Here is a 57671-nt window from a genome sequence, read left to right as displayed (position 1 = left end):
GCTGAGGCCAATCCCAAGAAGGTACCGACGGGGAGTCGCCGTGCGGTAGTCATGGCTGCCAGGGCGGGGCCGAAAACGGGGTACGACAGGAGCCGGGGGCGGAAGGGTGCACCCAGTACCCGGTGAACCTGGATGCTTTCTTGCCTACGGTGGCGCAGCCCGACACGCCCTGTACCGGGAGCTGGCGTCTGTACCGGGGTGCCTGGTCGAGGACAAAGGCATTTCGGTAGCGGTGCACTATCGTCAGGTCAGTAGCGCGCACCGCCCGGGGGTGTTCCAGCTCGTGAGCAAGGTGGCCCGATCCGTCCGCCTCCTTCGCTTGCAGCCCGGCCACGATGTGCTGGAACTCCGACCCAACGTGGCCTGGGACAAAGGCCAGGCGGTGATCTGGTTGCTGGAGATTACGCAGGGCGGCAATTGGTGGGAACGGGTCCCTCCCCATCTACGTGGGTGACGACTTCACCGACGAGGACGCATTCTCGGAACTGGCCGTCCGCGGCGTTACCATAAAGGTGGGGCGGGGGCCGACTGCTGCCCGCTACCGTCTCGGAGGGCCGGAGGATGTGGCCCCGTTCCTGGAGGCGTGTACGCGGCTTCTATGCGATCCGCTGCCAGGATGAACCGCTGCCACTGCGGCTGGATTGCTTTGCCTTGGTACGCCGGCTGTATTATGCTAGTAACCGGTGCTGCCGGCTAGAGGTTCTTCCGGTCATGCCGGCTTGCCCTTGACGGTGGCTAGACCTGGCGGAGAGAGGAGGAGAATCTGGTCGGAGGAGGCCGCCCCCGGGTCAGCGGGGGGAAGGCGGGCCGTCCGGACCAGGGTATGCCGTGGCCGATCGCCTGGTAGATTGGGTTCTCAATTCCGGCGTGCGTCTGTTGGGAATCGTGGTGGTCAGCTGGCTGGCCATCAGGAGCCTGCGTCCTGTCTTCGGCCGGCTTGAGCGCTTGCTGGCAGGTGAGCCCCGGCCGGGGGAGCCGCCCGGAGAGAGGCAGCGCCGGTTGAAAACGTTCATGAGCATCGCCCGCAACGGGGCGACCGTGGTAATCGTGGCCCTGGCGTTGGTAACCGCCCTCCCCGAATTGGGAGTGGAAATCGGACCGCTGCTGGCGGCAGCAGGCATAGGCGGCCTGGCCATCGGGTTCGGAGCGCAGAACCTGGTGAGAGACCTGATCAGCGGCTTCTTCCTGCTATTGGAGGATCAGGTGAGAGTGGGGGACGTGGTCAGCATCAACGGTACCAGTGGCCTCGTAGAGGCCATAAACTTGCGGACCATTGTCCTCCGCGACTTGGCCGGGGTCGTCCATGTTATACCGAACGGTAACATTCAGTCCGTAAGCAACATGACCAAGGACTGGTCGCGTTACGTCATAGACGTGGGGGTTGCCTACAAGGAGGACGTTGACCGTGTCATGGAGGTGCTGCAGTCGATAGGAGAAGAGCTGGCCCGTGATCCCCGTTACGGCCCGCTGATCCTGAGGCCTCTTGAGGTGCTCGGTGTAGACGACTTTGCTGACTCGGCAGTGGTCATCAAGGCGATGATAACCACCCTGCCCCTCAAGCAATGGGAGGTGGGACGGGAGCTTCGCAGGCGGATCAAGAAGCGCTTCGACGAGGAAGGCATCGAAATCCCCTTCCCACACGTGAGCATCTACTGGGGAGAGGCCAGCAAACCGCTGGAGGTCCTGGCCCAGCCGGGGTTTCGTTCGCGCCCCGGACGGAATACCGTGGGTACTGAGTGAGGTGAGCAACATTCGCAGCACGCGGAGGTCTCGGTGGGATCCTTTTTCTTCGCCGCTAGGTGAGTTCTCGCTGCTCATTTCCCTCGCGCTCGCCACGGGCGTGGTGGGTGGGCTCGGTGCTATTCTGTTCCGCCTGATGATCGGTTGGGCGGGCAGGGGGGTCCGTGAACGTCGGGCTCCTGCCTCATCCCCACTTCCCTGGCGTGGTGGCACCGTACGCTGCACCAGAGCTTTACCTGACCTCCGGCAACTGGCGGCTCGGCCGGGTCCCCACCATCACTGCGCTCGGGCTGGTTTCCCCGGCTTTCCATGTGGCGCTGAGCCCATTTGTCTACGGCGAACTGCGCGACGGTGGCACCTTCGCGATCTTGGGTAACACCATGTATCTCGTGGTGCCCGTCTTGCTCTGGATCGCCATGTATCACCACAATCTGGGCCGGGGCATAAACATGCCCAAGGCGTACCAGGAGATTCCGCCCGAGTGAAAGATACCGTAGGGGGCTGTTTCGTTGACCAGGCTACTGTTCGCGTGCGATGTGCACGGTAGCGAAAAGCGCTTCAAGAAGTTGCTCAACGCGCCTCGTTATCACGAAGGGGTAGACATCATCATCCTGGAGGGCGACATCTGCGGCAAGTTCCTGGTCACCATCGTGCAGCAGGGAGCCTCGAGATATAGCTGCGGGCCTTCGGTCAGGAATCCTCGAGAGTGCCCCGAAGCCGCGCGGACGTCATCGTTACCGCGGTGCAGTACGTGGGAGAAGCCGACCCCGACCAGTGCCTGGAGCAGGTGGCCGGAGACCTCCGTCGCCGGGGACGACGGCCGTACCTGATTCCCGTGGGCGGTGCCAGTTCGGTAGGCGTGCTGGGCTATGTGCTGGGAGCAACCGAACTGGTCGAGCAGGCGCGAGCCACGGGCCTTGAGTTGGACCTCGTTGTGGTGGCGTCCGGGTCGGGGGGGACGCAAGCCGGCCTGGCTCTCGGGATGCACCTCGTTGCCCCACATATCCGGGTGTTGGGGGTGAGTGTCGGTTACCCCGCGGATACCCTCCGCCAACGCGTCGCGGATCTGGCTGCCGGGGCCGCTCGGCTCCCGGAGGTGGCGGCGTCGGAACCCGCGGCAATTGAGGATTACAGCTAAACTCCCGAAGCCAGTTCCTCGACCTTGATGCCGCGGCTGACCAGGTAGTTCTTGATGGCGTCGGGGTCGGGGAAGTGTTTCTTCGCCAGTTCCAGGTGCTCCTTCACGAGAGCGGGGCTGGTGCCGGTGATACGGTGCATGGCCTTTTCGGGGACGCGGTAGTACACCAGCATCAGCACCCGGTCGAACAGGCGCAGGTAGGCGTCCACCGAGGAGGGGGCATGGTAGATCCTGCGCGCGATCTCGGTGGTGGAAAGACCCTGCAGGGCCATCTCGACCACGATCGTTTTGTGCGTCAGCGTCCTGCCCATGTCCAGCACGGTGCCGGCGGTGGGTAGCAGCACCCCGAACCGCTCCTGGTACGCTTCCAGGAGCTCGCGGATGAGCCCCGGGCTGATGTGCAGTATCCACTCCAGGTCCACGGTGGTGAGCACTCCGTCCTGCCGCCACGCCTCGGCCGTGATGCGCTCGAGCTGCCTCATCTTGAGCCGCTTCAGTTCCGCCCTGCTCGACGGCGGGTGCTCCATCTCCTCGGGGGTGAGCAGCGTGAGCACCACGGGGACGAACAGGCGTGGGTCGGTACGCCGGCTGCGGTGGGTACCGTGGGCCAGCCACACCACCTGCCCGGGCTGTAGCTCCGACACCTCCGGGCAGCACCACGCCCGGATCTCGGCCGCCGTCCTGACCAGCCCCTCGGCCTGGGCGGGCTTGCACCCGTAGTCCGACTCGAGCTTGCTGACCAGGAGGGTGAGGACCTCCCTGGGCGGGTCGGCGGGCTCCGGCCTCCTGGGCACCTGAGGCAACTGGTCGGCGGAGATGGGTTCCTCGGGGAGGAAGCCCTGGCCCTTGGCTCCCCGCTGTCTGGCCAGTTCGCCCTGGTCCAGGAGTTGCCACACGTCCTGCACGGTGGCGGCGGGGTTTTCCGCCTGCAGCCGCTCGAGTTCCAGGTGCTCGATCTGACGCTTCACCGCCTCCACCCTGAGCTCCCCGAGGCGGGAGATGGTCCCGGGATCAAGCAGGGGCAGCCTCACGTTCTTGCCCTGGTAGGTGACGAGCATCTCGCCCGGCCTGACCCGCTCGATCCCGTGCTGCTTCTCCCAGGCCTCCATGGCCTCGTTGGTCATCCGGGCCACGGCTTCCGCGAGGTACGACTGGGGAGCCAGCTCGAACCGCGCCCTGAGGTGGGACACCTGGACTGGCAGAAGGTCCCTTGCGGGAAGGGTCGCGTACCTTTCGCTCCCCTTCCGCTCTCGGGTCACTGTATCTCCTCCTTGGGGGCCCCCTTTTTCTCCGGGGGGTGGGCCTCGGCCATCCGGCGGATCCTGGCCATGCGGAAGATGTAGTCGTCCGTGGCCGTGAACTCCCGGTAGAGGGCCGCGTACTTTTCCACCAGCCTGCGCGACCTGCCCACCGCCATTCTCACCGCGGGTACGGGCATCCCGAGGTCCAGGCAGTAGGTCACGCGGGCAAAGTCGATCAGGTACCGCTCGATGCTCTCGTAGCTGTGCCCGGTGCGGCGCACGATGTCCGTCTCCGTGTACCCGTCCATGAACAGCCGGATGATCTTCTCCGCGTGCGACAGCGTGGGGCCCATGTCGGCCACCCGGCCCCGGATGGGCAGTACCACCTTGGGGTGCTCCTTCATGCAGTCGGCCACTGCGTCGGTCGACAGCCCCAGCAGGAAGCCGAGGTCGGCCAGCGACAGGGCCACGCCCTGGGCGTAGGCGGAGGTGGCAAGGCGCTCCAGCCGCGCCCACTTGAGCGCCTGGGGACTCTCCCGGTTCACCAGGGCCCAGTCCTCCGGGGTGACGTAGTCCAGGATGACCTCCCGGAGGGTGCAATCGCGCAGGCTCTTCCCCGGGGGCTCCGCACTTGAGACCCCGAAGTACACCACCTGGCCCGAGGCCCGGTGCCGGCGGGAGATGCGGTAGGCGAGGTCGCTGATCTCCTGGCAGAACCGCTCCGAGGAGGCGGGGGTGTAACCGTGCCGCTGCCTCAGCAGGGCTAAGAAGGCTTCCCGCTCCTGCCCCGGGGGTGCCTTGGGCGGAGGCAGCACGCCCTTTTTGGGCACCCTCTCCCGGGCACCGTCTTGGCTGTCCCGGTAGCGGGCCCAGAGTCCCAGCCAGCCCGCCACCACCTCGGGGGGCTCGCCGATCGCTTCCGCGATCTCGTCTGCGGGCCGGTCGGACAGGGCCACCGCGTACTGGAACTCCAGGTACCACTTGCTGAGCAGGTGCCGCGACACCGCCAGCTCCCGCCGGATGGTGGCCGGGTCGTCCCCCCGCAGGTAGCGGTCCACGGCCAGCACCGCCCGCGGCGTGGTGAGCCTCTCCCGCATCTTCCTGCTCATCCCCGCCAGCGGCAGCAGGCAGCCCTGGTCCCAGAGTCTGGACAGCCTCTCCCGGATGCCCTTGTGGCTGAGAGGCCAGAGCAGGCACAGCCTCTTTTCGTCCAGGAGGGCGTCCTGCTCCCAGGCCTCCTCGATGGCCCGAGCCATCCTCCCCAGCACCATCACCGCCACCCCGAAGTCGGCCATGAGCTCGGCGTCGTCATCGGAGAACACGGTGATGGTCACCAGCTTCTCGGGCTGCCCGGACCGTCCCCGCCGCATGAAGCTCGACCGGCCCGCTATGGCGGGGAGCTCGATCTGGCCCAGGCCGCGGGAGAGCAGGTGTCCTTCGATGAAGTCGAGGGTGTCCCGGGCCACCATCTCGGCTTCCTCCAGGGAGATCTCCCGCCTGGCCCGAATCTCGCTGGTGAGGAAGGCCAGGAGCGTCTTGGCCTCCACCGAGGCTGCCTCAGTGCGGATGCGCTGCCGGTAGAAGGTGGGGCGCCCCACTTTCACCACCCCCGGTAACCGTTACCACACCCCGAGGGGCGGTACCTGCCGGCTGCACGCAGCCGGCCCCCCGGAAACCCGCTCCGCCGGTCGCGGGTTTCCGGGCTCACATTCCATCTCACGGCTCCAGGCGACGCTATCACGTTTTCAAGGTGCAGCGGTCAGCCTGTGATCCCTTCCCGCATTCGGGAGCTTGGCGGTAGTAGGGGTTACGGATCGGTTCCTTGCGCCCGGGTACCCGGGAAATGCTGCCCCGGGTGTTCAGATCTGCATTTCGCTATGCCACCTCTGGCCGCACGGGTGCGGTTCACATCAGCATCCCCGAGGACGTTCTCTCAGGCACAACTGAATTCGATGAACGAGAACTGTACGCAGAGTCTCACTGCGGTTCGTGCCCTGCATTCCGATCCGGCCCGACCCGCAGCTAGTGGAGGAGGCTTGTAGGGCGCAGCTCCTCTGACTGGCGGGGATTCCTGCGCGCGTCGGGTGCTTCATCGTCCATCCCTCCAGGTTATTGAGCGTTGCCGCCCGCTCCCGAAGGTAGACGACGCTCCCCCGACAAAGGTTGCAGGTGGCCCGGCTGCCGAGCCGGCGGCTGCGGGGCTGGCAGTGCAGGCCTGGCAGGTACGCGGCGGGTGCGGGGTCTGGCCCGGTGCAGGCAGGCGCGGGGCCGTTGACAGGAATAGTGTCACAATGGTACGATGCGATCGGCAAGGTTAGCGTGCGGCTTTTTCTTTGCCCCTGCATGTGAAAGGAAGCACAAGCATGGCCGTGGTGACCACCATCGGGCGGAAGTGCCGCAGGTGTTACACCTGCATCCGCCACTGCCCGGCCCGGGCCATCAAGGTGGAAGGCGGGCAGGCCCAGGTGGTGGCCGAGCTATGCATAGCGTGCGGGACCTGCCTGCGGGTGTGCCGCCAGCAGGCCAAGAAGATGGAGTCCCACGTGGAGATGGCCCGGGAGGTGCTCCGGGAGGACGGGGCGGCGGCCATCCTGGCGCCCTCGTACGTGGTCAACTACTGGCAGGTTTCTCCCGGGCAGGTGGCCACCGCCCTGCGCCTGCTCGGCTTCGAGACGGTGGCCGAGGTGGCATACGGGGCGGAACTGGTGGCGCTGGCATATCTGCGCCTGCTCGTGGGCCGGCCGGTGTTCGCCCGGGCCGGGTCCGGGGCAGCCGGGGCGGAGCGATGCGGCGACGGCTCTACCGGGGCGGCCGGGGCGGGGGGTGACGGGGACGGCCCCACCCGGGCCGCGGGGTGCGGGGATGGCCCCACCGGGGCGGCGCGCCCCCTCATATCCACCGCCTGTCCGGCCGTGGTGAACCTGGTAGAGGTCCACTACCCGGAACTCATCCCCTGGCTGGCGCACGTGGTGTCTCCCATGGTGGCCCTGGCCCGGTACCTGAAGCATTACGGCAGGGCCCGCAGCGTGGTTTTCGTGGGCCCCTGCGTGGCCAAGAAGGACGAGATCCGCCATCCCGGCCTGGCCGGGGCGGTGGATGCCGTGCTCACCTTTCCCGAGCTGGACGAGATGCTTGCCGGCCGGGGGATCGTGCCGGCTGACCTTCCTCCGGGAGGGTTCGATCCCCCCCATCCGCGGCTGGGCCGGTGCTTCCCCCTTTCGGGTGGCCTCCTGCGCACTGCTTCATTGCACGCCGATCCGTTGCACCCGACGGTGATGGCCGTCGACGGGCGGGACCGGGTGTTGCGCAAGCTGGGCCGCCTGCGCCATTCGCAGTTCCGACCGGTGCTGCTGGACCTCCTCTTCTGCGAGGGCTGTATCGACGGTCCCCTCATCGACCCCACCATTACCCTGACCGAGCGACGCAAGCGCCTGGCCGACCACGTGCTCGCCGGGTGCGGGGAGGAACCGGAGCTGGCCGCCGCCGACGCCGTCCTGGGCGAGGTGGACCTGTCGCGCAGTTTCCAGGACCGCCACCTGGCGCAACCGGTGCCCTCCGAGGAGGAGATCCGGCGCATCCTCGCCCTGACGCGCAAGTACCGCCCGGAGGACGAACTGGACTGCGGTGCCTGCGGGTACGCCACCTGCCGCGACAAGGCCCTGGCCGTGTGGAGGGGTGTGGCCGAAGCGGAGATGTGCCTGCCCTACATGATCGAGGAACTTGAGCAGTCGGTGAGGGAACTGGCACGCTCACACCAGGAGCTGGAGGAATCGCACCTCCAGCTGCAACGCATGCAGGAGCATCTCATCCAGTCGGAAAAGATGGCCTCGCTGGGGCAGCTATCCGCGGGGGTGGCCCACGAGCTGAATAATCCCCTGGGGGGTATCCTGCTCTTCGCCGGCAGTCTCCTGGAGGAATTGCCCTCGGGTGACCCCCGCCGCCGGGAGATAGAACTCATCCGCAAGGAAGCGCAGCGCTGCCGCGACATCGTGCGCAACCTGCTCAACTTCGCCCGCCAGACCCGGTTGCGCAAGCAGCAGGTGAACCTGGCGGATCTCCTGCGGGAAGTGATGGAGGTGATGGCCCCCCACATTCCACCAGGGGTGACGGTGCGGCAGGAGTTGAACGAGCTGCCGCCCGTGTGGCTGGACCCGGGAGAAATGAAGCAGGTGTTCACCAACGTCATCTCCAACGCCATCGAGGCCATGCCCGACGGTGGCACCCTAACCATCCGGGCCGGGCGGGCACCCGAGGGGGTCACCGTGTGCCTGGCAGATACAGGGTGCGGCATCCTGCCGGAGCACCTTAACCACATTTTTCAGCCGTTCTTCACCACCAAACCCATAGGCAAGGGGACCGGGCTGGGCCTGGCCACGGCGTACGGTATCGTCAAAATGCACGGGGGAGACATCACGGTGCGCAGCCAGGTGGGGGTGGGCACGGAGGTAGAGATCCTTTTGCCCCTGGGCGAGTCCGAGGCGGTGTCGGTACTGACCCCGGAGCGCCCCGGGAGTGCCGGGGCATTGACGGGAGGGGTGGGATTGTGACGGGTGCCGGGGTACGACGGGGGGTCGTGCTGGTAATCGACGACGACCGGGACCTGCTGGAGGTCGACCGTCTGGCCCTGGAGGCGGCGGGTTACGAGGTACACACCGCCGCCACGGGGCGGGAGGGACTGGCCCTGGCCCGGTCGCTGCGGCCCGATGTGATCGTGCTGGACATCATGATGGAAACCCTCACGGAAGGGTTTGACGTGGCCTCGGCGTTGATGGACGACCCGGTCACACGCCGGATTCCCGTGGTCATGGTCTCGGCCTACGCGCAGGCGGTGCGGGTTCCCGACAAGTTCCGCGTCGGGCAGAAGAGGCCGGGGGCGGCGGCCGGGCCGCTGGACGGGCGGCTGGCACTGGCTACCGCCTACTACGAGAAGCCGGTTTCCCCCGGCCGCCTGGTGCAGATCGTGGACAGGATTCTCACAAGGTAGGTGGAAAGCGATGTCAGGGAAAGTGCTGGTGATCGACGACGAAGCTTCCATCCGGCTGGCCTGCGAGAAGGTGCTCACGGCAGCCGGTTACCGGGTAGAAGTGGCCTGCGACGGTAGCGAGGGCCTGGACAAGCTGCGCACGGCGGCTTTTGACGTCGCCCTGGTGGACCTCAAGATGCCGGGCGTGGACGGCATGGAGGTGCTGAGGCGGGCACGGGAGGTGGACCCGGACCTGGTGACCATCGTCATCACCGGGTACCCGTCCTATGAGAGCGTGGTGGAGGCCATCAAGGCGGGGGCGTACGATTACATCCCCAAGCCGTTCAGCCCGGATGAGTTGCGCACGGTGGTGGGGCGCGGGTACGAGAAACACGAACTGCAGAGGGAGGCCCGCATCCTCCAGGAGGAGCGGGCGCGCAACCTGGTCACCATCGCCGAGGAGCGCGGCCGCCTGCTCACGGTGATCAACTGCATGGCCGACGGAGTGATGGTGGCCGACCGGGAGGGGCGCCTGGTGCTTTACAACCCGGCCGCCGCTCGCTGGCTCGCCCCCGACGCCCTGGGGCGCCCCCTGGGCGAGGTGTGCCGGTGGGCCGAACTGGAAGGCCTGGTGCGCGAGGTGACTGCCACGGGCGGGTTACGCTCCCTGAGCACCGACCTGGTCTCGGAAAGGGGGACCCCCACCTTCATGGCCACCGTGGCGCCGGTCTTGACCGAAGCGGCGGCGGTGTCCGCAACGCCGGCGCCCGGTGCCGGGACGGGGCCGGCCCCCGGTGCCGGGAAGGCCCCGGAGACTGGGGCGTCGGGGGCTGAGATGCTGGGCGCGGTACTGGTGCTGCGGGATGTGACCGAGTTACGCCGGCAGCAGCGGGAGCGGGCCAACTTCATGGCCATGGTCTGCCACGAGATCCGCGCCCCCGTGTCCGCGATTGCCGGGTACCTGGAGCTGATGTTGCGGGGCGTGGTCGGCCACGAAGCCTGGCCCGACTTGCTCGAGCGCTGCCGGGCCCGGTCGGAGGGACTCGTGGCCCTCATCCAGGACATGCTGGACCTGGCCCGCATGGAAACCCCCGTACGCCACGTGGAGCGCGTCCCGGTGCGCGAGGTCATGGAGGAAAGCCTGGCCACGCTGAGCCCCCAGGCGGAGCGGGCGGGTGTGATGGTGCGCCTTGAGCCCCCTGCCGGCGACCTGGTAGTGGACGCGGACCGGTTCGAACTGGGACGGGTGGTCACCAATCTCCTCTCCAACGCCATCAAGTTCAACCGCCCCCGCGGCTCGGCGACTGTTTCCTGGGGGAGAGAAGGGGACTACCTGGTGATCGGGGTGCAGGACACGGGCATCGGCATCGATCCCCGCCACCTCCCCCGGCTGGGTGAGGAGTTCTACCGGGTGCGCGACGAGACGACGGCGGGCATTCCCGGAAGCGGCCTGGGCCTGGCCATCGTGAGGAACATCGCCCGCACCTACCATGGCGACCTGCGCGTGAGCAGCGAGCCCGGCGCGGGTACCACGGTGGAAGTCAGGCTGGCATGCCCTCCATGCGCGTGAGGCACGGCCGACCGTGCCGCGAACCCGGCCGCCGGTCGCCGCGCGCGGGCGGACCCGGTGTGACACCATCCGACACGCGGGTGGGCGGACCCGGTGTGACGCCATCCGGCACACGGGTGGGCGGACCCGGTGTGATGCCGGCCGGGACGAGCGCGAGGGACCCTGCGGGTTGCCAGGGCTTGTGAACGCGAGTACAATGTGTACGGGGAGATGAAGTGGGAGTCGTAAGTACCATTCCGGGCCGGTGCCGGCAGTGTTACGCCTGCGTGCGTCATTGCCCGGTGAGAGCCATCATGGTGCGCCAGGAGCAGGCCACCGTCCTGGAGGAGCGTTGCATTTCCTGCGGGTACTGCGTTACCGTGTGCAGCCAGAAGGCGAAGCGGGTGGCATCCGACCTGGCCGCCGCCAGGGAGATGCTGGAGAACGGGCGGGCGGTGTGCGCCCTGCTCGCACCTTCTTTCGTGGCGGAGTTCTACCCCCTGCGGCCGGGGCAGGTGGCGGCCGCCCTGCGGCGCCTGGGGTTTCGCTGGGCATTCGAGGTGGCCTATGGGGCCGAACTGGTGACCGGGGAGTACCTGCGCCTGCTGCGCCGGGCGACGAAGGCGGGATGGAGGAGGCCCCTGGTGAGCACCCCCTGCCCCGCCATCGTGCACCTGGTGGAAAGCCACTTCCCCTCCCTCATCTCCTTCCTGGCTCCGGTGGTGTCGCCCATGGTGGCCACCGCCAGGGCGGCGCGCATCCTGCTGGGCGAGAACGGTGGGCTGGCCACGGTGTTCATCGGCCCCTGCGTGGCCAAGATCGAGGAAGCCCGCCATCCCGCGGTGGCGGGGGCCGTGGACGGGGTGCTCGGTTTCCCGGAGTTGCGGGCGTGGTGGCGGGAGGCCGGGGTCGACCCGTCTTCCCTGCCGGAGGAGGCGTTCGACAACCCGCCCGCCACCCTGGGCAAGCTGTACCCCGTTCCGGGGGGGTTGCTGCGCACGGCGGCCCTGCGGGCAGACGTGCTGGACAACGAGATCCAGATCGTAGAGGGCCGTGAGAAGTCCCTGGAGTTCCTGCGCGCGCTGGAGAGGCGGGAGGTCGGGGGAACCTTCGTGGACATCCTGTTCTGCGAGGGATGCGTCAACGGTCCCCTGGCCAGCAGTCCCCTGCCCGCCTACGGCCGTCGCGACCGGGTGGTGCGGGAGGTGCGTGCCCTGCCTCCGGGATCCCTCCGCCTGGCGGAGCCGCCCCCCGGCATCGACCTGGAGCGGGAGTTTACCCCGCGGCCCGTGCGGCTGCCGGAACCGGACGAGGCCCGGATCCGGGCCATCCTGCGGGAGCTGGGCAAGACCCGGCCGGAGGATGAACTGAACTGCGGCGCCTGCGGTTATGCCACCTGCCGGGAAAAGGCGGTGGCCGTGTTCCAGGGCCTGGCGGAGAACAAGATGTGTCTCCCTTACCTCATCACCGAACTGCAGGCCCGCAACGCCGAGCTGGCCTACCTGCGCGACTACAACCGCAACATCGTGGAGAGCATCGCCGAGGGGGTCATCGTCACCGACCGGGAGGGCACCATCACCGTGTTCAACGACCCGCGCGGTCACCTCTCCGATCGACCCCGGGCGGAACTGATCGGCAGGAAGCTGTTCCTGGGTCTTCCCCACCTGGACCGCGAGGAGGTGAGGAAGGCCATCTCCGCCGTGCTGGATGAGGGCAGGATGGGGGCGGTGCCCGAGCTCCGCTACGGGTTGCGGGACCGCCCCGTGGTCTCCAGCCTGCGCGCCTACCCCCTGCGCGGGGAGCAGGGGGAGTTGCTGGGGGCGGTGGTCGTCTGCCAGGACATCACCGAGGAGAAGCGCTGGTTCAGCCGCCTGGCGGAGTCCGACCGCCTGGCCTCCCTGGGCCGGCTGGCGGCGGGGGTGGCTCACGAGATCAACAATCCCCTCACCCTGGTCTCCGGTTACGCCGAGCTCCTGCGCGACGGCGTCACTGACCCCGCGCTCAGGGAGCAGGCCGCGGTCATCGTGGAAGAGGTGGAGCGTATCGCCGGCATCGTGCGCAACCTGCTCACTTTCGCCCGCCAGCAGCGCGCCACGGTGAGCCCGTGTGATGTCAACGCCATCCTGGGGCGCCTGGTTACCCTCACCGCCTCGCAGTTCCAAAAGGGCCGCGTGGAGGAGGTGCTGGAGTGCGAGACCGGACTGCCGTGCGTGGCCGCCAACCCGGCGGAGCTGGAGCAGGTGTTCCTGAACCTCATGATAAACGCCCTGGAGGCCATGCCCGGCGGGGGCAGGCTGACCGTGCGGACCCGTTCGCTGGCGGTGGGCGGTGTGCCCTGGGTGGAGGTGAGTTTCACCGATACGGGCTGCGGCATAAGGGAAGAGCACCTGGACCGCATATTCGAGCCCTTCTTCACCACGAAGGAAGTGGGCAAGGGTACCGGGCTCGGCCTTTCGGTCTCGTACGGGATCGTGCGCAAGTACGGGGGGACCATCGAGGTTTCCAGTGAGGAAGGGAAGGGGAGCGAGTTCGTGGTGCGTCTCCCCGTGGCCAATCACGTGGGGCGTGGAACGGAGGTGACGGGCTTTGCCGGCGCGCATCCTGGTGGTGGACGATGAGCCGCGGGTGTGCGAGTTCCTGCGCACCGTGCTGGAGGCCGAGGGATGGCAGGTCACGACGGCTGAGGGAGGGGTACGGGCCCTGGAGGAGCTGGGGCGGGGCAGCTTCGACCTGGTGATCACGGACCTGGTCATGCCGGAAGTGGACGGGATGCAGGTGCTGGAGGCTGCCCGCAGCGAGGACCCGGACGCGGTGGTGATCGTCATCACCGGGTACTCCACCGTGGAGTCCGCCGTGGAGGCCATGAAGAAGGGAGCCTTCGATTACATCCCCAAGCCCTTCAAGGTCGAGCACATCAAGCTCCAGTGTCGTAAGGCCCTGGACCAGCGGCGCGTGATCCTGGAGAACCGGGTGCTGCGCCACCAGTTGAGCGTGACCCAGGTCCGTTTCGGACGCATGATCGGCGACAGTCGCGCCATGCAGGAGGTGTACCGCCTCATTGCCAAGGTGGCTCCCACCGGCAGCACGGTGCTCATCAGGGGGGAGACAGGTACCGGGAAGGAGCTGGTGGCGCGGGCCATCCACTATCACAGCCCCCGGCGAGAACACCCCCTGGTCACCGTCAACTGCGCCGCCCTGCCCGAGACCCTGCTGGAGAGCGAGCTGTTCGGGTATACCCGGGGTGCCTTCACCGGCGCCACGGTGCCCAAGAGGGGCCTGCTGGAGGAGGCGGACGGGGGGACGTTCTTCCTGGACGAGATCGGGGATGTAAGTCTGGCCCTGCAGGCCAAGTTGCTGAGGGTACTGGAGGAAGGTGAGTTCCTGCGCCTGGGGGAAACCCGGCCCCGCCGGGTGGATGTGCGCGTCATCGCGGCCACCAACCGCGACCTGGAAAAGGCGCTCGACAGCGGGGGTTTCCGGTCTGACCTGTATTTCCGGCTGAACGTCTTCACCGTCCACCTGCCGCCGCTGCGGGAACGGGAGGGGGACGTCCCCCTGCTGGCCGGTCATTTCCTGCAGCGCAGCGCCCAGCGCATGGGTAAGCCCCTGCGCGGCTTCACCCCCCGGGCCATGGAGTGCCTGGTGCGGTATTCCTGGCCGGGCAACGTGCGGGAACTGGAGAACGTGGTGGAGCGTGCCGCCATACTGGCGGAAGGCCCCTTCGTGGACGTGGGCGACCTGCCCCGCGAGATGCACCATTCCTCCCGGGAGCCGGCTTCTCTGCCTGTCCCCGTGCCGGAAGGCCGGACGTTCAAAGAAGCCGTGCGGGAATTTGAACGTTCCCTGGTGCTGGAGGCCCTCGAACGGGCGGGGGGAGTGCCCGCGCGGGCCGCGCGCCTCCTGGGCCTCAACCGATCCACCTTCCACGAGATCACGCGCAGGCTGGGCATCCAGGACCGGGTACAGGCGGCCGGGGGACGCCCCCGTTAAGCTTTTCGAACACGTTCGTTTCCTTGAACGATGTATGGCAGCCGCCGCCGGCGCCGCCCGGCCGGGCGACGGGCTCCCGTGCGCCCAGAAGGCCAGGCGTGGCGCGGTTCTGGGCCACTGCGGCCCTGGCCGGCGCGGTGGCGCGCACCCTGGCACACCTCTTGCTTGAGTAAGTGGGTGGAAGCCGCGAGCGGGGTCCGCCCCGGCGCGAAGCTCCGGCCCCGACGAGAGCAAAGGAGGTGGCCATGGTGGCCGAACCGGCCGTCACCCGCGAGCAGTTGCTCGAGGAGAAAAAGTACTGGGAGGAGAAGGTGCGCAGGCTGCGGGTACTGCCGCCGCCGGAGAACAAGACCGGGTGGGGCTTCGACATCGATCCCGACCTGGAGTATGCCCGGGTGGAGGAAATCTACAACACCCTGGGCCCCAACCTGGAGTGGTTCGCGCGCACGGAGAAGGTGGATTACAGCGGCCTGCGCCGCCAGCGGGAGATCGAACGCCGGCTGAACCAGAACTAGCGGGGAGGACGGGAAGTGTCCAGGCGTGTGCTGGTGTGCGGGGGCGCGGGGTGTGTTTCGTCCGGCTGCGCTGCGGTCAGCGAAGCCCTCCTGGCCCGGGTAGCGGAAGCCTCCCTTCCCGGGGTGGAGGTGGTGGTGACCGGGTGCATCGGGGCCTGCGCCCTCGGACCCCTTGTACTGGTCGAACCCGAGGATGTTCCCCGGAGTTCACGGCCATCCGCGGCAGGGAAGGTCTGCGGGAGGCCACCATCCACCTGGATGGGCGAGCGGTGCGGGTGGCCGTCATCCACGGGCTGGGGGGTTGGGGGGCGTCGCAGGGGTTCTGCCGTCGAATGGCGGGGGGAGGCCGCGGTGCAGGCAGGAATCTGGCCAGGAGTGTTGAAGTACAAGCTCAGAGGTAAGACACCTTGCCTGTGGACCCACGGGTGCGGCGGGGGACCGCCGGGTTCCGCGGGTGCTCGGGAGAGGGGGAGCGGTCCATGCAGCACAAGTTCCTGGTTCACGAGCCCGGCGACAGCGTGGGCGTGGCAGTGGCGGACATCAAGGCCGGGGAGAAGGTGACGGGGGTGTTTCTCAACGACCACCACTCCGGGGTAGAGGTGGTCGCGCAACAGGACATCCCCCTGGGACACAAGATCGCCCTGGTGCCCGTGGCCCGGGGGGACCGCGTGGTCAAGTACGGGGTGGCCATCGGGGTGGCGGAGCGACCCATCGTCCCTGGTGAGCACGTGCACGTACACAACCTGAAGAGCGCGAGGTGGGGCAGGTGAAGCGGACCTTCTGGGGATACCGCCGGCCGGGCGGGGGGGTGGGGACCCGCAACCACGTGGCCATCATCCCTCTCGACGACCTTTCCAACGCAGCCGCCGAGGCGGTGAGCAGGGTGATCCAGGGTACCATGGCCCTGGCCCACCCTTACGGGCGGCTGCAGTTCGGTGCGGACCTGGATCTCTTCTTCCGCACCATGATCAACGCGGGGCGGAACCCCAACATCGCCGCGGCGGTGGTGATCGGGATCGAGCCCAACTGGACGCGCCGGCTGGCCGATGGCATCGCCGAGACGGGCAAGCCTGTGGTCTGGTTTGCCATCGAGCGCAACGGAGACCTCTCCACCATCGAGAAGGCGTCCCGCAAGGCCAAGGAGTTGGTGCACTATGCCTCCGAGCTGCGTCGGGAAGAGGTGGATCTGTCGGAGATAGTGGTGAGCGTCAAGTGTGGCGAGTCGGACACCACCTCGGGGCTGGCCTCCAATCCGACGGTGGGGCGGGTGGTGGAGCGCCTGCTGGACGCGGGAGCCACCGTGCTGTTCGGTGAGACCTCCGAGATTACCGGGGGCGAGGACCTCGTGGCCGCGCGCATGAAGACGCCCGAACTGCAGGCGCAGTTCCTGCGGGTGTTCAACGACTACGTGGGGTTCATCGAGCGGGAGGAGGCGGACCTGCTGGGCTCGCAGCCCACTCAGGGGAACATCACGGGCGGGTTGACCACCATCGAGGAAAAGGCCATGGGGAATATCCAGAAGATCGGCCGCGCCCGCGTGGACGGGGTGCTGGAGCCGGCTCAGCTCCCTCCGGGCAGGGGACTCTACTTCATGGACACTTCTTCGGCCGGCGCGGAGGCGGTCACCCTTTTCGCGGCCGGGGGAGCGGTGGTGCACCTGTTCCCCACCGGGCAGGGCAACGTCGTGGGCAATCCCGTCCTGCCCGTGATCAAGCTGTCCGCCAACCCGGTCACCGTGGCCACCATGTCCGAACACATCGACGTGGACGTCTCCGGCCTGCTCACCCTGGAGAAGACTCTGGACGGGGCGGCCGACGACCTCATGGACATGCTCCTGCGCACGGCCAACGGTCGCCTGACGGCGGCCGAGGTGCTCGGTCACCGGGAGTTCGTGCTCACCAAGCTGTTCCGCAGTGCCTGAGGCCGGCGCCGCGCCCGGGCTGCAGAGCGCGCGTGTGGGGGGTGGGAAGGTGGGCAGGCGGAAGCCGGTGGATGCCGCCCGGTTTGGGCTGCTGAAGCAGCCCCGGCCCCTGTACGAGCAACTGGCGGAAGTCATCCGGCAGAAGGTGGCGGCGGGCGAACTGGGTCCCGGCGAGCGCCTGCCGGGGGAGTTGGAGTTGTCGTCGGCCCTGGGGGTGAGCAGGCCCTCGGTGCGCGAAGCGCTGAAGATCCTGCGCGCCCTGGGAGTGGTGTCCATCCGGCACGGAGACGGCGTCTACGTGACCTGTGCCGCGCCCGCGGAAATCTTGCGCCGGCTGACACCTGCCCCCGTGCTGCCGCCCGAGGGTCTGTACCACCTGTACGAAATCCGCAAAGTGCTGGAGTGCCAGGCAGCGGCGTGGGCGGCGCAGCGGGCCTCGGAAGCGGAGGTGGCCGGCCTGCGCGAGGTGGTGGGCGAAATGAAGGGGCTGGTGGAAGGTCCCGTGGTGGGTCCTTCCGGGCCGCCCCTGGACAGGCTGGAGCAGCTGGACAGCACCTTCCATCACCGTCTCACCCTGAGCACGGGCAACGCCGTGCTCATGGGGATCATGGACGGCATGATGGAGACGATCAGGGAGAGCCGGAGGTACAGCCTCAGTATCCCCGGGCGGGCCATCCAGTCGGTGTACGACCACGAGCGCGTTTTCGACGCGGTGGCGGCGCGCAAGCCCGTGGCTGCGGCCCGCGCCATGTTCGCCCACATCGGCGGCGTGCAGCGGTGTGTGTTCCGCGTCCACGTGCACGGACCCGCGGCGGGTGGGCCCCCCGCGGAGGAGACCGAGCGGGGCGGGGGTGCGGCCGGTGACTTCCTGCTGGTGCTCTCTGTGCGCGGGCCCGGCGTTCCCCGGGCCGAGGTATGACGCAGGGGCGGTTGCGCAAGCGCGGCCCCCCGGCGCGCGGACGTGCCTCACTCGGGATCCTGCTGACCTGGACGCAGCACGCGGGTGCACAGGGGGATGGCCTGGGCGGCGTCCCGCACCCAGGCGTCTGCCCCCACGTATTTCGCGACCCTGTCGTCGACCAGCCCCCCGATCATCACGAACACCCGATCGCGCAGGCCCTCCCGACACAGCAGCTCGACGGTGGTCTTCATGGAGTCGAACGCAGCGGTCACCAGCCCCGACATGCCCACGATCCTGGCCTGGCCGGTGCGCACCTGGCGCACGAATTCGTTGGGCGGGACGTCAATCCCCAGGTCGCGGACCTGGAAGCCATGCGAGCGCAACAAGGAAACGACGATGTTCTTGCCGATATCGTGGATATCACCGTGGACCGTCCCCACCGCGATGCTGGCGTCGGGCGCATCGCTTGGCTGTTCCCCCACCCACACCGGCCAGATGAGAGCCATGACCTCCCGGAACAGTTCCGCCGACATGACCAGGTCGCTGAGGAAATACTCGCCCCGGGCGTACTTTTCCCCCACCTCGGCCAACCCCTTGCGGCACTCTTCCACGATGTAGAGGGGAGAGCACCCGCGCCCCAAGAGCCTGCGCACGGCCTGCAGGGTACACTCCTCGTCCAGGTCGGCGATGGCACTGGCCAAGCTGGTAGCTTTCCTCGCGTGGGTGCCCATTCTTGTCCCCCCAGGTGTCTTCCGTCCGGGTTCCGGCTACCTCAGCAGCCGGGGCAGAGAAGTAAAGTAGTAGCGGTCGCCGCGATACACCAGCATTCCCCAGCCCACCAGCGACCCGTCGGCGGAATGGACGAACTGCTCCACCTGGAAGGTGGGGGAGTCCGGCTCGACCCCGAGCAGCGCCGCCTCCTCGCGGTTGCAGCGGGCTACCCGGACCACGAACCGGCTATCCGAGGGGAGGACGTCGGAGTGCCGGGCCACCACAGCCGGTAGGTTCATGTACTCAAGCTCCGCCTCCAGGACGGGTTGCCCGCGGTCGTACCGCAGGTACTTCCTGTCGTAGACCATGGGCTCGTCGTCGGCGTACAGCAACCGCCTCACAAACAACACCCGGCGACCGGGGTCGAGGTTGAGCTTGCTTGCCACGTCGGCGGGTGCCCGCATCACCTTGGCTTCCAGCAGGCGGCAGGAGGGGCGCAGTCCGCGCGCCCGCATGTCTTCGGCGAACTCGGGCAGGCTGAAGGTGGCGTGTTCCAGGGGTGGCTGGTTGACGAAAGTGCCCCTGCCCTGGCTGGCGGTGACCAGGCCCAGCCGGGCCAGTTTCTCAATGCCCTTTCTGACCGTCATGCGGCTGATACCGAACATACGGACGAGTTCAGCCTCGGGTGGTAGCATGTCCCCGGGCCCGAAGTCGCCGCTGCGCACGTGACGTTCTATGATCTGGGCCAGCTGGTAGTACGGGGGCACGAAGGAACTCCGGTCGATGCGCTCCCGGGCGATCGCCTCCCAGCTGTTCCTCGTGCGTCCGCTTGTTTCTCCCTGCTCCTTCAACGCCGCCACCCCGGACCGTCCGCCCATCAGTTGCACGGAGCCTGTATGAGGAAGTCCAGCACCGACGTGGTCTTCCCCGCGGGGAAGGTGATGGTCCTGGGGTCGCGTTTTCCCCGGACCAGGTTCGCGAGGAGTCTCAGGTCGGCCGGGCGGCGGTGGAATTCCAGGTCGAAGGTTCCGGCGAACGACTGTGCCCTGCACGCAAAACACTCCTCCTCCGCCAGCCCGGCTTCGATGTACACCAGGCGGCGGTAGTTGCCGATGAGGGAGCGAAAGACCCTCCTGGCGCCGTCCGGGCCGCGCCGCTCCACGCAGCGCTCGTATTCGGCCACGATGTTGTCAGGGCAGTCCAGCCACCCCTTGGACAGGTAGTAGGTCCCGGGGCACTCGCCAGCCTGCTGGCGGTATGATTCCTGCGATCCTAGCAGGAGGGCCAGGCAGTCGTCCACGCGCGGCAGGACGAGGGCGCCCTGCTTCACCACCAGGTCGCTGGCTGCCCCGCCGCACAGACCCATGGCGAGGACCACGCAGTCCGCCGGGTTATCTTCGATCAGTTGTTGCAGGTAGTCGTGCAGGCGGGGCGGGGACCGGTGCAGCTTGCTGTCGACCAGGTGGAGTGGAACGCGGCCCCCGGCAAGCACCGAAACCACCTCGGCCAGAGGTTGGCAGGTGATCACCAGGTCCGGCTCCCGTTTGGCCACACCGCGGCCCATGTGCCATTACCTCCAGGTTCATCATTCTCTGGCTGCTGGTGTGGTTCCTCTCGCGCCCCGGACGGCAGGGGCAGGCAGGAAAAGTGCAGGGTCTTGAAGAATAGAAGCATAAACGTCTAGACGAGTGCATGGGAGGTGGACGACTTGAGTGGTGGCTTGGCGCTGGCGCTGGCGGATCTGAGGGAGGAAGACGTGCTGCGGCTGGTCAAAGAGGGTGCGGAGGCGGGCGCCGACCCGTGGGCCCTGGTGGGCGATCTGCGCCGCGGCATCAGCCAGGTGGGGGACCGTTTCGAAAAGGGCGAGTACTTCGTTTCCGAGCTCATCATGGCGGCCGATATCTTCAAGCAGGTCATGGTGGTACTGGAACCGCTGCTGGCGGGAAAGCGAGAGGCGCCGCTGGGACGTGTGGTCATGGCTACGGTGAAGGGGGACATCCACGACATAGGGAAGAACATCGTGAGCATGATCCTTTCCGCCAACGGCTTTGAGGTCTTCGACCTGGGGGTGGACGTCCCTCCGGAGCGCATTGTCAGCGCCCTGCAGGAGACGGGAGCCACCGTGCTCGGCCTCTCCGCGCTACTTACGGTGTCGTTCGATCCCATGAAAGAGACCATCCATGCGCTCGAGCAGGCCCGGTTGAGGGACAGGGTGAAGGTGATGATCGGCGGCGGCCCGGTCAACGAGAAGGTGCGGGCGTACACGGGGGCCGACGGCGTGGGTTACGACGCCCAGGATGCGGTGGCCCTTGCCAGGCAGTTTCTGGGGGTGAAGTGAATGACGGAGAACATGACCGCAGAGGAGAGGGTCAGGCGGGCGGTTAGTCTCCAGGAGCCCGACCGGGTCCCGGTGATCCTGGCCATGGATTCCTTCGCCGCCAGGCAGAAAGGCATGTCGCTGGCGGAGTTCACCAGCGATTACGACCGGGCGCGGGACACCATCATCGAGGTGTGGAAGGGTTTCGGCGCCGACGGCGTCCTGGCGCCCAGCCCGGCCACTCCCTTCCTGTTCACCCTGCTCTGGGGCACGCGTGTGAAGGTGCCGGGGAAGGAGTTCCCCGACCAGTGGTTGTGGCAGCTCGACGAGAGCCAGCCCTTCATGCAGGTGGAGGATTACGACCTGGTGGTGCAGAAGGGCTTCAATCACTTCCTGGTGACGCTGGGCTGCCGGATTCTGCAGATGAGCCCAGGTGACGTGGTGGGCCGCCTGCAGTGGCATGTGGAGAAATCGGCGGAAGACGTACGCAAGTGGCGGGAGGCCGGTGCCTTCGTGCTGTGTGCCTCCGCTGCGCCCATGCCCTTTGACAGCTTTTCCGGAGCGCGTACCTTCCACCAGTTCATCCTCGACCTGTATCGCTACCCCGACAAGGTGCAGGCGGCCATCGAGGCGTCGGTGCCCGACGTGGTGGAATCGGCCAAGCTGGCGGTGAAGGTGACCGGCATCCCGGGAGTATTCCTCGGAGCTACCCGGGCCTGTGGCGGGCTGGTGAACCTGAAGATCTTCGAGCGGTTCTTCCTCCCCTCGCTGAAGCAGGTAGTGGAGGCCCTGGTAGCGGACGGAATCACGCCGCTGCTGCACTTCGACCAGGACTGGACCAAGAACCTGCCCTACTTCCGGGAGCTGCCCCGGGCCAAGTGCATCCTCCACCTGGACGGCTTCACCGACATCTTCAAGGCCAAGGAGATCCTCGGGGATCACATGTGCCTCAAGGGCGACGTGCACCCCACCATGCTGGTGCTGGGTAGCATGGAAGAGGTTGAGGACTACACGCGGCAATTGATCGACCGGGTGGGCCGGGGAGGGGGCTTCATCCTCAGCCAGGGGTGCGACATTCCCCCCGACGCCAGGCCGGAGAACGTGCGGGCCATGGTGGAAACTGCCCGCACTTACGGGGTGTACGGGCGGAACGGAGGCGGTGACTGAACTGAGACTGCTTGTGCTGTCCGGGTTCCTGGGGGCGGGCAAGACCACCCTGCTGCTCGCAATGGTGGGGCGGCTTCGCGCCCGCCCCCTCCGCATGGTCATCATCGAAAACGAAGTGGGTGAAGTGGGCATCGACGGCCAGTACCTGCAGCGCGAGGGGCTCGAGGTGCGGGAGTTGTACGCCGGATGCGTTTGCTGCACCCTCGCCGCGGACCTGGTGGTCACGCTGGGGAAGGTCCGGGACGCCTTCTCTCCCGACCTGGTGATGGTTGAGGCCACGGGGATCGCCCTGCCGGGCGACATCGTGCGCACGGTAAGGCGGTGGACCGACGGCGGTGACGTCCGCGTGCTCACCGTGGTCGATGCCCCGCGATACGCTCTTTTGCGGGAGGCCGTAGGTCCCCTGGTGACGGCCCAGATCGAGGCGGCGGATGTGGTGGCGGTGAACAAGATCGACGAAGTCGACCCTGCCGCGGTGGACAGGGTGGTGGATGAGGTGGCCTCCCTGAACGCCAACGCGGTAGTGGTGCCGGTTTCGGCCGAGAAAGGTCTGCACCTCGACTTGCTCCTGGAGGCGCTGGCATGACCCGGGCGGTCGACGGCCGGCACCCCGCGGTGTGGGCCGGCAGGGTCTCGTTTCCGCTTCCTGCTCCGGTGCCGCCCCAACGGTTGAGGGCGGCGGTGGAGGAGTTCGTGGCTCATCTGTTGGGTTGGTTGCGGCGGCAGGGCTGCCCTCTTGTAGGCCACATCAAAGGCCTTCTGGATACGGACGCGGGCATGCTGGGTTTCAGCGTGACTTCTCTGGAGGAGAGGGTGCGCTGGCGGGGGAATGTCACCGGTGCGGTCGCTGCGGTTACCGTCACCCTGAACGCCATCGTGTACGGCGTGCCCGAGGAACTGCTCGCGGAGGCGGTGAAGGAGGGGCTGCGCACCTACCTGGGTGCTCCTGGGGCGGCACGATAGGGCGGTCGGTGCCGCCGTCAGCGTTTGATGAGCCTCTCGTTCCTGGTCAGCGGCCGGCTCACGTCCGCGTGCCCCGCCAGCGATTCCACCTTACGGCCCTCGACCAGGATTTGCACCTGGCGTATGTCCGGAAACTCGGTGAGCGTGTTGACGATGGCGGCCACGCCCGGAGGGCTGCCGCGGGAAGGTTTTCCCCCCGGGGCACTGTCCGGGTGATCGGCACCAGCAGGTCCTGGCCGCGCGCCCGCAGGTAAATGGTGACCTTCGTGCCCTGCAACTCCCTGGTGAGCGTGCCGCTAAGAACGTTCCTACCCGCTTCAGCGGGACCACCCCCTCGGAGCTACTCTGTGCCCCCAACTGGAGGCCATCTGTAACCTAGTTTGCCCGAGGGTGGGTCGGGGGCCCGGCCCCGGAGCAACTGAACAAGCGCACGCCCTTTGCCAGCTCCTCGGGGAGCAGAAATCCTGTCGCAAGTGCAGACCCGGGCGAGGCAAGCGGTGAAGGGTCCCGTCCATGGGTGGAACGAGGCGCGCGCCGTGGTACAATCGTAGCGGGACCCCCCGGGCTCGGGAGGAGGTACGGCAAGTGAAACTGTTCGACCGAATTGCGGTTGACCCCAAGGTGTGCGGGGGAAAGCCGTGCACCCGCTACCTTCGCTATCCGGTGTCACGCCTGCCGGGTCTTCTGGGGGCAGGGGAGACGCGCGAGAGCATTCTCCAGGGGTACCCCTAGGGCACGGCCGTTTGGAGGGAGAGTAGCCGATGGCGAAGGTACTGGTGCTGGGTGCGGGGCTCATGGGCCCCGCCATTGCGAGCGACTTGCTGAAACACGGGACCGCTGAGCACGTGGTTATCGCAGACATCGACCCCGTCCGCGTTGGGGAAGTGGTACGTCGCGTTGGCCGCGACCGCTGCGAGGGTATGGTCCTCGACATCTGGAACCGGCGGGCACTGGTGGACGCCATGCGGGGGGCGGACGTGGTAGCGGGCGCCTACCCCGTGGCGGCGGTCGCCCGGGTGACGGAGGCGGCCATAGAGGCCGGGGTGTCACTGGCGGACCTGACCGGCTCAGCGGAAGGTTTCGACATCTTCGCTTATCACGACCGGGCCGCCAGGGCAGGGGTGACGCTGCTGCCAGGGTGCGGGGTGGCACCCGGGCTCACGAACGCCCTGGTGGGGCAGGGGGCGGCCAGGCTCGACCGTGCTCTGGAAGGCGTCGTTTACGTGGGAGGACTCCCTCTGCATCCGCGTCCGCCGCTCGAATACCGGCTGGTGTTCTCCATCGACACGGTGATCGACGAGTACGTGGCCCCCGCCCTCGTCGTCAGGGACGGGCGCGTTGTGGAGGCGCAGGCCCTGGACGGCCTGGAGGAGGTCACCTTCCCCGAGCCGGTGGGCGCCTGCGAGGCCTTCTACACGTACGGGCTGGGGACGCTCGCCCGCACGGGGGTCCAGATGGGGTTCCGGGAACTGGCGGAGAAGACCGTGCGCTACCGCGGTCATCGGGATAAGGTGGCCTTTCTGCGCGACTGCGGCTTCTTCTCCCGGGAACCCGTGCGGGTGGACGGCGTGGAGGTGGTGCCGAGGCGCTTCACGGGGGCGCTGCTGGCGCCCCTGCTTCAGCAGGGTGATGAGGCCGATGTCACCGCCGTGCGTGTGGTGGTCCGGGGGGAGAGCCAGGGAAAGCGGGCCTCATGGACGTTTGAGATGGTCGACTTTTGCGACGTGGAGAGCCGGGTGACGTCCATGGCCCGGACCACGGGGTACACCTGCTCCATCCTGGTGGGTATGCTCCTGCGCGGCCGGATCAGCACGCCCGGGGTGGCCCCGCTGGAGAAGGTGTTCGCGGACGCCGCCGTGTATGAGGAGTTGCGCGACGAGCTGGGCAACCGTGGCATGAGCATAAAGGAGCGGTTCGAGGAAGGGTAAGGGGTGGGGGGCCAGACTCGTGGCTCCTCACCCCAGGCTCTACCCCTTGACAGGGGGCTCGGCACCTGCTAGATTAACTGCAAACCAGTAGCAAGCTCGATGAGCGGGGAGAGTAGCCGGGCATTATGCGCAGCGAGCCGGCGGGGGTGTGAGGCCGGTGCAGAGTTGCCCGAGTGAATGGGCCCGGGAGAGGCGACGCGAACGCCCGTAGAGCGGCCGACGGCGCACACGCAGCCGGGAGGCGGGGCCGGGGCAAGTAGCGATTGACGGATTCCCCCGTTAGCGGGATAGGGTATCGGACCGGAGGCGGTCCTGTACCTGATGCGAGTGGGGTCCGGCATGGGAGCCGGGCTCAAGAAGGGTGGCACCGCGGAAGCGAAGGCCTTTCGTCCCGGACGAAAGGCCTTCAATTTTTCTGGGGGGTGAGCGCGATGAGAAGAAGGGGGAAGCTGCCGGGGGCGGGTGGGGCGGTACTGGCGCTGATGCTGGTCCTCGCCCTGGCGGCGACGGCGTGTGCTTCCCGGACTCCGGCCGGTCAGGGTGGCCAGGGAGAGGGAGCACGCGCGGTGATCCGCATCGGGGCGGCGGGCCCCTATACGGGGGACCTGTCCAAGATCGGTCTTGACTCGCTGAACGCCATCCGCATGGCGGTGGAAGAGGCAAACCGGGCCGGCGGGGTGAATGGATCTCAGATCGAGGTGACGGTGGGCGACGACGCCGGCGATGCCGCCCAGGCCACCCTGGTGGCCCAGAAGTTCGCCGCCGACCCCGGAGTGGTGGGGGTGGTGGGGCCCATGAACTCCAACTGTGTGAACGGGGCCCTCCCCATCTACGAGAAGGCGGGCCTGGTCATCATCAGCCAGTCGGCCACCAACCCCGCCCTGACCGAGCAGGGCTACCGGGTCATGTTCCGGGTGTGCCCGCGGGACGATGCTCAGGGGCCGGCGGCCGCCCGGTTCATCAGCGAAGAGCTGAAGGTGGGCAAGGTCTACATGATCGATGACAAGGGAACGTACGGCCAGGGCCTGGCAGACCAGGTGGAGGCCGCCCTGAAGAAGCTCGGCGTCGCCGTGACGCGGGGTCAGATCGCTCCCACTGACCGGGACTTCTCCGCCATCCTCACCCGGGTGCGGGCGGAGGCTCCCGATCTGGTGTACCTGGCCCTGCCCAACCCCGCCCAGGCAGCAAGCCTGGTTATCCAGGCCCGCTCCATGAAGATGCGGACGAAGTTCATGGGCGGTGACGGCCTCAAGGAGAAGGATCAGCTCATCAAAGGCTCCCAGGGTGCCGCCGAAGGCTTCTACGTCACCGCCATCGGCAAGGATGTCAGGGAGGTACCGGAGGCGCAGAGCTTCGTAAAGGCTTTCGAGGAGAAGTACGGAGCTATGAGCATCTTCTCCGGCCAGAGCTACGAAGCCACCAGCATCCTCATTGCCGCCATCCGCAGGGCCGGGGTGAAGGACGGCAAGGTGGATCGGGGTGCGGTCCGGGACGCGGTGGCATCCACCCGCGATTTCCGCGGCATCCTGGGCTTCCCGGTCAGCTTCGACGGCAAGGGGGACGTGGTGGGCGGAAGCATCTACGTCCTCCAGGTGCAGGGTCCCGACTTCAAGGAGGTCAAGGCCTACCCCATAGGCGGCAAGTAGTGTCTTTCCTCACGCAGGTGCCGCAGCAGGTCATCAACGGCATCACCCTGGGGTCGGTATACGGGCTCATCGCCATTGGGTACTCCATGGTGTACGGTACCCTGGGTATGCTCAACTTCGCCCACGGAGACGTGTTCATGGTGGGGGCCTTTGGTGGTTGGGTGGCCATGGGCCTCCTCCTTCCCCACCTGAGCGGGCCCGTGCTTCTCTTTCCGGTGCTGGTGGCAGCGGCACTGGTGGCGGCCACGCTGGGCGTGGCCGTGGAACGTTTCGCTTATCGTCCCCTGCGGCGGGCATCGCGGCTGGCCCCCCTGATTGCCGCCCTGGGGGTATCCATGCTGCTGCAGAACACGGTCATGCTCGCCACCGGGGGCCGGGCCAAGACCTACCTGACCTCGGCCATCATCTCCCCCGACGCGGGGATCGACCTGGGGGGGACCTTCGTATCCTTCCTCAGACTGGGGGTGGTGGTCGTGGCCGCCCTGTTCATGCTCGCACTGGATTATACCGTGCGGCACACTTACACGGGGAAGGCCATGCGCGCCGTGGCGGAAGACCCGGAGGCGGCCGCCTGGGCGGGAGTCTCGGTGAACCGGGTGGTGGTGGCCGCTTTCCTGCTGGGGTCCCTGCTCGCCGGCGCCGGAGGAGTCATGGTGGGGCTGCTTTACACCCAGATCGACTTCTACATGGGTTTCTCGGCGGGCATGAAGGCTTTCACGGCCTGTGTCCTGGGCGGCATCGGCAACCTGCACGGAGCCATGGCGGGGGGAGTGGTGCTGGGATTGCTGGAGAGCCTTGGGGTTGCCTTCGTGTCCCCGGTTTACCGGGACGTCATCGCTTTCTCGCTGCTGATCCTGACCCTCCTCTTGCGGCCGGAAGGGATTCTCGGGAGGGCGAGGGGGCAGAGGGCATGAGGCGGGTGCGGATGCGATCTCTTCTCCAGGGATGGGGTCTGCTGCGCCAGCTTCCCCGGGGATGGGCCCTACCCGGCCTGCTGGCACTGCTTCTGGCCTTTCCTCTCCTGGACGGGAGCCCGTACCACCTGAGGGTGGCCACCTCCGTCGCCCTGTACGTTACCCTGGTGCTGGGCCTCAACGTGGTGGTGGGCCAGGCGGGGTTGCTCGACCTGGGGTACGTCGGATTCTACGCCATCGGCGCCTATACCTGTGCCCTGCTGGCGTCACCGCACCTGGGGGTGCACCTGGGTTTCTGGGTGATCGTCCCGGTGGCCATGGGGCTGACCGCCCTGGCCGGGGTGATGCTGGGATTTCCCGTGCTGCGGCTGCGCGGTGACTACCTGGCGGTGGTGACCCTGGGGTTCGGCGAGATCATACGCATCCTCCTCACCAACCTGGACCGCCCCGTCAACCTGACCAATGGACCCAACGGCATCATCCGCATCGATTCTCCCTCTCTGCTCGGGCACCCCGTGGACGGGGTAAGGTCCTGGTACTATCTCATGGCTGCCCTGGCGATCCTCACCTATGCCGGGTACTGCCTCCTGGACCGTTCCCGGGCGGGCCTGGCCTGGAAGGGCCTGCGGGATGACGAACTGGGAGCCATGGCCTGCGGCATCGACCCGGTGAAGTACAGGCTGGGTGCCTTCGCCGCCGGTGCCGCCATCGCCGGCGTGGCAGGTGTCTTCTTTGCCTCCTGGCAGGGAGCCGTATTCCCCCAGACCTTCTCCATGACGGAGATCGTGACGATCTTCTGCATGGCCGTGCTGGGCGGGGTGGGCAACCCGGCCGGTGCCGTGGTGGGGGCGGTGGTGCTGGTGGTGCTCCCCGAACTGCTGCGGGGGTACGCCTCCTACCGCATGGTTATCTACGGGGTGCTGCTGGTGGGTCTCATGCAGGCGCGGCCCCACGGTCTCATCCCCGCCCGCCCCCACATCCCCACGCGCCCGCCCGGTTTCACGCGTGCCCGCCCTCGTGTCCCCGCCCGCCGCGGCCTCATGCCCGTCATCCCTCCCCGGCGGCCGGATAGCGGGGCCGGGGAGGGCGACATCGTACTGACCGTGGAGGGGATCAGGAAGCGGTTCGGAGGCGTGGTGGCCCTGGACGGTGTCTCCCTGCAGTTGCGGCGGGGAGAGGTGCTGGCGGTAATCGGTCCCAACGGGGCCGGGAAGAGCACCCTGGTGGACGTGATCTCGGGATACCTGAAGCCCGACAGCGGGCGAGTGCGGGTGACTCTGGACGGGCGACCCGAACCCGTGGCGCTGGACGGACTGCCGCCGCACCGGCGTGCGGGCCTGGGACTCATCAGGAGCTTCCAGAATCCGCGGCTGTTTCTTTCCCTCACGCCGGCCGCGAATCTGGCCGCCGGGGAGTTTGCCCTGCGCGGGGCCGGACGTCTGGGTGGAAACACGCGCGCACGTCCCGACGGGCGTCTCCGTGGAGACTGCGGTGCCCGGCCGGACGACCGTCTCTGTGGGGAGACGTGTGTACGATCGGGCGATGAGGCGGGCCCTGCCCTGTTACCCAGTCTGCGGGTAGAGGCCGATGGGGCCGGGGCGGCCACTGCGGCGGCCCTCACCTATGCCGACCGCCGCAAGCTGGAGGTGCTGCGCGCTGTGGCCGGGGCGCCGCGGGTTCTGCTGCTCGACGAACCGGCAGCGGGCATGACGGAGCAGGAGGTGGACGAACTCTGTGCGGCGGTGGGGACACTGGCTGCCTCGGGCGTGCCCATTCTGCTCATCGAGCACCGCATGGAAGTGGTCAGGCGGGTTGCCCACCGGGTGCTCGCCATGGCAGAAGGTCGCGTACTGGTGGAGGGACCGCCCGGGCAGGTGCTTTCTCATCCCGAGGTGGCCCGCTCGTACCTGGGCCGGGAGGGAGGTGTTGTCGCTCAACCAGAGCCACGTCGCGCCCACCCCGAGCCGCGTCCCACCCACCCCGAGCCGCGTCCCACCCAACCAGAGCCGCTGCCCGTGGCCCCAGGCATGGGGGAGGATAGCGGCAAGCGGGAGGGACAAACGCCGCCCGTACTGGAAGTATCCGGGCTGACGGCGGGGTACGGCAGCCGGCCGGTGCTGCAGGGGGTGGACCTGCGGGTCCGGGAGGGCGATCTGGTGTGCCTGCTGGGGGCCAACGGTGCCGGCAAGAGCACACTGCTCAGGGCGATCTTCGGGTCCGCGCGCGTTTTCACCGGTGAGATCGCGCTGGCGGGTAGGCGCGTGGTGGGCTGGCGGCCGGAGGAGATCGTGCGGGCAGGGGCGGCCCTGGTGCCGGAGGGCAGGCGCATCTTCGGGCGACTCACGGTGAGAGAGAACCTGGAGCTGGGGGCGGGTCGGATGCAGGCGCAGGAAGTTGCGCAGGCGTTGGAAAGGGTGCTGGAGTTGTTTCCCCGCCTGAAGGAAAGGCTGCAGCAGACCGCGGGGAGCCTGTCGGGAGGGGAACAGCAGATGCTGGCCCTGGCCAGGGCCCTGATCGGGCGGCCCAGGCTCCTGTGCCTGGACGAACCCACCATGGGATTGAGCCCGGCCCTGGCAGTTGCGGTGCTGGAGCATGTGCGGGAAATCAACGCCCGGGGTACCGCCGTGTTGCTGGTGGAGCAGGCGGCGCGGATGGTGGCTTCCTGGGGCGTGACCTGCTACGTTCTCAAGGAAGGCAGGGTAGCGTACCGGGGGAAGCTGGACACTCCCGATCTTCTCGCCGACGTTGAACTCGTCTACCTGCGCTGACCCAGCCGGGCCTGGCTCAGCCTTGTGCCTCGAAGCGCAGGCGGGGCAGCGCCTGCGCCCTGGCCAGCGGGTCATACCGGTTGAGCACGGCCTCCGGTCCCCCGCGCAGCGTACGGTCCCAGTCCTCATCCGGTATACTCCTGCGCAAGGTCTCAAAGATGAAAGCGCCCACCGTGCCGCCCACGTGCCCCTCGCCGTCTTCGCCCTGCCAGAGGTCGTCGCGCGCGGGTGATGCACCCGTCCTCGCCTGGTCCAGGGCTTCCTGGAACACCGCAAAGCAGTACTCGATGTCCGGGCGGTAGCGTCGTCCCAGGGTGGCGAACCTGGCCAGCCCCTCCAGGTAGAGCAGTTCGCCCATCTGGCGCATGGTCTCGGGCAGTTTCATCCACCGGGCTTCAGGCTGCGGATGGTCACCTCTCCAGTACAGGTAGACACCGGCGTGATCCATCTCGTGAGCGGCCACCACACGCAAGTCGCCGGGGTCGCTCAGGAAGAACAGGTCCAGGGCGACTTCGACCACCGACCCCGATACCCGTGCCTCGCCGTCGAACAGGCCTGCCCCCAGGAGCATGAGGAACACCCGGATCTCTCCGTCCAGTTCGTGCCGCCAGGGAAGGTGGTGGAAGGCCAGCTGACGCGCCCGCTCCAGCCACGAGAGATCCGCGGTGACATCGCGGAGGCGTTCACCCAGGTGCTTACGATGTTCCCGGATGCGGTCCAGGTTCAGGCCGGGCAGGCCGGAGGGTTCGCCCTGCGCGAAGCGGAGCAGGGCGGCACGCAGGTCGCCCGCCTTGATACGCTCGGCTTCCATGACCATTTCGGTTGTAGGATGATGGAGCAGGAGGGTTACCAGCTCTTCCGCACCGTGCCTCCGCTCGGGCAATTCAGGTGCCCCGGCACTGCCTGCCAGGCTGAGTATGGCGCAGGCCGCCTCCGGCGTCAAAGTCACCCTGATCCCCGCGGCTTCTTCCTGCCGATCCACCGAGATCGTACCTCCTTCCGGCGCGACGTCACGCTGTCCACCGAGCAGCCTGCCCCAGGTAGGATTCGGCCGAGCTCGGGGAGTTTGCCCGGCCCGAAGAGCAGCAGGGCGATGGGCAGCGGTTCCCCCAGCACGAAGTGCCTCCAGGCGAACCAGGGGGTGTGGGGGAAGACCAGGACCCTGGGCAGGGCGTAGCGTTGGAGGTCGGGTGGCAGGCTGGGGCCGGGCCGGGTGGCGAACCCCAGGCGGAACCCCGCCTGATGCGCCAGGCGGGCGGTCTCGGCGGTATATGCGCCGTAGGGGTAGGCCAGCGCGGTGGGGAGGTAGCCCAGGTGTGCGAAGATGGCGCGTCGGGAAGCCTCCAGGTCGGCGAGCACCTGTGCAGGGGGTGAGCGGACCAGGGCGGGGGCGGGGAAGGGGCGCCCTGGCAGGTAGCGGTGCATGTCGTGGGTGTGGCTTTCGAAGTCGACCAGGCCGCTTTGGTACATGGCACGGATCTGGGACCAGGTGAGGTAGGTGACGGCGGCCGGGTCGGGATCAGGCGGGCTCTTGCCCACCAGCGAGGTGATGAGGAAGACGGTGGCGGGGAACCGGTACTTTTTGAGGACGGGGAAGGCGTAGCGGTAGACGCTCTCGTAGCCGTCGTCGAAGGTGATCATCACCGTCCTGGGCGGGATGGCCTGCTTGCGGTCGAGCATGTTCTCGAACCGGGTGAGGGTTATGACGTGGTACCCGTGGGAGGCGAGGTACTGCATGTGGGCGGCGAAGTCTTCCGCGGGGAGGATAGCTCCGTTGAGTTTTCGGGCCGGGTTAAGGAACCGCTCGGGCACCAGGTGGTGGTAGACCAGGCAGCGGGCGTGCTGCGGCTGAGCCGATGCCAGGAAACAAGGGCGGGAGAGGAGGCCCAGGCCCCCCGCGGCCAGGGCGGTGATCGTGAGCCAGACAGGGAGGGTGAGCTTTCCTGTCCAGAACCGTAGCCGGCGCATCAGTGACACGGGATCGCCTCCCGCCTGGTGGCAGGAGCATAATAGTTCTGTTCTGGCCTGGGGTCAACGGCAGCGCCGCACGTGGTGGGGGAGGGCGCGTTTCCCGACGAGGATGGCCAGGCAAGTGTCTGTTTGGGGCCTGACCGGGCTGCCGGAGGTGCAGCCCGGGGACGACCTGGCGCGGCTGCTCGTCGACGCCGCGGTGGCCGAGGGCGTCGCGATTGAGGATGGCGACGTGGTGGTGGTGACGTCCAAGGTTGTCTCCAAGGCCGAGGGTCGGGTGGTGCTGCGGGAGAGCGTGAGGGCGGGGCGGGCGGCGCGGGGCATGGCACGGGCGACGGGCAAGGACCCTCGCGAGGTGCAGGTGATACTGGACTTGTGTCGGGGTGTGGTGGGCGTGATTCCCCTGGGGCTGGCACTGAGGCACATGGGGACGGCACCCTTCTGGGGGGAACCCGGGCGGGTGAGAGAAGCCATCAGCAAAGAGGGTACGCTGCTCATGACGGTCATGCCCGGAGGTGGCCTGGCCACCGACGCCGGGGTGGACTGCTCCAACGTTCCCGAACCTCAGGCGGGCCCGGGGACCGGCGACCGGGTCCGAGCTGGCACGCCGCCTGGGTGGGAGCCGGCAGGCGATCGTGCAGGACATTGCCCTCCTGCGCGCTCGAGGTGGCCCGGGCGCGCCTGCACGAAAAGGGCTACCTTCTGGATAACGGGGGTTAGCCCGGGGCAGGGCCCGCGCCTGGATGTCGAACCGCGACCCGCTCTGGATGTCGTCCTGCTGGTAGAGCAGGTGGCGCGGGCGATGCGGCGTGGGGCGCCACCTGCTATGTGCTTCGGGGGGCAGAGTGGCCTACCGGCGCAAACTGGATGCACCGGAACTCCTTAAGTCGTAAGGAACTGGAAGTCCTGTACCTGCACTGACCAGGGATGGGCTTTCTCACCAGCCAGCGTACCTGGCTACCTTCTCATCGGGTACCCGGCCAGCAATCACATCGTCCAGGGCGCGCGCCAGCAGGCGCACGCCCTGGTCTGCCTCATCCGCGGTGAGGGTGAGCGGTGGCGTGATCTCGATTACATTGGAATGGATGCCCACGTAAAAGACCACGAGGCCCAGCTCGAAGCACCGGTACACCACCTTGGCGGTCTCGCGCGTTGCCGGCTCTCTGGTAACCAGGTCCCGCACCAGTTCGACGCCGATGATGAGTCCCTTCCCCCGCACGTCGCCGATCAGTGGGCAGCGGGACTGCAGGTCTTCCAGGGAGGACTTGAGCCGGGCACCCACCCGGGCAGCGTTCTCGGCCAGCCTCTCCTGCTCGATGATATCTATTGTGGCGAGGGCGGCGGCGCATCCCACCGGGTGCCCACCGGTGGTGAAAAGGTGGGTAGCCACGCCCGCGTCCAGGATTTCCTTTCTCGCCACAACGGCGCTGAGGGGGAATCCCGAGGCGATGGGCTTGGCCATGGTCACGGCGTCCGGGACCACGCCGGAGTGTTCAAAGGCGAACATGCGCCCCGTGCGGCCGAAACCCACTTTCACCTCGTCCGTGACGAGGCGGATGTCGCAGCGTTGGCATAATTCGGCCAGGGCGGGGAGGAAGTCGTCGGGCGGTACCACGTCGCCACCGTCGCTCTGAATGGCTTCCACCACCACGGCGGCGGTGTCGCCGGGTGGGCAGATCGTCTTGAACACGTAATCTTCTATGAAGCGCAGGCAGAAGAGGCCGCATCCCGGATGTTCCTTGCCGAAGGGGCAGCGGTAACAGTACGGGTAGGGAACCTTGACCACGGCCCCCGACCCCGGGAACCGGGCCTGGGCGCTGTGACCCGACAGGGAAAGCGAGCCTCCGGTCTGGCCGTGGTACGCTCCCACGAAGGACAGGAGCCGGGGACGCCCGGTGGCCAGCGGCAGCATCTTGGCGATGCAATCGTTGGCATCGGATCCCGACAGGCCGAACCAGCATCGCTTTTGGAACCTCCCCGGCACCAGGCGACACAGTCTCTCGGCCAGCCGGACGCTGGGTTCCGTCACCACGCTGGTAAAAGAGGCGAATGTAATCTTATCCAGTTTGGCCTTGACCGCCTCCACCACCCTGGGGTGACCGTATCCCGTGTTCGCCACTGCCCACCCGGCAGTGAAGTCCAGGTACTCACGGCCGTCCACGTCCCACAGACGGGCGCCGCGGGCGCGATCCACGACCAGCGGGAAGAACCTTATCTTAATCGCCGTGCCTACTGCCCGTTCTTCCCGGGCGATGAGTGCGCGGCTGACTTCACCTGGTGGCTCGAGCATCGGAACACCCTCCTGGCGTTGTCCGTAAGGATGCTGCGCAAGGCGAATTGGGCGAAGGCCGCCCGCACGAAGCCTTCATCCACCATATCGCTCCAGAAGGCCGCCAGGGCCCGCCGGGTGAGGATGGCCCCCAGCCATGCCACCTCGGGTACGGCAAAGCCGTCGGAGCCGTGCATGACCTTTTCTGCAGGCGCCAGGTGCAGGATTTCCTCGAGGAAGAGCCTGACCCCCGCCCCCGCATAGGGGGATACAAGAGAGGTGTCCAGGTATACGTTATCGAGAACCCTGACCATGAAAGCTGCCTGGCGGCACCAGGGGTAACCGGCGTGGACGAGGACCACGGGGACCTCATGGTAGGGGTCGGTGGTGAGGACGTCGTACAGGAGCTCGGGTCGTGCCACGTCCAGCTTGATCTCCGAATCCCCGGCTCCCGTATGGATGGTCATTGGCTTGCCGTACTGCTGGCACATTTCCATGGCCTGGAGCAGGCACCAGTCGCGCAGGGGCTTGAGTTCCTGGGGAACGCCAACCCGGCGGGCGAAGGACCGGCGGGCGTCGTCCTCCCCGCAGATGGCAACGGCCAAGCCAGTGCGGTAGGCGATTATGGACTTGAGGCCCGCGCAGTCGGGTCGGGAGAGTGCAGCGGCCAGCCCTTCCAGGTAGCGCGTGCGGAAGGACGCAAAGTCGGAGCACTCTCCCAGCAGCTTCTGGATGAGGGGTTCGATGCGGAAGATCTCCGCCACCTGGACCCCGGTCATTTCCCGCCAGTAGGCGGGAGAGAGTGGGGGTTGTGGGTAGCCGAAGTCAACCACCATGCCCCCGATGCCGGCATCCTGCATCAGGAGCCGGGTGTAGTCACCCGGGTCGCCCAGGCGCCGCCCGCGCTCGGCCATCACGGTGTCGGGGTCTGGCTCGCACCGGAACAGGCGTGCCAGCTGCAACAACATGTGCTCTTCCATGATCCCCTTAGCTGCCCGCGGCTTCTGGCCCGGGCGGGGCACGGTGAGGCTGTATGAGCGGCAAAAGTCGGCCCAGCTGTGCGGTCCGGGTTGCGGGCACGGGTGGCAGTGGGCGTCGATCACCGGATAGGAACTCTCGATCAGCGAGTTCACGCTGCCGCACCGCCTTGGGGCGGGGTCACGCGATAGCTCTTGCGGCCGCGCACGTACAACCGGAAGTACACCCACAGTCCCACGATCCAGGCCAGGCCCCAGAGGAGGGCTTGCGGAGCCCCCACGAACGTGCCCCACAGCACCACGGCCATGCCCGCGATGCCCACGATGGGCAGGAGCGGATACAGGGGTTGCCGCCAGGGGAGTTTCTGGATCTCCTGTGGGAACCTCGACCTGAAGAGCATGGCCCCCACCACGGCCAGGAACCACGACACCAGCCAGGCCAGCACGAGCTGCAAGGAGAGGTGCACGTATATCAGGTCGGGGTTGCGGACTCCGAGCAGGATGAGCAACACCGATACGGCCCAGATGAAGATGATCCCCCACACGGGTGTGCGGGTGCGTGGGTGGAGGTAGCCGAAAAAGGCAGGCAGGTAGCCCTGATGTGCTTGCTCCCAGAAGACCCGGGAGGTGGAGTAGAGGGTTCCCATGTGCAGGCAGGTGGCTGCCGCCAGCCAGGCCGCCAGGTTAATCACGAAGGCGCCGGCGTATCCGAATGCCACGCCCGCGGCCTTGGTGAAGGGTGATTGCTCCATGGTTACCTCCGTCCAGGGGACGATGCCGAGGGCGACCAGATGGGCGGCGGTGTAGAGCACGAGGAAGGTTATGCTCGACCAGACGAGCCCCCGCGGGAGGTCGATGGGCTTTCGGCACTCGCTCCCGGCGGTGGCCAGGGTGACGGCACCCATGTAGGCGTAAGTCCCCAGGGGGACGGCGGCCAGGAAACCGGAGAAGCCGGTGGGGAACCAGGGGGAGAAGTTGGCGGGATTGACGCTGCGCGCCCCGAACAGGGCAAAGGCAGTCATGAGCGCCACCAGTGCCACGGTCATCCAGAGCTGTACCTTCCCCGACAGCCCCACGCCGGCGATGTTGAAGAGCGCAAACAGGGTCAGCCAGCCCACTCCGAAGATGATGGTCCAGAGCTGCTGATCCAGTTGGGGGAAGAACCAGGTGGTGATGCGACCGATGGCGAGGCCCACGCTTCCCCCGGCTATCACCCAGCCCAGGGCGAAGGCGAACCCGGACAGGAAACCCCACCAGTCGCCCATGAAACGCTGCACCCACACTGACATGGCACCGGCCCTGGGCATGCCCACGGCCAGTTCACCCAGGGCTATCATGAGGCAGGCGAGGAATACCCCTGCCAGAAGGTACGAAAACAGCGATCCCGGTCCGGCGGTGGCGATACCCTGGCCAATCAGCAGGAAGATGCCGTCGCCCACCACCGCCCCCACTCCGATGGCCCATATCTCCCAGAAACCCAGGTTCCGTAAAGGCTCGACTTCGAGGACTTCGGCTCTCTTGGACATGAGTACACCTCCCGGGTCGGATCAGAAGAGTTCCGCGAAGTGTTTGACTTCCCACTCGGAAACCTGCCGGTGGTACTCCTCCCACTGGAACCGTTTGAGCATCACGTACTCGTCGTGCATGACGGGGCCGAAAACGTCCCGGAGGAAGGTGCTCGCCTCCAGGTTGTCGACGGCTTCACCCAGGTTGCGTGGCAGCCGCCGGATGCCGCGACGCTGGCGCTCCTCAGCCGGCAGGTCGTGAGGGTCGGTGAGCGCCGGTTCGCCGGGGTCGAGCTTCCCCCTCACCCCGTCCATGCCTGCTGCCACCACCGCCGCCAGGGCCAGGTACGGGTTGGCGGAGCCGTCGATGGGTTTGAACTCCAGGTTGGTGGTTTCCGCCTCCCGTCCTTTCTGCGCAGACACGATCCGCACCGCTGCTTCCCGGTTGTCGGGTCCGTAGCAGGTGTAGGCGGAGGCCCAGTTGTGCGGTACGATGCGCTTGTACGATGTGACGCACGCGGCGGTGAAGGGGAGCAAGGCGGGCAGGTGGTGCAGCACACCCCCTATGAAATGGCGGGCCAGCTGCGAGATGCCGAGGGGATCATTGCCGTCGTAAAAGACGTTCCGCCCGTCCTTCCAGAGACTGATGTGCAGGTGGGACCCGCTCCCGGCCAGGCCGGGGAAGGGCTTGGGCATAAAAGACGCGATGACGCCGTGGTTGGCCGCCACGCCCCTGATCGTCTCTTTGAAGATCACCTGGTTGTCGGCGGCCTTCAGCCCCGTGTCGTACCTGATTATCACTTCCTGCTGGCCCGGCCCGTACTCCGGGTAATACTTCTCAACCACCAGGCCAACGGCGGAAAGGGCATCTACCAGGTCGAGGACTATTGGTTCTGCACTTTTCATCCCCGCGGTGGCGAAGCACACGCTGCTGTCGAAGGGGACGTACCCCTGGTCGCGACGGTGCATCAGGTAAAACTCATTCTCGAATGCCGCCCTGACCTCGTACTCCACGTCCGCCAGGACTCTCTTGAGGGCGGTGCGCGGGCACACCTCGAGGGGCCGGTGGTCTGTGGTGACGAAATCGCATATCATGGCCGCCTGGAGCCGGGCGTAGGGCAGGATGTGGAAGGTGGCCGGGTCCGGCACCGCCCGGATCTCGCCCACACAGCCGTACCTGGTCCCGGGTACCAGGGTGTCCAGAGCGCTGAAAGTGGGCATGCACGCTGCGAAAGCGTGCCCCGACTCCATGTCACCTTCGAGGCGATCCCGGTGACACGTGTATCCCCGAGTGACACCATCGCAGTCCACATAAAGGAAGCGCACGAGGAGCACATCGTTCTCCCTAACCGAGCGTAAGATTTCGTCTTTTGTCAAACACTCCACCTCCTCGGAATCAAAAGAGGTTTGGTCATCCGTCCCGTGGTCCTGCCTGGTGCTCTCACCTCCCCGTCCAGGTGAGAAGGAGATAGGATAGGCTGGCTGCGGCCAGCGGCAAGACCCCCTCGTCGAAATCGAAGGCCGGGTGGTGGAGGGGGTGGACGAACCCCTTGTCTTCATCCCTGGTGCCGATCCTCACGTAAGTGGAGGGTACCGCTTGAGCAAAGCGGGAGAAGTCTTCGGAGCCCATGGACGGCTCAGCCAATCGCCTCACCCGTCCGGCACCCCACATCTCGGCGAGATGTTCTTCGGCGAAGGCGGTTATCCTTTCGTCGCACACCAGGGGCGGTTCATTCTCGCCCTCGGTGAGTTCCCCTTCCACGCCGTGGGAAAAGCGCAGCCCGGCCAGGATCTCGCGCATGCGCCGCAGAGCAAATGCCATCACGTCATCGGACAGGGCTCGCATCGTCCCTTCCAGGCGCATCTCCCCGGGGACCACGTTGGGGGCGGATCCCCCGCTGATGCGCCCGAAGGTGATCACCAGTGGCGTGAGGGGGTTATGGGAGCGCGAGTTGAGTGCCAAGACCGCGTCCACGAAGGAGGCGAGGGCGGGGACCGGATCTACGGCGAGGTGAGGGTAAGCGGCATGCCCGCTCTTGCCCCGGAGCAGGACCGTGAAATCGGTGCTCCCGGCGGTCATTACGCCGTACCTGACGCCGAAATGCTCGTTGGGGAGTTCGGGATAGAGATGAAAACCCAGCATGGCGCCCACGGGGGGATCCAGGAGTACCCCCTGCTGGATCATCAGCTTCGCCCCGCCGGGGTGCTCCTCTCCCGGCTGAAATATCAGTTTGACGGGGGAGAGCAGGTGGGTCCGGTGACGGGAAAGGATTTCTGCCACGCCCAAACCGATGGCCACGTGCCCGTCGTGACCACAGGCATGGGCCGCCCCGGGAGTGGCTGATGCGTAAGGGGCGCCAGTGGCCTCCTGGATCGGCAACGCGTCCATGTCCACCCGCAACCCGACTGCCGGGACGGCACCGCCCCCTGTCGGCCGCAGTACCGCGCTGACGCCCGTGCGTGCCCATCCCTGGCTGACCTCCCAGCCCAGAACCCGCAGGTGTTCGACCACCTTCCCGGCAGTGCGGTGGCAATCCAGCCCCAGTTCGGGGTGGCGATGGAAATCGCGGCGCCAGTCGGTGAGGTGGTCTACCATGTCCATTGCTTCCTCGATAAATGTCTGCGACAGCAAGTTCCCCACACCCCTCGGGAGGGTTTGACCGCAAATCCCGTGCCAGATCGCGCAGGCCTTCACTCGTGCTCACTGGCGCGGGATTGACAGTGCCCGCGTGGCGCCGCGAACGCCCATCGGGCCACTCCCTTTTTATCCCGATGCTCCCTATGACGGCAATGACGCAGAGGCCAACAATTCTCTCCCCGCAGACGTGAGGCGCGTCCCATTGCGCCCGCGCCCGATGCTGACCAGGCCCGCTCTCTCCAGCTGCTTCAGGAGGAGCCGGAGTTCGTGCTCGCTGAGGCCCAGCCCCGACTGGGCCAGGGTGCGCCGGCCCAGCCGGCGACCGCTGCTTTCGGCTTCGCCGAGGAGACCGAGCACCTTTATCACCCGCGGATCGCCCTGCAAGGCAGTCGCCGTCGGGGTGCCGAGCACGGCGGCTTTGATGGGTTCGGGCAAATCTCTGGCGGAGGGATCGCCTTCCACCACGTTGACCAGGTATTCGATGCAGTTCTCCAGTTCCCGGACGTTGCCCGGCCAGTCGTAACGCTGGAAAGCGTCCATGATTTCGCGGGCGATCTTCGTGGCCGCCTTGTGGGTCCGCAGGAAGTACTCTACCAGAGGAGCGATGTCCGCTTTTCTTTCCCTCAGGGGCGGCACGTACAGGGGCAGTACGTTAAGACGGTAGTAAAGGTCGGAGCGGAAGAGGCCCTGTGCCACCAGCTGGCGGAGGTCCCGGTTACTGGCGGCGATTACCCGCACATCCACGGGTATAACGCGGGTCCCCCCAACGCGCACTATCTCCTTTTGCTGCAGCACCCGCAGCAGGCGGGCCTGCAACTGGGGCGGCATGTCTCCGATCTCGTCCAGGAATATGGTGCCCCGGTGGGCCTCCTCGAAGAACCCGGGTTTACCTCCGCGCCGCGCCCCCGTGAAGGCGCCTTCCTCATACCCGAACAGCTCGCTTTCGAGCAGAGACTCCGGCAGGGCCGCGCAGTTGACGGCCAGGAAGGGAAAATTGCGCCGGGGCGAGGCGTTGTGGATGGCATGGGCCAGCAATTCCTTGCCCGTGCCGCTTTCCCCCAGGATGAGCACGGCCCCCGACCCGGCGGCCATCCTTTGGGCCTGCCTCACCACCGCGCGGATGGCCGGGCTTTCCCCCTCGATGTCAGAAAACGTGTACCGGGCCACGTGGCCCTTCGACCGCAACTCGGCGCGCAGTCGCGTTTCTAGCTGCTCGATCTCGCTGGCCTCGCGCAGGGTGATGACACCGCCCAGCACCCGACCCTCCCTCTCGAGCGGCGCCTTGCTCACCACCAGGTTCTTGCCCGTGTGGCGGACGACCACATCCTCGACGTGTACCCCCTGCCCGAGCACGTCGCCGACGTCGACCTCCGGTATCACCTCGGCCACGGGGGTTCCCAGGACGGAGATGGCCTTTCGACCCATGATCTGCTCCGCCCGCCGGTTTAATAGTGTGACCCTACCCTCCCGGTCAAACGCCACCACCCCGTCCCGCACCAGGCTCAACACGTGCTCGAGCTGGGTGCGCATGTCGGCCAGCCGTCCCAGTGTGGCCCAGAGGCCGGGACTGCGGGGGATGGTCCGGGACATGTGGTTCGAGACCAGCCTGTTGGCTGCTTCATCGAACAGCCCGAACTTGGTGAGGATGTCCACTACAGTGGTCCCGTCCACCACCCGGTCGCCGATGTCCAGGATCCTCACCCCCGGCGGGACGAGTTGAGGCTCGCCCGGCGTGATGGCCAGGTCCAGGTGGGGAGGCTCGTGCATCCCGGGGTACACCGGCACCAGTTCCAGGTGCTTGGCCCCTAGCTCGTACAGGAGGGCGACGGTCTCCGCCGCCGACAACTGGTCCTCGTTCACCACCATGGCCCTGGTGCCCGGGGGGAGGGCCATGAGCCGTTCCCACGAATCCCGGCGGATGGTGCGCCTCACCACCAGGATGTCCGTCCCCCGAGCCACCTGCCTGGCCACGTCGCTGGTCAACTCCACCGAGGACACCAGGACCAGGGGGTAGCCCCCCAGGTGGGGCAGTCCCTTCTGGAAAGAGAAGCAATCGATGGGCACCCGGTCGCCGGCGAGGCGTCTGATCTGTTCCCCGATGACCTGGCTGGTGCGCTGCCGGAAAGCCACCAGCGCCACCGCAGGTGGGAACGGCTTACCCGATGAAGCCATTCGCTACCTTGTCCCCTTTCCGTACTGGTGTTCCTGTCTCCCCAGTAGGAGGTTCAGGGCTTCGGCCGCCTGCCAGGCGGCGAGGAGAGCTGCCGACGGCGCAGGGGCACCGAGGGTGAAGATCCCGCGGCGCTGGTTGACCGGAATCACCTCCACCCCCGGATTAACCTGGCGCAGGCGTTCTCGGGCGGCCAGGGGCTTGGGCAAACCGATGGTGGTCGAGGTGGCTAGCAACTGCCGGTTGAGGTTGGTTTCTTCGAAGCGGTCGCCGTCCACCAGAACAGCCTCACTGGCCGGGCGGGCCCGCGAGCTTATGACGTCGGCCAGTCGCTGAACCAACCCCTTCGTCCCTCCCGAAGGAAGGTTTGGCGTATGGGCAACCCTTTCCTGCCGCCATCCCGTTTGCGTCACTCATGCGGTGCCAGAGCTTTCCTGACCATGTCGACGGTCCAGCGGGCAAGGTGCGTGATGCTCAATTCTTCCATTCCCCGCACGTAGGTCTGCAGTCGGTCACCGATGGGTCTGGTCCAATGCTCGCCAGGGGTGCCCAGGCCCGCCACACCCAGCACGGTCGCGATCTGGGCGGCGTTGCAGTCCACGTCCTGCCCGGCCAGGGCCACGATGCGCATGGTCTCGTCGAAGTCGCCACTGCCGAAGCAGAGGGCCACCACCTCGGCCGCCGCGTTCGGGTGTGCTGCGGAAAGGCGCGGCCGCAGGTGCTAAGCGCCCTACTCGTGAACGTGGATTCTCTTCCGGAAAGCAGGAATCCGGGTATTCGACGTAGAAATGACATACAGCATACAGCACACTGCCGGATTGGGTGATGCCGTTTGGATGTTGTGTCCGGTGTGCGGATAACCAAGGACCCGCCCCTCTATCAAAAGGCCTACTGCGCAATTAAGGAGGAGATCGCGAAGGGCCGCCTGAAGCCCGGGCAACGTCTGACTGACAAGGGGTTGGCGGATTACCTGGGCATCAGTCGTACCCCCGTCAGGGAGGCGGTGAAACTCTTAGTCAAGGAAGGTTTGCTCGTATCCGAACCGGAGAAGGGGCTTTGGGTTTTTGCCCCCAGCCCCGATGACCTTGCCCGCATCTACGCGCTTAGGGCCGAACTGGAGGGGCTTGCTGCTGCCTTAACGGCCTGGAACGATGATCGCGGGCTGATAATCGGCCAAATGGAGGTAATCGTTGCGGAGGCTGGGAAGGCGGCCGGGCAATCGCAAGTGGATAGACTTGTTGAACTTAATTCGGAATTCCACGACTGCATGCTGGCCGGGAGCCAGAACGAGTACCTGCGTGACTTGTTAGGCCCCGTGCGGCTGAAGGCGATGGCGTACCGCTACGTTTCCTATCAGAACCCGGTGCACGTCGAGGTATCCATCAGGGAGCATCGAGAGATCATTTCGTTATTGCGGAGGGGTGATCCCCGGCAGTGTCAGGATGCCGTGAGGGGGCACGTGTATGCTGCCGGCCACCGGCTCCTGAAGGTGCTCGGCGTGGACGAGGCCATGGCGACTGAGCCAGCAGTTAGGTTGTGTTCGCTCCACGATCGTGGGGGTAGGTCACCGTGGTCCGCCTGACCATGCCGTATGGCGAAGGGTCTCTGTCGATGGAGGCCGGCCCTGAAGATTTGATCGGCCTCGCCGAACCTCGGGAGCCCCTCGTCGCCGCCGCAGATCAAGAGGGAGAAATCAGTCGAGCGGTAAGCTGCCCGATTGGCTGTCCGCGACTGTGCGACATGGTCAAGAGGGGGCAGAGGGTCGCAGTGGCGATCAGCGACTACAGTCGCCATACGCCAACGAAGTTGATTTTGCCAGTTGTGCTTGAAGAGCTCGGTGCCGCGGGGATCCGGGATGAAGATGTTACGGTGGTGGTGGCGACGGGGTTGCACCGGCCGACCCGGCGTGACGAGCTAGAACACATGCTGGGCCCCGCATTGCTGTCCAGACTGAGAGTGCTGAACCACGACCCGGATATGCATGAGGGGTTGGTCCGACTGGGCGTTACATCGAGGGGCACTCCGGTTGTTTTGGACTGGCCTCGTCCGCCATTGGAAAGCACGCCGAGGGCGTGCATGAATTGTGTGTAGTCCTCGAAGACGTTGAGGACGTGCGAAAGATCACTCAACTGTTGCAGCCCGCAGTGTGAAGCGGTTGCACTTGTTTAGGTGGACGCAGTGGCGTGTCTCGCACAAATCGTAACTTGGAGGCAGGGGGAGGCCGCAGCATGGGTCGCGGATGCGAGGTCAGGGTCGAGGGCGGGAAGATTGTGGTCCCCGATCGTCCTGTTATCCGTTACATTCGGGCGGATGGGATCGGTCCTGACATCTGGAGGGCCAACGAGGTAGGATATCGCGGCTTGACGTCCTCCTAGCCGGCGTAGTTCTGCTCCAAGTCGCAGAGAAGTCTTACTAAGACTGGACCGAGCGGATTTCCGGCTATACGGCACCCTGGGATCTGACCCGGGAGACAATGGGGGTCATGCCGATCGCGGGAGACCGTCCTGTACGTAGGCCTCCTGGATGGACCCTGGCCATGCGGCGGGCCTGAAATCGAAGGAACTGCTCGTAAGAGTCGGGGGGACAGCGGCGCAGCGCCCGGGCCTCGCCCAGGTGGGTGAGGCGGAAACTGGTCGGGATGAGGAGGGCGAGGTCTAGAACTATCGCCCGCATAGGGCGCAAATACCCGCATGAAACTAAGTTATGCCTGGCACCCCCCACAGCAGGTGTCCCCCTGGACGCCGGGCAGGGCCTTGCCCCCGGGACCTGCGACACTACGCTATAATGTAGTAGTGGAGTAGTTCGGATTGGAGACTGGTCGGGGGCGGGTGCTGTGACGCAGGTTACCGTCGAACTGTACTCGTTTTTCAGGCTTCACTTCGCGGCGCTGTACTTCGCCTATGGTCTGATGTTCTTTCTCATGGGGTTTGCGGTCCTTCTGGAGGAACGCTCCTTCCATCACAGCACCTTCCGGCTGGCCCACAGCCTGAGGCTCCTGGGGGTCTTCGGGATACTGCACGGGTTGGCGGAGTGGGGATTCGTATTCATCCCCCTGCACGCCGAGTACGCTTCCTCGATTACGGTGATCGGGCTTCGTGTTCTCGACCTTTGCCTCGTCGCCACATCTTACCTGTTCCTGTTCATGTTCGGGTCTCGTCTCCTGGCCTCTTCGTCGCCCAGGGCGCGTCTTTTGCAGTGGATTCCGCTGCCCGTTTTTGCCGTTTGGTTTATCAATTTCTTACTGTTCAGGCTCCTCACCGATTCAGGCACGGAGTGGTGGCTTCAGACCAGCGAGACGTGGGCACGCTATCTGCTGGGCTTGCCCGGGGCCGTGCTCAGCTCCGCCGGCCTGGTAGCGCAGCGCCGGGAGGTGGGAATGCTAAACATCCCGCGGATTACCGGAAACCTGGTGCGGGCGGCCGTGGTGTTTGCCATTTACGCATTCTCCGGCGGCCTGGTAGTGCCGCCCGCCCCCTTTCCTCCGGCGTCCCTCATCAACACAGAATCCTTCTTCGCCGCCACCGGTGTTCCCATACAAGTGTTCCGGGCGCTGTGCGGGTTGGCGATGGCGTTCTTCGTTATCAGGACTCTGGAAATCTTCGATGTTGAAGTGCGGCGTAGGCTGGATGAAGCAGAGAGGAGACAGGCCGTCTATCAGGAACGCGAGAGGATTGGCCGTGACCTGCACGATGGGGTTATCCAGTCCATATATGCCATCGGACTCAGCCTGGAAAACTGCGCCTATCTCGTGGACGAATCTAGCGAGCGGGCCAAGGCCGAGCTCAGCCGTATCATGGAAAGGATGAACGGGCTGATAAGGGACATAAGGAGCTACATCCTTGACCTTGGGCCGCCCACCGCTGATCTCGGGGAGTTGGTGTGCCGTCAGCTGGACACCTTGACCGCTTCTGCCATTCAAGGGGAGCTTCACATCCGGGGTGCCCTCCCCCAGCTTTCTCCGGCGCAGGTACGCCACATCTCCCAGGTCACCCAAGAAGCTTTGAACAATGTTCTCAAACATTCACGCGCGACGAGGGTGGAGATAGAAGTGGGGGTGCGATCCGGTGCCTTGACAGTGCTGGTTAGAGACAACGGTTCTGGGTTTGCGGTTTCGGATGGCTCCATGGGATACGGGTTGCAAAACATGAGGGAGCGGGCACGCATTCTGGGGGGGGAGCTCACCATCCGTTCACGGCACGGTTTTGGAACCGAGGTATTCCTGGAGGTCCCTCTCGAGGCGGGTGAAACGGGTGAACCGGATCAGGCTCCTGATCGTGGATGACCACGAGGTGGTCCGGGTTGGTTTGCGCGCGGTCCTGGAACGGCAACCCCACTTCGAAGTAGTGGGGGAGGCGAGCACGGCCGCGGAGGCGGTGGCGAAAGCCAGCTCGCTCAAGCCAGACGTGGTGATAATGGACATTCGCATGACCGGGGGCAACGGGGTCGAGGCTTGCCGGGAAATCCGGGAAGAGAATCCGGCGGTACGCGTGATTATGCTCACGTCGTATTCGGATGACGAAGCTCTCTTCGGTTCCATCATGGCGGGTGCCTCGGGGTACGTGCTCAAGCAGGTGGGAACGAGCGATCTGGTGGCCGCGGTCGAGGCGGTGGCCCGAGGTGAGTCTCTGCTCGACCCCTCTGTGACGACCAGGGTCCTGGAGCGGCTTAAGGACTTGTCTTGGCAGGCCGGGGCCGAAGCAAAATTGAACGAGCACGAGCTGCGCATTCTCAAACTCCTGGGCGAAGGGAAGACAAACAGGGAGATCGCGGCGACGTTATACCTCAGCGAGAAGACAGTGCGCAACTACGTGAGTTCTATTCTGTCCAAACTGAACCTCAGCAACCGTACCCAGGCAGCCTGCTATGCGGTGAAGCGCGGCATGGTCGGGAAGACATGAACGGCCGGGTCCGTCTTTCCCTGTGCAACGGAGTTGACACCACGGGCGAGCGGAGCCTCGGTTGTTACGGTTGTCCGTGACAAATGTCCCTTACGGGTCAGGACGGTTGACACCTGTCAGCAGGCGTGCAATTGCAGCATAGTTGATGTGGAAGTCCATCGCCTGCCAAGGAGGGGTAACATGATCTCTGCTCTCATAGGCCAGGGATTCTGGCACAGTTTAGCGGCCTGGCACGGTCTCTTCGCCTTCGTCTTGCTCGTAGCATTTGTCTGGTCCTTCGAGGCTATCCTCAACCTGAACCCGGTATCGCTCCGCCGGTTGAAGATCGGCACTCTGCTAATGCCGATCGTTTCGTTTCTCACCATATTCCTGGGAACCTGGTTATACATCGGTTACCGCTCACCCGATAACGCCCGTGCGTGGTTGCTCGAAAACGCTCCGCTGGTGCACAAGTTCGGCATGGAATTCAAGGAGTTCATCGCTCTCTTCTCCCTTCCCCTGGCTGTGGTCGCCGCCTACATCGTTTGGACCTTCGGCGAGGACCTCATCGAGCACCCCCGGGCGCGGAACGCAGTGTTTGTGTGCGTGCTGCTTGCGTTCCTTTGCACCATGACGGCGTTTGGGCTGGGCGCGCTCATCACCAAGACAAAGGCGGTGGGGTAGAATGACCAGCAATGGTTCCCGGAAAGAAAATCTGACCGCGGCGGCCCTCGTAGCTGCCGGCATCGCCGTGGCGGCTTTGGGTGCGGTCCACTTGTTGTCCGAGCTGAACAAGGGAGTGGGTCAGCTGCTCCAGCTGCACGCGGGCATCGGGCCTTATTCGGGCAAGCTCCTGGTTTCCGGCCTGGCGTGGCTGGTGAGCTGGCTCATCGCGGGTCTTGTCGTGCAGCGGCGGTCCGTTGACCTGAGAAGGGCCCTGTACTTGACGGTGGGACTCGTCGTCTTCGGGGTGATTCTAGTATATCCTCCGTTTATCTGGTTACTGGAGCGTTGAGGCCCTGAGCGCGTTAGTCCCCCTGCAACAGCCTCGGCCGGTGGATGAATCGCACCTGTCGAGGCAGATCCTCTATGACGAAAAGGACTGCCACCAGATGCTTCCCGGGGCCGTGGCTGCCGCACAAGGCATCCCCTGGATGCACGGCGCGTGCGCGGGCAGCGTGGGGATGAGCTTCACCGTGCTGCCGGGCCTGGGTCCATGCTTCTGCTGTTTCGTGCCCCGGTCTCCCGCACCGGGGGAACTCCTGACCTGCGACACGGCCGGGCTCATGGGTCCGGCTGCCTCGACGGTGGCTGCTCTGGAAGTGGCCCAGGCCTTGCGCGTGCTTCTCGGCAAAGCCGACGATGCGGTGACCGGGCTGGTGCTCCCTGGCCCCACCAGCGGCTGGGGACGAAGGACGAAGCCCCGGTCAAGTGTTGCGCGGGGGATCGCGGCGGCACCCGATCAGGGGGCTGGAGAAGTGTGCGACCCCGTCTTTCAGTAGCTGGACCCCCGCCTGCCTCCAAAAGACAGGACGAAGGAATGTCGGGCCCAAACGGGGGACCCAGCGAGAAGTGATAGGGGGGTCGGGGGCAAACGTGGCGGGGAGCCATCCAAGGCTACGGGCGGGGCTGCACGGATTTGAGAAGCTGAGAGGGAGCGAGCGAGCGCGAGCAACCGGTCGAAAAGACCGAGATAGGGGTGGTGCGGCGTGACGGAGATGGTCAGGGTGTCGTGTGAGGCGGCGGTGACGGCAGAGGCCAAGTACGGGCGCCTGAAGAGCATTCTGTCCAGCATTTCCGGTGCCGTGGTGGCGTTTTCCGGCGGAGTCGACAGCACCTTTCGGAGGAGAAGACTTCGACGCGTGTCTGGTAGATTTCCTGTGCCGTCGTTTTGCGGACCGCCACGGGGTGGACCTGCGCCAGGACCGGCGCGCCCTCGCCCGCAGGACGCGAGCGGCGGAAGAGGCCAAAATCAGGCTCTCCACGCGTCCCTTCACCCGGGTCAGTGGACCCTTCATCGCCGAGCGGAACGGTCAGCCTCTGAACCTGGATGAAGAGATTTCGCGTGGCGGCATGCCGCGAGGGGGGCGGTCGTCAAGGAAGATGACTGCGAAGGTGCGCTGAGCGCGCGTGCCATGCCATCCTGGATTGCCTGCACAGGCCCGGCATCAAGCCAGCCGGTGCTCTTGCCCCCTGAAGCCGAGCACGGGAAGCCGAGAAAGTTCCCCGCGGGGGACGAAGTGTGCTATGATCAGGTCGGAAAAGAACAAAGGCCACTAGGGGTGCCTCGGGCTGAGAGAGGGCTTGCCCTCAACCCTGGAACCTGATCTGGGTAATGCCAGCGGAGGGAAGTGGCGGACCTCGTCGGGCCGCTCTTTCCGGGGCGGCCCTGGGTGGTTCGAGACCCTCAGGCCTGCTGGGTCCCGGTGGCCAGGGGAGCGATGCGCCATGACGCAACTGGAGATGGCCAGGCAGGGCATGATTTCCCCGGCGATGATCCGGGTAGCGGAAGAAGAGGGCCTTTCCCCCGAGCAGGTGAGGGGGGCGGTGGCGGCGGGCACGACCGTCATCCCGGCGAACCCGGATCATGGTGCCCTCCTCCCCCGCGGCATAGGAGCGGAGCTGCGCACCAAGGTGAACGCCAACCTGGGAGTGTCCACGGAGTTTCCCAACCTGGAGCGCGAAGAGGCGAAGCTTCAGGCGGCCCTCGAGGCCGGGGCCGATGCCCTCATGGACTTGAGCACGGGCGACCCTGAGGTGGTGGCCCGTTGTCGGCGTCTGGTGCTGGAGGCGTCCCCGGTGCCGGTGGGTACGGTACCTGTCTACGAAGCGGCGGTCCGGGCGCAGGCACGGCACGGCTCCATCGTACAGATGGATGCCGGGGAGCTGTGGGAAGTGATCGAGGAGCATGCCGCCTCGGGGGTCGACTTCGTGACCGTGCACTGCGGGGTCACGCGGTACGCGCTCGACCGCCTGCGCCGTGAGGGTCGGATCACGGATGTGGTCAGCCGGGGTGGGGCGCTGCTCATCGGCTGGATGCTGCATCACGGCCAGGAGAATCCCCTGTACGAGCGCTTCGACCGCCTGCTGGAGATTGCCCGTCGCCACGACGTCACCCTGAGTCTGGGCGACGGGATGCGGCCGGGCTGTTTGGCGGATGCCACCGATCGCGCGCAAACTGAAGAACTGCTCACCCTGGGTGAACTGGTGGACGAGGCCCGGCGGGCAGGCGTACAGGTGATGGTGGAGGGGCCTGGTCACGTCCCCCTGCCCCAGATCGAGGCCAACGTCAGGCTGCAGAAGCGCCTGTGCCACGGCGCTCCCTTCTACGTGCTGGGCCCCCTGGTCACCGACGTGGCGCCCGGTTGGGACCACGTGACCGCGGCCATCGGAGGTGCGCTGGCCGGGGCCGCCGGAGCGGACTTCATCTGCTACGTCACCCCCGCGGAGCACCTGGGCCTGCCGGACCCTGAGGAAGTCAGGGAAGGGGTGGTGGCGGCTCGCATCGCCGCCCACGCCGCCGATCTGGCCAAGGGAATCGCCTCGGCCTGGGAGTGGGACCGGGAGATGGCACGGGCTCGCAAGGCCCTGGACTGGGCCAGACAGCTGGAACTGGCCATCGACCCCCAGCGGGCCCGGTCGCTGTGGGAGCGGAAGAACCCCGGGGTAGCGGCCGATTGCAGGGTCGAATGCTCCATGTGCGGGCCATACTGTGCCATGCGCCTGGTAAGCGAATTCCTGGAGGACTCAGGTATTTTGCGCCAAGCAGGGACTGAGCAGGAAGGCGGGCGAACTTGCCGCTCTCGTTGAGCTAGCCCCGGACCGCTTCCGGCTGTCTGGGGGTGGCTGAAGTGGCCCGGCGGGCGCTGCAGCCGGTGCTGTAGTACACCGGTGCCACCAGCGGGTCGTGGTGCTGTTAGGAAGCGCGTAGCCCTTGCGCGCGGCGCCGTCAGCAGCACCTGACGGTCTCTGGCACCCACCGCAGCCGCCGCACCGAGCCCCGCCTGTTTGTGGCGGTGGTCCTCAGGCTCTCACCCCGGAGGAGATGAGGCGCCCGCCGTCGGACACCCGGACTCATACCGTGCACAGAGCCTGTCCCAATTCCCCGGTCACGCTCCAGCACCAGCGCCTGACCCGCCCAGCCTTTCATGGTGGTACGCCATTCGTCGTCCAGGCCCATTTCCTCGGCAATGGTGAGGCTAATGAAGGCAATGCGCTGGTGGTGGCGCCCCATCCCCCTTGCGGAAAAGCTGAGGCAAAGGGAGAGAGCCCAAGGAGGAGAACGCGGGGGCGGCGTCGAATAACAAGTTCAGGTGGTGGACAGATTGTCCGCAACGCGAACAAGGAAGCCTTCAATGGTCGACAAGTCCCTGGCCCTCATAGACGTATTGGGCCGCTCGCAAAAACCCTTGGGAGTTGCGGAAATTGCGGAGTTGTTGGGTGTTGCGAGGACGAGCATCTACAGACTTATCGCGCCCCTAGATGAGCGGGGTTACGTCAGAAAGGTTGAGGGTGCACGGTACAGCCTGTCCTTGAAGTTTATTGAGCTGGCGGAGATCGTGCGGGAGGGGCTGGAACTGCGCCGCATCGCGTACCCGGTGATGGAGAGGTTGCGAGATCGTACGGAACTGGCGGTGCACCTGGTTGTGAGGGACGGGGATCAGGCTGTTTACGTGGAGAAGGTGGAGTCAAACCGTCCGGTGCGGCTTTATACCAGGGTTGGGAGGCGTGTACCGCTGCACGTGGCCGCGTGCCCCCGGCTACTCCTCGCTTACTGTACGGATGAAGAGGTCGCTGCGTACCTGCGTTGCGCCAGCTTGGTCAAGTTCACGCCGAATACTGTGGCTGACGTTGACCAGATCTGGCGGTTAATCCGGGAGGTCCGGCGCACCGGGTTCAGCACGGGTTACGGGGAACTTGAGCCCGAGACCGCCGCAGTGGCGGTTCCGGTAAGGGACCACACGAGGGAGGTGGTGGCAGCCCTTAGCCTTGCTGGCCCCGAATGGCATTTCCGTAACGAAGATCTGAGTGAGCTCGTGAAGTGCTCGCGGGAGGCGGCGGCGGAGATTTCTGCGGAGATGGGATTCCGGGCTAGGCCCAACTCGAATGAGGGTGGGGTTTGGGCCCAAAGCCACTAAGGCCGCGGGTAGCATCCATTACCAGGAGGCGGTGAACGGTGGTTAGATCTCGTATCGTGAGGCGGGTTGCGTTGCTCCTGATGGTAGGCGTCGTGTCAGCAGGGATGGTTGGAGTGGCCGGATGTGCGAAGGGCGGCAGCGAGAAAACTTTGCGGATTGGGGTCGTGGGTCCTGAATCCGGTGGTTCCGCCCAGCTCGGGCAGGCGCAGCGCAAGGCTGTGCAGATGGCAGTCGATGAAATCAACACCTCAAGCGGACCGGGGGCCTGGAAGCTAGAGGCGTTCTTTGAGGACGATGAGGGCAACCCCACGAAGTCGGCAAATGCTACCACGAAGCTGATTCAGCAGTCGAAGTGCGACGTGATTATCGGCGCTATCAACAGCTCGTGCACTCTGGCAGACATGGTGGTTACCCAGCGGGCGGGAGTACCTCAAATTACAGCCGGCTCTACGGGTGCTGCGATTACCGAGCAGGCTAGTCCCTGGATTTTCCGCACTGCGGTGAACGACGAGTTCCAGGCTCGCGCCGTGGTGGAATACGCGGTCAGGACTCTCGGGTTGAAGAAGGCTGCGACGCTCACCGCTGCGGACGATTACGGTCAGAGCGGAGCCAAGTTGCTGGCCAGAGCAGCGGGCGAGTTGGGCCTGCAATTGGTGTCCACGTCAACGTATAACAACGGGGACAAGGACTTCAAGCCCCAAATCATTGCGGCAAAGGACGGTGGTGCCGAGGCGATATTTCTGTGGGGCCTGTATACTGAGGCTGCCCTTGTAGCGCGCCAGGCCAGGCAACTGGGCTTCACCGGTCAGCTGTTTGGGGCGTCGGGAATGGCTGCTGCCAAGCTCATGGAACTGGGCGGAGAAGCAGTGGAAGGCATGATCCTCACCCAGTCCTTCCTTCCGGACGCCGACGACGCGAGGGTGCGTGACTTTGTGACCAAGTGGCGGCAGAAGTATGGTGATAACCCTATCCCCCATGCCGCCCAGGCCTACGACACGGTTTACGTTATCGCCGATGCCGTCAAGAGGGCAAACAGCACTGAACCGAAAGCTCTCAGAGACGCCATTGCCGCAACTGCTGGCCTGTCCGGGGTCACGGGGAATGCGCGGTTCAACACAAAGGGCGATGATGTCGGGAAGCGGGTTCTGATAACTGCCATCAAGGGGGGCAAGTTCGTGCTGGTTCGACCGGTCGCAATCAGCCCGTAGCCCTCAGAGTATTGCTATGCCGGTCTCCAGGGGTTAGGCCCTGGAGACCGGCTATGGCAGGGAGGCCGCATTTGGCATGCAGTACGTATTGAATGGCTTGCCGATGGGGGCAATTTACGCACTGGTGGCACTCGGCTACAGCCTGATCTACGCAGCGGCTGGCGTCCTCAACTGGGCTCAGGGTGACATGGTTATGCTGGGTGCCTACCTGGGGTTTACCCTGTACCAGGTGGTAAGAGTCAACTTCCCGGTCGCGATGCTCCTCGCCATGGGCGGTATTGCCCTTGTGGGTGTCCTGATCGAGCGCGGGGTGCTGAGGCCGCTTCGAAGGCGGAATTCCCCGCCCATCAATGTGGTGATAGCGACCCTGGGTGTGGCGATTATCTGCCGGAATGCTGCGCTTGCCATCTGGGGTCCCGATGCCCAGCCCTTTCCACCACCTCTCGGTTCGCGGACGGTGGAGGTGGGGGGCTTGAGGCTCGTGCCGCAGGACATGCTCATCGTGGCACTCGGGGTGCTTATCATGCTGATGCTTCAGTACTTCCTGCGGTACACGAGAGAGGGTAAGGCCCTGCGAGCGGTGGCGCAGGACCGCATGGCGGCGAGCCTGATGGGTGTGCATGCTGAGCGGTCCGATGCAGTGGCGTTTGCGGCCAGCGCGGCTCTTGGTGCTGCTGCGGGAGCTCTGGTTGCTCCCCTGTTCTTCGTGACCTTCAGCATGGGTGCGGCTATCGGGTTGAAGGGGTTTGTCGCCGCCGTGGTCGGCGGGCTGGGAAACATCCCCGGAGCGATAGCAGGCGGTTTTGCACTGGGTGTAATCGAGGCCGCAGCCAGCGGGCTTATCAGTTCGGGTTATCGGGACGCGATTGCCTTTGCGGTGTTGATCCTGATCCTTTGGTTGAAGCCTTCGGGACTGCTGTCGCGGGAAGCGCGCCAGAAGGTGTGAGGCTGGTGGTGGGTAGCGTGAAGCGTGCGTGGCTGTTGCGGCTGGCAATTGCTGTGTTCCTGGCTGCGGTACCCTGGCTGGTCACCAGCCCGTACCACATGCATATTATCAATCTGGTTGGGCTCTACACGCTTATAACACTGGGGTTGAACATCTTGTCCGGGTATACCGGACAGGTGTCCATGGGCCAGGCGGGATTCATGGCAGTGGGGGCCTACACCTGTGCTCTCCTGATGTTAAGACTCAACATGCCTTTCTGGCCCTCTGTTCTGGCGGGAGTGTTGCTGGCGGTTGTCTGTGGCCTCGCATTTGGCATCCCGGCCATGAAGCTGCGCGGGCCGTACCTGGTGATGGCCACGGTAGGTTTCGGGGAGATCGTGAGGTTGGTGCTCGTCAACTGGGTCCCGGTGACACGGGGAGCTGCGGGGCTGACTGGCATTCCTGTGCCGGCGTTTGTGGGCCTGCGGGTAAGCGACGAGCGAAGGTTTTTCTACCTGGTTGTGGCCTTGGTGGCCGTGGGCGTGGCTGCAGCTCTCCGCCTGTCCGCCTCGAAAATCGGTAGAGCGCTGGTGGCCATCAGGGAGGACGATGTGGCCGCCGAAGCCATGGGAGTCCCGGTGAACGTGTACAAGGTGGCTGCCTTTGCCATCAGTGCAGCGTACGCGGGTCTGGCCGGGGCGATGTACGGTCCCTTCACCAGCGTGGCCAGCCCCGATAGCTTCACGTTCGATGATTCGGTTGGGTACCTTTGCATGTCGGTAGTGGGCGGGAACAGGGGGGTGTGGGGGGCCCTGGTGGGAGCCTTCGCGCTTACCGTACTGTCCGAGTTGTTGCGTCCCTTCCAGAGCTACCGTCTCATCATTTACGGCCTCATCCTCATCTGCACTGTCGTTTTCCTGCCCCAGGGCGTCACCGGCCTCGTTATGGGCTTGATTCGCCGGTGGAGGCGGGGTTCTCGTGGGGTCAGGGGTGAGAGGGAGTGAGCCAGGTGGCGGGTGATGACCGCATCCTCGAGGTAGACGGGATCTCCAAGAGATTCGGGGGGTTACAAGCGCTTGAAGGCGTGGATATGTGGGTCAAGCGCGGTACCGTTCACGGCATCATTGGCCCGAATGGTGCCGGCAAGACGACCCTTTTCAATGTGATTACGGGCATGACGAGACCCGATCGAGGCAGGATCTGCTTCGAGGGCAGGTCACTTCCGCCCATGAGCCCCCACCAACTGGTGCCGCTGGGTATGTCCAGAACTTTTCAGAACATCCGGCTGTTCCGGGATATGACGGTCGAGGAGAACGTGCTTGTGGCTCAGCATTCCCGAACCCCGACATATGTCCTCTCCGTGTTGCTGGGGACATCTGCAGCGAGACTGGTCGAGGCAGAGGCGCGGCGGAAAGCCAGGGAAGCACTGGCCTTCGTGGGCCTGGAGGCGAAGGCTGGTGAACTGGCCCGTCACCTGCCTTACGGCCAGCAGCGCCTGGTTGAGCTGGCTCGAGCCCTGGCGGCCGATTCGAGGCTGCTACTGCTGGATGAGCCGGGGGCCGGTATGAATCCTGGCGAGAAACTGAACCTTCTGGGGCTTGTGGGGCAATTGCGAGGCCGCGGCTACACCGTAGTGTTGATCGAGCACGACATGAAGCTGGTCATGCACTTATGCGATTCGATCACCGTGCTCGATCACGGCAGGAAGATTGCGGAGGGACCCCCTGCAACCGTCCGCAATCACCCGGATGTGATCCGTGCCTACCTGGGGAAGGGGGCCGGTTCGGTTGCTTGAACTGGTGGACGTGGCGGCCGGATACGGGGAGACGGAGGTGCTGCACGGTGTTTCGTTGACCGTGAAAGGAGGTACCATCACCGCACTTATCGGGGCCAATGGCGCGGGGAAGACCACGATGCTGAGGTGCGTCTCGGGCGTCTTGCGCCCCTGGCGGGGTGGCATCACGTGGCAGGGTAGGAGCTTGGTGGGGTTGCGCCCCGACCAGGTGGTACGCCATGGGGTGGCTATGGTACCGGAGGGAAGGCGCGTTTTCCCGCAGATGAGCGTTGCGGAAAACCTGGAGATGGGTGCCTACGCGCGCCGCGATCGGGTGGCAATGCACAGAGATCTCGACTGGGTTCTGGGGCTGTTTCCGGTGCTGAAAGAGAGGTGGAGGCAAGCGGCTGGAACGCTCTCAGGGGGAGAGCAGCAAATGCTGGCCATAGCTCGGGCGCTTATGTCGGCACCAGACTTGCTTCTCATGGATGAGCCCTCAATGGGCCTGGCCCCCCTCCTCGTGGAAGGGTTGTTCCGCATTATCGTGAGGATTCGGGAGGAGGGCAAGTCGGTACTCCTGGTGGAGCAGAATGCGGCGATGGCCTTGAGCATAGCTGATTTTGCCTATGTTCTGGAAAGTGGATCTGTAGCTGTGTCAGGTGCTGGAAACGATCTTCTGTCGGATCCCGAGCTCGAGCGTGCATACCTGGGGATTTGACGGGAGAGTCCGCCAAGAAAGGAGCAGGAAGGGTGCAGCAGGAGTCGGGGTATGTTCTTAGCACGGTCAGGCTTGAGGAGCTACGGTGGCCCGAGGTCCGGCAGTACCTGGCGCACAAGGACATCGTCGTTGTGCCCGCGGGGGCGGTGGAGCAGCACGGTTTCCATCTGCCCCTGGGAACAGATGCCATGGTGGCCATACAGCTCGCCCTGGATGCAGGTCGCGACGTAGGCGTCGTGGTAGCTCCCCCGGTATGGTACGGCTGGTCCCCTCACCACATGGCATATCCCGGGACGGTGAGCTTGCAACCGGACACGCTGATATCGGTGGTGAACGACGTCTGTTTGAGCCTCGTTCAGCACGGGTTCAGGAAGATTGTCATCGTGAACGGCCACCGGCAAGCAAATCTGGCGCCGCTCCAGATTGCTGCAGCAGCGGTTCGCCAGCGGACGGGGGCATACGTGGCCATAGTGGACCCTTTTCTCATCGGAGAACTGGCGGCTCGGCGGCTGCGGCGATCGGCACCAGGGGGAATTGGACACGCTGACGAGCTGGAGACGGCGACTATGATGGTTATACGACCCGACTTGGTCGACCGGGCGAGCTTGGTTAGGAACGTGCCACCAGCATCACCCTTCCACCAAGGTGACCCCTATGTTGAGGCCGACCGGGTCGTGGTGCCGCCCACCGTGGAGGAGTTCCGGCGGCGTGGCGGCGAGACGGGCGTGGTGGGGGATGCGACAACGGCCGATGAGGTCATGGGCCGTGAGTACTACCGTGCCCTCCTGGACAACCTGGTTGCATTCATCAGGGGGCTTGAGACCGACGCTGGGCGGGCTGATAGCGCGGGCGATGGGCAGGGATCGTGCTGCGCGAGAAGCAGGCGAGGGTAACGGAATCCGGCTGCTCGAGTTCCCGTGACGGTAATGCGCCCGCCGAGCGAGCGGGCAGCAATCCGGCTGCGGGCGGCTCCTTGAGTGGGCTGCGGGGAGGGGACGAGGTGGGGGGTATGGGCAGATGAAAGCGGTGCTCAAGGCGGCACCGGGCCCCGGCGCCGAGCTGTGCCAGGTGGACGTGCCCCGGCCGGGTCCGGGCGAGGTACTGGTGAAGGTGAAGGCTGCCTCTATTT

At 65.9% G+C, this 57671-nt stretch carries 55 protein-coding genes, 3 pseudogenes and 1 riboswitch; of the genes and pseudogenes, 42 read left to right on the top strand and 16 right to left on the bottom strand.

Features of this window, described 5'->3' with window-relative positions; all coding sequences use genetic code 11:
* Window positions 1–106 precede the first annotated feature (106 nt).
* The 5 genes from QME70_12055 (at window position 107) to QME70_12035 (ending at window position 2878) form a co-directional block, all read left to right on the top strand.
* On the top strand, window positions 107–454 hold the full coding sequence (locus QME70_12055) for a trehalose-phosphatase (GenBank protein ID MDI6895308.1): 348 nt from the start codon (window positions 107–109) through the stop codon (window positions 452–454).
* Complete coding sequence (locus tag QME70_12050; protein ID MDI6895307.1) at window positions 447–620, top strand: hypothetical protein; 174 nt, start codon at window positions 447–449, stop codon at window positions 618–620. Before QME70_12055 ends, QME70_12050 begins: the two co-directional genes overlap by 8 nt.
* A 208-nt stretch (window positions 621–828) precedes the next feature.
* Window positions 829–1740, top strand: coding sequence for a mechanosensitive ion channel family protein (locus QME70_12045; GenBank protein ID MDI6895306.1), 912 nt, complete (start codon window positions 829–831; stop codon window positions 1738–1740).
* A gap of 164 nt (window positions 1741–1904) precedes the next feature.
* Window positions 1905–2225 carry a hypothetical protein gene (locus QME70_12040; protein MDI6895305.1) on the top strand — a complete coding sequence of 107 codons (321 nt, stop codon included), beginning with the start codon at window positions 1905–1907 and terminating at the stop codon, window positions 2223–2225.
* Between the two features lie 221 nt (window positions 2226–2446).
* Window positions 2447–2878, top strand: a complete 432-nt coding sequence (locus tag QME70_12035; GenBank protein ID MDI6895304.1) for a pyridoxal-phosphate dependent enzyme — start codon at window positions 2447–2449, stop codon at window positions 2876–2878.
* On the opposite strand, the gene QME70_12030 is transcribed toward QME70_12035, so the two are convergent.
* Window positions 2875–4137 carry a DUF1670 domain-containing protein gene (locus QME70_12030; GenBank protein MDI6895303.1) on the bottom strand — a complete coding sequence of 421 codons (1263 nt, stop codon included), beginning with the start codon at window positions 4135–4137 and terminating at the stop codon, window positions 2875–2877. The genes QME70_12035 and QME70_12030 overlap by 4 nt on opposite strands.
* A complete protein-coding gene (locus tag QME70_12025) occupies window positions 4134–5723 on the bottom strand; it encodes a DUF1670 domain-containing protein (GenBank protein ID MDI6895302.1) in 1590 nt (529 codons plus the stop codon). Before QME70_12025 ends, QME70_12030 begins: the two co-directional genes overlap by 4 nt.
* Window positions 5724–5941: 218 nt before the next feature.
* On the opposite strand from QME70_12025, the gene QME70_12020 reads away from it, so the two are divergent.
* The 10 genes from QME70_12020 to QME70_11975 all read left to right on the top strand — a co-directional run bounded on the left by QME70_12020 (window position 5942) and on the right by QME70_11975 (window position 17976).
* A complete protein-coding gene (locus tag QME70_12020; GenBank protein MDI6895301.1) occupies window positions 5942–6145 on the top strand; it encodes a thiamine pyrophosphate-binding protein in 204 nt (67 codons plus the stop codon).
* Between the two features lie 337 nt (window positions 6146–6482).
* Window positions 6483–8666: a [Fe-Fe] hydrogenase large subunit C-terminal domain-containing protein gene (locus QME70_12015; GenBank protein ID MDI6895300.1), complete on the top strand. Its 2184-nt coding sequence runs from the start codon at window positions 6483–6485 to the stop codon at window positions 8664–8666.
* Window positions 8663–9103, top strand: a complete 441-nt coding sequence (locus QME70_12010) for a response regulator (GenBank protein ID MDI6895299.1) — start codon at window positions 8663–8665, stop codon at window positions 9101–9103. The genes QME70_12015 and QME70_12010 overlap by 4 nt, the downstream gene beginning before the upstream one ends.
* A 10-nt stretch (window positions 9104–9113) precedes the next feature.
* A complete protein-coding gene (locus QME70_12005) occupies window positions 9114–10652 on the top strand; it encodes a response regulator (GenBank protein ID MDI6895298.1) in 1539 nt (512 codons plus the stop codon).
* Window positions 10653–10867: 215 nt separating this feature from the next.
* Window positions 10868–13249, top strand: a complete 2382-nt coding sequence (locus QME70_12000) for a [Fe-Fe] hydrogenase large subunit C-terminal domain-containing protein (protein ID MDI6895297.1) — start codon at window positions 10868–10870, stop codon at window positions 13247–13249.
* Window positions 13218–14621, top strand: a complete 1404-nt coding sequence (locus QME70_11995; GenBank protein MDI6895296.1) for a sigma-54 dependent transcriptional regulator — start codon at window positions 13218–13220, stop codon at window positions 14619–14621. The genes QME70_12000 and QME70_11995 overlap by 32 nt, the downstream gene beginning before the upstream one ends.
* Before the next feature lie 248 nt (window positions 14622–14869).
* A complete protein-coding gene (locus tag QME70_11990; protein ID MDI6895295.1) occupies window positions 14870–15136 on the top strand; it encodes a hypothetical protein in 267 nt (88 codons plus the stop codon).
* A gap of 479 nt (window positions 15137–15615) precedes the next feature.
* Window positions 15616–15906, top strand: a complete 291-nt coding sequence (locus QME70_11985; GenBank protein ID MDI6895294.1) for a UxaA family hydrolase — start codon at window positions 15616–15618, stop codon at window positions 15904–15906.
* A complete protein-coding gene (locus tag QME70_11980; GenBank protein ID MDI6895293.1) occupies window positions 15903–17057 on the top strand; it encodes a UxaA family hydrolase in 1155 nt (384 codons plus the stop codon). Before QME70_11985 ends, QME70_11980 begins: the two co-directional genes overlap by 4 nt.
* Window positions 17058–17106: 49 nt before the next feature.
* On the top strand, window positions 17107–17976 hold the full coding sequence (locus QME70_11975; GenBank protein ID MDI6895292.1) for a FadR/GntR family transcriptional regulator: 870 nt from the start codon (window positions 17107–17109) through the stop codon (window positions 17974–17976).
* A 47-nt stretch (window positions 17977–18023) separates the two neighbouring features.
* Here QME70_11975 and QME70_11970 read toward each other — a convergent pair whose 3' ends face one another.
* The 3 genes from QME70_11970 to QME70_11960 are packed head-to-tail and all read right to left on the bottom strand — an operon-like array spanning window position 18024 to window position 20233.
* Entirely contained in the window at window positions 18024–18689 is a 666-nt protein-coding gene (locus QME70_11970; GenBank protein ID MDI6895291.1) for a cobalamin-dependent protein, read from the bottom strand.
* Window positions 18690–18725: 36 nt separating this feature from the next.
* Window positions 18726–19529 carry a GntR family transcriptional regulator gene (locus QME70_11965; GenBank protein MDI6895290.1) on the bottom strand — a complete coding sequence of 268 codons (804 nt, stop codon included), beginning with the start codon at window positions 19527–19529 and terminating at the stop codon, window positions 18726–18728.
* 17 nt (window positions 19530–19546) lie between these two features.
* Complete coding sequence (locus tag QME70_11960) at window positions 19547–20233, bottom strand: DUF1638 domain-containing protein (protein MDI6895289.1); 687 nt, start codon at window positions 20231–20233, stop codon at window positions 19547–19549.
* A 135-nt stretch (window positions 20234–20368) separates the two neighbouring features.
* Between QME70_11960 and QME70_11955 the strand changes: the two genes are divergently transcribed.
* From QME70_11955 to QME70_11940, 4 genes are read left to right on the top strand one after another with little or no spacing between them, the layout of a single operon-like run.
* Window positions 20369–21007 carry a corrinoid protein gene (locus tag QME70_11955; protein ID MDI6895288.1) on the top strand — a complete coding sequence of 213 codons (639 nt, stop codon included), beginning with the start codon at window positions 20369–20371 and terminating at the stop codon, window positions 21005–21007.
* Window positions 21008–22153: a uroporphyrinogen decarboxylase family protein gene (locus QME70_11950; protein ID MDI6895287.1), complete on the top strand. Its 1146-nt coding sequence runs from the start codon at window positions 21008–21010 to the stop codon at window positions 22151–22153.
* Window positions 22146–22739, top strand: coding sequence for a GTP-binding protein (locus QME70_11945; GenBank protein MDI6895286.1), 594 nt, complete (start codon window positions 22146–22148; stop codon window positions 22737–22739). The genes QME70_11950 and QME70_11945 overlap by 8 nt, the downstream gene beginning before the upstream one ends.
* On the top strand, window positions 22736–23116 hold the full coding sequence (locus QME70_11940; protein ID MDI6895285.1) for a hypothetical protein: 381 nt from the start codon (window positions 22736–22738) through the stop codon (window positions 23114–23116). The genes QME70_11945 and QME70_11940 overlap by 4 nt, the downstream gene beginning before the upstream one ends.
* Window positions 23117–23133: 17 nt before the next feature.
* Here QME70_11940 and QME70_11935 read toward each other — a convergent pair whose 3' ends face one another.
* Entirely contained in the window at window positions 23134–23280 is a 147-nt protein-coding gene (locus tag QME70_11935) for a GerMN domain-containing protein (GenBank protein MDI6895284.1), read from the bottom strand.
* Window positions 23281–23701: 421 nt separating this feature from the next.
* Here QME70_11935 and QME70_11930 point away from each other — a divergent pair, with 421 nt between their 5' ends.
* The 5 genes from QME70_11930 to QME70_11910 all read left to right on the top strand — a co-directional run bounded on the left by QME70_11930 (window position 23702) and on the right by QME70_11910 (window position 30372).
* Window positions 23702–23848 carry a DUF433 domain-containing protein gene (locus QME70_11930; GenBank protein ID MDI6895283.1) on the top strand — a complete coding sequence of 49 codons (147 nt, stop codon included), beginning with the start codon at window positions 23702–23704 and terminating at the stop codon, window positions 23846–23848.
* 29 nt (window positions 23849–23877) lie between these two features.
* On the top strand, window positions 23878–25044 hold the full coding sequence (locus tag QME70_11925; protein MDI6895282.1) for a saccharopine dehydrogenase C-terminal domain-containing protein: 1167 nt from the start codon (window positions 23878–23880) through the stop codon (window positions 25042–25044).
* 431 nt (window positions 25045–25475) lie between these two features.
* Entirely contained in the window at window positions 25476–26690 is a 1215-nt protein-coding gene (locus QME70_11920) for a branched-chain amino acid ABC transporter substrate-binding protein (GenBank protein ID MDI6895281.1), read from the top strand.
* Entirely contained in the window at window positions 26690–27604 is a 915-nt protein-coding gene (locus QME70_11915) for a branched-chain amino acid ABC transporter permease (protein ID MDI6895280.1), read from the top strand. Before QME70_11920 ends, QME70_11915 begins: the two co-directional genes overlap by 1 nt.
* The gene (locus QME70_11910; protein MDI6895279.1) at window positions 27601–30372 is read left to right on the top strand and encodes an ATP-binding cassette domain-containing protein; all 2772 of its coding nucleotides are present in this window, start codon (window positions 27601–27603) and stop codon (window positions 30370–30372) included. Before QME70_11915 ends, QME70_11910 begins: the two co-directional genes overlap by 4 nt.
* A 16-nt stretch (window positions 30373–30388) precedes the next feature.
* Here QME70_11910 and QME70_11905 read toward each other — a convergent pair whose 3' ends face one another.
* Window positions 30389–31354 carry a hypothetical protein gene (locus tag QME70_11905; GenBank protein ID MDI6895278.1) on the bottom strand — a complete coding sequence of 322 codons (966 nt, stop codon included), beginning with the start codon at window positions 31352–31354 and terminating at the stop codon, window positions 30389–30391.
* A complete protein-coding gene (locus QME70_11900; protein MDI6895277.1) occupies window positions 31318–32340 on the bottom strand; it encodes a polysaccharide deacetylase family protein in 1023 nt (340 codons plus the stop codon). The genes QME70_11905 and QME70_11900 overlap by 37 nt, the downstream gene beginning before the upstream one ends.
* 112 nt (window positions 32341–32452) lie before the next feature.
* Between QME70_11900 and QME70_11895 the strand changes: the two are divergent.
* The 3 pseudogenes from QME70_11895 (at window position 32453) to QME70_11885 (ending at window position 33229) form a co-directional block, all read left to right on the top strand.
* Window positions 32453–32845: pseudogene (locus QME70_11895) on the top strand (coenzyme F420-0:L-glutamate ligase).
* A 13-nt stretch (window positions 32846–32858) separates the two neighbouring features.
* Window positions 32859–33011, top strand: a pseudogene (locus QME70_11890) (helix-turn-helix domain-containing protein).
* Window positions 32957–33229 (top strand): annotated as a pseudogene (locus tag QME70_11885) (hypothetical protein). The pseudogenes QME70_11890 and QME70_11885 overlap by 55 nt, the downstream one beginning before the upstream one ends.
* Before the next feature lie 51 nt (window positions 33230–33280).
* Here the strand turns inward: QME70_11885 and QME70_11880 are convergent.
* From QME70_11880 to QME70_11845, 8 genes are all read right to left on the bottom strand, one after another.
* On the bottom strand, window positions 33281–34633 hold the full coding sequence (locus QME70_11880; protein ID MDI6895276.1) for an aspartate aminotransferase family protein: 1353 nt from the start codon (window positions 34631–34633) through the stop codon (window positions 33281–33283).
* Window positions 34573–35745 carry an amidohydrolase family protein gene (locus QME70_11875; protein ID MDI6895275.1) on the bottom strand — a complete coding sequence of 391 codons (1173 nt, stop codon included), beginning with the start codon at window positions 35743–35745 and terminating at the stop codon, window positions 34573–34575. The genes QME70_11880 and QME70_11875 overlap by 61 nt, the downstream gene beginning before the upstream one ends.
* Complete coding sequence (locus tag QME70_11870; GenBank protein ID MDI6895274.1) at window positions 35742–37115, bottom strand: amino acid permease; 1374 nt, start codon at window positions 37113–37115, stop codon at window positions 35742–35744. The genes QME70_11875 and QME70_11870 overlap by 4 nt, the downstream gene beginning before the upstream one ends.
* Before the next feature lie 21 nt (window positions 37116–37136).
* Complete coding sequence (locus tag QME70_11865) at window positions 37137–38471, bottom strand: glutamine synthetase family protein (GenBank protein ID MDI6895273.1); 1335 nt, start codon at window positions 38469–38471, stop codon at window positions 37137–37139.
* A gap of 64 nt (window positions 38472–38535) precedes the next feature.
* Window positions 38536–39726: a M20 family metallopeptidase gene (locus QME70_11860; protein ID MDI6895272.1), complete on the bottom strand. Its 1191-nt coding sequence runs from the start codon at window positions 39724–39726 to the stop codon at window positions 38536–38538.
* A gap of 147 nt (window positions 39727–39873) precedes the next feature.
* Window positions 39874–41904, bottom strand: a complete 2031-nt coding sequence (locus QME70_11855; protein ID MDI6895271.1) for a sigma 54-interacting transcriptional regulator — start codon at window positions 41902–41904, stop codon at window positions 39874–39876.
* Window positions 41905–41907: 3 nt separating this feature from the next.
* Window positions 41908–42243: a ThiF family adenylyltransferase gene (locus QME70_11850; protein ID MDI6895270.1), complete on the bottom strand. Its 336-nt coding sequence runs from the start codon at window positions 42241–42243 to the stop codon at window positions 41908–41910.
* Window positions 42244–42311: 68 nt separating this feature from the next.
* Window positions 42312–42572, bottom strand: coding sequence for a hypothetical protein (locus QME70_11845; protein MDI6895269.1), 261 nt, complete (start codon window positions 42570–42572; stop codon window positions 42312–42314).
* Window positions 42573–42752: 180 nt separating this feature from the next.
* Between QME70_11845 and QME70_11840 the strand changes: the two genes are divergently transcribed.
* The 15 genes from QME70_11840 to tdh form a co-directional block, all read left to right on the top strand.
* Window positions 42753–43484 carry a GntR family transcriptional regulator gene (locus QME70_11840; GenBank protein ID MDI6895268.1) on the top strand — a complete coding sequence of 244 codons (732 nt, stop codon included), beginning with the start codon at window positions 42753–42755 and terminating at the stop codon, window positions 43482–43484.
* A gap of 1251 nt (window positions 43485–44735) precedes the next feature.
* Window positions 44736–46184 carry a sensor histidine kinase gene (locus QME70_11835; protein MDI6895267.1) on the top strand — a complete coding sequence of 483 codons (1449 nt, stop codon included), beginning with the start codon at window positions 44736–44738 and terminating at the stop codon, window positions 46182–46184.
* Entirely contained in the window at window positions 46144–46800 is a 657-nt protein-coding gene (locus tag QME70_11830) for a response regulator transcription factor (protein MDI6895266.1), read from the top strand. The genes QME70_11835 and QME70_11830 overlap by 41 nt, the downstream gene beginning before the upstream one ends.
* Before the next feature lie 180 nt (window positions 46801–46980).
* Window positions 46981–47463, top strand: a complete 483-nt coding sequence (locus tag QME70_11825) for a hypothetical protein (protein MDI6895265.1) — start codon at window positions 46981–46983, stop codon at window positions 47461–47463.
* Window position 47464: 1 nt separating this feature from the next.
* Window positions 47465–47794 (top strand): hypothetical protein, encoded by a 330-nt coding sequence (locus QME70_11820; GenBank protein ID MDI6895264.1) that lies wholly within the window; start codon window positions 47465–47467, stop codon window positions 47792–47794.
* A 40-nt stretch (window positions 47795–47834) separates the two neighbouring features.
* On the top strand, window positions 47835–48281 hold the full coding sequence (locus tag QME70_11815; protein MDI6895263.1) for a hypothetical protein: 447 nt from the start codon (window positions 47835–47837) through the stop codon (window positions 48279–48281).
* A 766-nt stretch (window positions 48282–49047) separates the two neighbouring features.
* Window positions 49048–49146, top strand: a riboswitch (TPP riboswitch).
* Between the two features lie 81 nt (window positions 49147–49227).
* On the top strand, window positions 49228–50589 hold the full coding sequence (gene thiC / locus QME70_11810; protein ID MDI6895262.1) for a phosphomethylpyrimidine synthase ThiC: 1362 nt from the start codon (window positions 49228–49230) through the stop codon (window positions 50587–50589).
* 515 nt (window positions 50590–51104) lie between these two features.
* Entirely contained in the window at window positions 51105–51917 is an 813-nt protein-coding gene (locus tag QME70_11805) for an IclR family transcriptional regulator (protein ID MDI6895261.1), read from the top strand.
* Between the two features lie 92 nt (window positions 51918–52009).
* Window positions 52010–53125, top strand: a complete 1116-nt coding sequence (locus QME70_11800) for an ABC transporter substrate-binding protein (GenBank protein ID MDI6895260.1) — start codon at window positions 52010–52012, stop codon at window positions 53123–53125.
* Between the two features lie 76 nt (window positions 53126–53201).
* The gene (locus tag QME70_11795; protein ID MDI6895259.1) at window positions 53202–54071 is read left to right on the top strand and encodes a branched-chain amino acid ABC transporter permease; all 870 of its coding nucleotides are present in this window, start codon (window positions 53202–53204) and stop codon (window positions 54069–54071) included.
* 17 nt (window positions 54072–54088) lie between these two features.
* Complete coding sequence (locus tag QME70_11790) at window positions 54089–55054, top strand: branched-chain amino acid ABC transporter permease (GenBank protein ID MDI6895258.1); 966 nt, start codon at window positions 54089–54091, stop codon at window positions 55052–55054.
* 5 nt (window positions 55055–55059) lie between these two features.
* Window positions 55060–55845 carry an ABC transporter ATP-binding protein gene (locus QME70_11785; protein ID MDI6895257.1) on the top strand — a complete coding sequence of 262 codons (786 nt, stop codon included), beginning with the start codon at window positions 55060–55062 and terminating at the stop codon, window positions 55843–55845.
* Window positions 55838–56542, top strand: a complete 705-nt coding sequence (locus QME70_11780; GenBank protein ID MDI6895256.1) for an ABC transporter ATP-binding protein — start codon at window positions 55838–55840, stop codon at window positions 56540–56542. The genes QME70_11785 and QME70_11780 overlap by 8 nt, the downstream gene beginning before the upstream one ends.
* Window positions 56543–56574: 32 nt before the next feature.
* A complete protein-coding gene (locus tag QME70_11775) occupies window positions 56575–57435 on the top strand; it encodes a creatininase family protein (protein MDI6895255.1) in 861 nt (286 codons plus the stop codon).
* A gap of 124 nt (window positions 57436–57559) precedes the next feature.
* Window positions 57560–57671: L-threonine 3-dehydrogenase (gene tdh / locus QME70_11770; GenBank protein ID MDI6895254.1), on the top strand; the 112-nt coding region annotated here is incomplete at its 3' end.

The sequence above is a fragment of the Bacillota bacterium genome (assembly GCA_030019365.1).
In the GTDB taxonomy this organism is placed as follows: Bacteria; Bacillota; Sulfobacillia; order JACIYH01; family JACIYH01; genus JACIYH01.
This window is presented reverse-complemented; position numbering and strand designations above follow the sequence as displayed.

What these genes read in the sequence shown, in the direction of transcription:
- QME70_12015 (MDI6895300.1), top strand. Translation starts at nt 6,483, where the DNA reads ATGGCCGTGGTGACCACCATCGGGCGGAAGTGCCGCAGGTGTTACACC.
- QME70_12005 (MDI6895298.1), top strand. Translation starts at nt 9,114, where the DNA reads ATGTCAGGGAAAGTGCTGGTGATCGACGACGAAGCTTCCATCCGGCTG.
- QME70_11985 (MDI6895294.1), top strand. Translation starts at nt 15,616, where the DNA reads ATGCAGCACAAGTTCCTGGTTCACGAGCCCGGCGACAGCGTGGGCGTG.
- QME70_11970 (MDI6895291.1), bottom strand. Translation starts at nt 18,689, where the DNA reads ATGGGCACCCACGCGAGGAAAGCTACCAGCTTGGCCAGTGCCATCGCC.
- QME70_11960 (MDI6895289.1), bottom strand. Translation starts at nt 20,233, where the DNA reads ATGGGCCGCGGTGTGGCCAAACGGGAGCCGGACCTGGTGATCACCTGC.
- QME70_11950 (MDI6895287.1), top strand. Translation starts at nt 21,008, where the DNA reads ATGACGGAGAACATGACCGCAGAGGAGAGGGTCAGGCGGGCGGTTAGT.
- QME70_11940 (MDI6895285.1), top strand. Translation starts at nt 22,736, where the DNA reads ATGACCCGGGCGGTCGACGGCCGGCACCCCGCGGTGTGGGCCGGCAGG.
- QME70_11925 (MDI6895282.1), top strand. Translation starts at nt 23,878, where the DNA reads ATGGCGAAGGTACTGGTGCTGGGTGCGGGGCTCATGGGCCCCGCCATT.
- QME70_11920 (MDI6895281.1), top strand. Translation starts at nt 25,476, where the DNA reads ATGAGAAGAAGGGGGAAGCTGCCGGGGGCGGGTGGGGCGGTACTGGCG.
- QME70_11910 (MDI6895279.1), top strand. Translation starts at nt 27,601, where the DNA reads ATGAGGCGGGTGCGGATGCGATCTCTTCTCCAGGGATGGGGTCTGCTG.
- QME70_11900 (MDI6895277.1), bottom strand. Translation starts at nt 32,340, where the DNA reads ATGCGCCGGCTACGGTTCTGGACAGGAAAGCTCACCCTCCCTGTCTGG.
- QME70_11880 (MDI6895276.1), bottom strand. Translation starts at nt 34,633, where the DNA reads ATGCTCGAGCCACCAGGTGAAGTCAGCCGCGCACTCATCGCCCGGGAA.
- QME70_11870 (MDI6895274.1), bottom strand. Translation starts at nt 37,115, where the DNA reads ATGTCCAAGAGAGCCGAAGTCCTCGAAGTCGAGCCTTTACGGAACCTG.
- QME70_11855 (MDI6895271.1), bottom strand. Translation starts at nt 41,904, where the DNA reads ATGGCTTCATCGGGTAAGCCGTTCCCACCTGCGGTGGCGCTGGTGGCT.
- QME70_11825 (MDI6895265.1), top strand. Translation starts at nt 46,981, where the DNA reads ATGATCTCTGCTCTCATAGGCCAGGGATTCTGGCACAGTTTAGCGGCC.
- QME70_11820 (MDI6895264.1), top strand. Translation starts at nt 47,465, where the DNA reads ATGACCAGCAATGGTTCCCGGAAAGAAAATCTGACCGCGGCGGCCCTC.
- thiC (MDI6895262.1), top strand. Translation starts at nt 49,228, where the DNA reads ATGACGCAACTGGAGATGGCCAGGCAGGGCATGATTTCCCCGGCGATG.
- QME70_11795 (MDI6895259.1), top strand. Translation starts at nt 53,202, where the DNA reads ATGCAGTACGTATTGAATGGCTTGCCGATGGGGGCAATTTACGCACTG.